The following is a 57671-nucleotide window of genomic DNA, read 5'->3' as shown; positions in this document are numbered from 1 at the left end:
CCGACCAGTCCTGGTCGACGGGAAATGTGGGCATGATCGGCTGTTCCTATCTGGGAGGGGCGGCCGTACAGGTGGCGACAACAGCGCCGCCGGCTTTGAAGGCGATATTTGCCGGTGCCACTGATTTTGATAAATATTCTTTTGTCCGCCGGGGGGGAATAACGGCGCAATTCAATACACGTCCGGATGAACCGCCGGTGGTGGATTTGCAAAGTGTGCCGATGGATGAGGATAAGGATGGCAGCATGTTAAAGGCTGCGGTCGCCGAACATGCGAAAAACACGCCCATGGCTGGACTTTGGTATGGCATGCCATACCGGGATAGTGTGTCGGAATATACCGGCAATCAGTTCTGGAAGGAAGTGGGGCCGTATACCTATCTCGACAAGTTAAAAGCTTCAGGCATTGCCACATATTTCTGGAGTAACTGGCAGGATGAACCCACTGAGCAGGTGCTCCTTGCTGCTAAGAATGTTGGTGGCAAGCTGTTGGTCGGTCCTGGCACTCACTGTGTTCCGCCACCGGGTTTTGATTTTTCTGGCGAAGTACGAAAATATTTTGATTATCATTTGAAGGGGATGAAGACTGGCTTGTACGAGGAACCTCTCTATACCTATCTGGTCAATGATGGGGATGATTCGCGTTGGGTCAGGTCAAATAGGCTGCCGGGTGAGGATGCTATCCGCGAAAGATTTTATCTGACGGGGACGGGAACATTGGAAAAGAGCCCGCAGGATAAAGGAGGGAGCCGTTCTTTTCAGGTAAATTACAAGGTGAACAACAAGGAGTATTTCCCCTTTTGGGTCGAGCCCATGGATGACTTTGGGCTGGTCTATACAAGTGAGCCGTTGCAGAAGGACAGGCTGCTTCAGGGGCAGGCGATGGTCCGCTTGGGCCTGAAATCTGATAAGGCAGATGTGAATGTCTTTGCCTATCTGGAGGATGTTGCGCCGGATGGCAAAATATCGGTTTTGGCCTTTGGCAGGCTTGCAGCATCTCACCGAAAGGAGACTGAGGCGCCCTATGATATGCTGGGCATGCCCTGGCACTCCGGCCGAAAGGATGATGTCTCTCTCCTTGTGCCGGGAGAAAAGGCGGAGATGAAAATTTCACTTTTGCCGGCGTCCCAGGTTATTCGGGCAGGGCATCGCCTGCGGCTTGTCATTGCCGGGGCGGACCCCCGACAGCGTAACCTGGAACAAATCAAGCAATCCCCGGCGCCAATCATCACAATCTTGAGTGGTGAAATGGATGGCTCCTACCTTGAATTGCCGTTTGTAGTAAATTTAAATAATGAGCAGAATTAATCGGTTAATCCGGGTAATATGAAATTCTGAAAGGTGCGCATATAAAGCGCACTTTTCGGCCTGTCGTTATTTCAGGACATTACCTGAGATCATTTATCTCACTATCGTCGCGGATAGATTGAAATCATTTAAAGCCGCCTGACGAGAAATCAGGCGCTTTCGCGGGCGATCAGGCGGAAGCCAACATCAATGCGGTTATCCCGGATCTGCTCGCCTCTTTCCCGTGCGCGCAGAAGGGCGATTGACTCCCGGGCGATGCGGGCACCGTCAATATCGATGGAGGTAATGGTCGGCCGCATTTCCCCGGCCAGCGCGCTATTGCCGAAGCCGAGTACGGCAATATCTCCCGGCACATTCAGACCAGCTGCCTGGGCTTCAATGATCAGGCCCTGTGCCAGCCAGTCCGACCCGCAGACCACCACATCCGGCAGGGCGTCCAGCCGACGGATATTGGCAAAGGCGCTGCGGGCGTTGCCAAAGCGCAGTGGCAGCTCCAGGCTGTCCTCCGTCAGGTGTTCACCGCCCTGGGCTTTCCATTCCACCCTGAAGGCGTCCCGGCGTCTGAGGGCGCGCACGCCCCGCGTGGCGATGAAATGCGGGCGGATATAGCCCCGGGCTTTCAGAAAACGGGCGATATCCTTGCCGATTTCGTAGTGGGAAAAGCCGATCGCCACATCTATCGGGTCATCCGGCAGGTCCCAAATCTCGATCACGTTGGTCTTGCTGCGTTTCAGCATCTTTCTTGTGTCTTCGCCAACATCGCCGGTAATGATAATGGCTTCTGCCCGCCGGCCAAGCGCGGCCATAACCAGTTCGTCCGTGCGTTGTTGGTCAAGTTCAGTCAGACCCAGCATGACAACGGAACCGGCGGCGGAAAACTCATGCACCATGGCCTCCATGGTGTCGTTGAAAATGGAAGGGCCCAGTTGCGGGATCAGGACGGCGACAAGCTTACTCTTGCTGCTGGCCAGGCCGCCGGCCAGCATATTGGGGATGTAACCGGTGGCGGTGACCGCATCCCGGATACGTTTTGCTGTGGCCTTGGCCACCACATCGGGATTGTTGAAAAAACGTGAAACAGTGGCCGTTGACACACCTGCATGCGCCGCTACATCGTCCAGTGTCGGATTTTCCATTTTCTGTTCCACAGAATTTTGATTATCACCAATCCCTTAAAATTACAATGAAACATAATCGTTATATTTTTATTGCAAGCGCTTACATTTGAAGATATGTTCGCCGCATGGAAGATTTTGACCCGTTAAAACCCGAAACACTGGAAAGTCCACACGAGGATTACAAGCGCCTGCGCCGGGAATGCCCGGTGGCGCATAGCGACGCCTGGGGTGGATTCTGGGCTCTGACCAAATATGAAGATGTGGCCGCGGCGGCCTCGGATTCAGAGACATTTATCACCTCGGTGCAAAATGTGGTGCCGAAAGTGGCCTTTACCGGCCGTCGGCCGCCGTTGCATCTGGATCCGCCGGAACATACGCCCTACCGCCGGGCCCTGGCGCCATTGCTGGCTCCAAAGCGGGTTGCCGGATTTGAGCAGGTGATCCGCGAGATCTGCAATGATTTGCTGGACCAAATGGTCGCGAAGGGTGGCGGTGATATCTGTAATGAATTTTCCGCACCTATGCCGATCAGGACTTTTGCCCATTGGATGAATTTGCCACCCGATCAGGTCGAGGTACTGGCCGAGGTGGGGCGGCGCTATAACTTTGCTGTTCAGTCCGATGACGAGCGGGAAACCAAGGAGAGCAGCAAGCTCCTGTATGACATGGCGCGCGCGCTGGTGCAGGATCGCAAGGAGAACCCGCTCGATCCAGATATCGACGCGACCAGTTCTCTTCTCGCCACCCGGGTGGAGGGGGAGCCACTGCCCGACGAGATGATTGTCGGCACCATCCGCCAGGTCCTGGTGGTGGGCATTATCGCCCCGACGGTGCTGATCGGTTCCATCGCCGTACATTTGTCGGAGCACAGAGACTTGCAGAATAGGCTGCGCGAAGATCTGTCTCTGGTACCGGCGGCGGTGGAAGAGTTTCTCCGACTGTATACCCCCTACCGGGGATTTGCCCGCACCGCAACCAGGGATATCTGCCTCCGCGGCCGAGAGATCAAAAAGGACGATCCCATTGCCCTTGTTTATGCCTCGGCCAATCGTGATGAAGAAATTTTTGAGAAGCCGGATGAGTTTATTCTCAATCGCCGAAACATAAAGGATTCCGTGGCCTTCGGGCGCGGGGTGCATAAATGCCCTGGCGCACCTCTGGCGCGCCTTGAGCTGATTGTGGCCCTGGAGTGTCTTCTGTCCAAAACCAGTGACTTTGAGGTCAGCGGTCCGGTTAAGCCCACCCGCATGCCGGAAATCGGCGCGCTCAGTGTTCCCCTGAAATTTTCCTGACAAGAGTTCAGTCGTAAGCTATTGCGCAGGCCGTTTAGTCGGCCTCGCGCACCAGACCTGTAACCAGTTTCAGCCGGATCAGGAGTACGATCATGCTGGCACAGAATAGCAGCGAAGCCACCAGCAGGATCGGTGCTACATAGCTACCGCTCTGTTCCCGGATATAGCCAATCACCTGGGAGATAATGGCCCCGGAAGTGTTGCCGGCAATGTTGATCGTGACCACGCCGATGGCCATGCTTGCCGGGGTGAACAAGGTAGTCGGCAGCGCCCAGAAGGCACCCTGGGCAGCACCCAGGCCGAGCCCGGTAACAAACAGCATGACAAGGCTGAGCAGCCCGTGACCCGAAGCCACGGCAGCAACGATGGCCAGGGCCGAGATGGCGGAGGGCAGGCCGATATGCCAGAACCTCTCCTCGGTCTTGTCGGAATGGGCGGAGTTGAAATAGATGCCAATGCCGACACCGAGCCAGGGCAGGGCGTTGACCAGGCCGATTTCAAAGGCGCTGATCCCGGACATATGCTGCACAACCTGTGGCAGCCAGAACATGATGCCATAGGCTCCGGCCAACAGGCAGAACCACAAAAGGGAAGAAGACCAGACAATGGGGCTGAGTGCCACAGACCAGTCGTTTGTGAGCTTTTCACCGTCTTTTGAATGGTTTGTGCTGTTGGCAGCGAGCCATTGTTTTTCTTCAGTTGACAGCCATTTCGCCTGTTGCGGTGTATTGGGGAAATAGAACAGGGAGAACAGTCCGAGAAGGATGGTCGGTGTGCCCTCGGCCAGGAACATCCAGCGCCAGCCGGCCATTTCCCCCGGTGCCTGCATGTCCAGGAGAAATCCGGACAATGGCCCGCCAAGAATGATCGACAAGGGAATGGCCAGCATAGGCAGGGCAAAGGTTGTCGCCCGTTCCTTTTCCGTTGCGAATTGGCTCAGGTACAGAACGATCCCCGGCGCGAGTCCACCTTCGGCAATACCGATAATCACGCGCAGGACATAGAATTCCATGGGGGTATGGATAAAGGCCATTGCCGTAGAGGCGATACCCCAGATTATGGCGAGCCCCGCGACCCAGAATTTAAAGCCGATCTTCTGAAACAGCAAGATGCTGGGATACTGACCGGTCAGGTAGCCGAAGAAAAGGATCCCGGCACCGAATCCATAAGTGGAGGGGGAGAAGCCCAGATCCATATTCATCTGCAGGGCGGCGAAACTGACATTGGCCCGGTCCAGGGAACTGAGGAATATGAACAGGATAGTGGGGACAACCAGCCGCCAGCGTACCTTCTGGGCCAGTTCCCGCGATGCCTGTGTCATGTTGTGTCTCCCGGTTCGCTATGAAAGTTTATGTTTGGATCCTACCCCAGACGCTGCTGGAGTGCTGACGGCTATATTTACCCCGTTTGGCGGGAATATCAAGAGCAAGCGCTTGCAATTCTTTATATTTCAATTAAAACAAAGAGGTAGTATCTATTGGGATCGGTATTTGTCAAAAATAGTTATGTAAGGGCTTGCATAAAAAAGCTATATATGATAGCTAAAACATAATAGCAAGCTGTGAATGTTCCGTCGGGACAGTGATTACGGTCATTCACATACATTCAATATTAGGGAAGGGAAGTTTGGAATGACACGCTCTTATAAATATTTGCCTTTGTTTTCCGGTGTGCTGGCCGGGTTTGCACTATCGGGCGCTGTTCAGGCTCAGGAAGCTGGCAGTGAAGAAGTATTCACTCTAGAGGAAATTGTCGTAACGGCCGAGCGCCGCGAGCAAAATTTGCAGGATATTCCGATTTCCGCGACGGTGTTGACTGCTGAATCCATGGCCAAAAAAGGCGTAGGCAACATTCACGATATTCAGAATGTGGCTCCGTCCGTGGCCATCAATACTTATAACCGTTCCACATTCATCAATATTCGTGGTGTCGGTATCGCCCAGTCTGCGCCGACCTCCGTTCCCGGTGTGGCCTATTACACCGATGGGATTCTGGTACCGCATGAACAGTTTATCAGCCAGAGCTTCTTTGATATTGCCACCATCGAGGTGCTGCGTGGTCCGCAGGGAACCCTGACCGGTCAGAACTCAACAGGCGGTGCCGTTTATGTGCGCACACCGGCGCCGGAATATGGCGAAACCTTTGGTTATGTGGACGGTACCGTTGGAAACTACGACAAATACCGTCTTGTAGGCGCTCTTAATGTGGGCCTGAGTGAAAACTTCGCCGTGCGTGTGGCTTATGTCCATGACGAGCGCGATAGTTTTACCAAAAATATCGGCCCGAGCCCAAGTTCACCCGGTGATATGAATCTGGATGCCGCCCGCATCAACTTCGCCATGCGCTCTGCCGATGACAAGTTGCGCGTTAATTTGCGCGGCGAGCATTTTGACCTGCATACCGGCTACAATGCCGTGAAGAATCCGGATGACGCGGTCAGCGACGATCCGTTTGTGATCCAGGAAGACGCCATTTCCTACCTGGACCAGAACGGTTACCGAATCTCTGGCGAAGTAAAATACGCCATCACCGATGGTATCGATATGCGTGGTCTGGTCTCCTACCAGGACGGCTATACCCGTGACCAGGTGGACGGTGACCGCACTGCGACCGCCTTGCCGGTGCCGGAAGGCTTGCCGGCCACAAGTTCCAATCGCAGAACTTATCCGGCTCGTGTGAGTCGGGGCGATACGACCTTTGAGACCTTTATGGCGGAGTTCAACCTGATGTCCACCGATGACAGCCCGCTGCAGTGGGTTGTCGGCGGCTTCTATTTTGACGAGGATGTGCCGGTTGAACTTTACCGGGACAACCACAGTAATGTGGACTTTGTCTCTTCGGATTCTACCATTGATACTGAAGCGGAAAATACCAGTAAGTCCCTGTTCGGGCAGTTGAACTGGTACGCCACGGAGGAAATTGAACTTATTGCAGGTGCCCGTTACAGCTGGGACGAGCAGGTATATCACCGTAACGTATTGCCTGGACCGCCTATGGATCCCTTCAGTACCTCCACGGATTCGACCGAGCTGACCGGTAAAATCGGTATCAATTACCACATGGATGATACCATGCTTTATATCACGGCATCGAAAGGCTATAAGGCTGGCGGTGTGAATCTTCTGGAGCCTCAGGGCAACTTTGGTGCGGAAAAGAACTTCGTTTATGAGGCCGGTGTCAAGACCGAGCTGATGGACCGTCACATCCGTATTAACGCGGATGTCTTCTATTCCGATTACCAGGATATTCAGCTGGCCAGCCTGTTGAACGGGCTGCCGGTAACCCAGAATGCCGCTTCCGGTGAAGCCTGGGGAATGGAGCTTGAAATGCTGGCCCAGTTCGGCGGCCTGAGTTTCAACTTGGGTCTCAGTTACCTGAGCGCGGAATTTGCCGAAGATGCCTGTATTAATGACGCCAATAGCAACGCGGTCAGCCCCGAGTGCGACAATACCAACCGTCTTGTGCATGAAGGCGATACACTGCCGTTTTCTCCGGAATGGACTGTAAATGCAGGGGTGGAATATGAATTCGTGCTGGATAATGGCATGTCTCTGACCCCGCGGGTTCAATGGTCCCATCTGGACAGCCAGTTGGCCACGCCTTTCCCGGGTACGCGTTCCTTTGTACCATCGCGGGATATCTTCAATTTCCGTCTGACCCTGGATGTGAACGAAGACCTGAGGGTAGAGGGCTTTGTGGATAACTTCACCGACGAAACCTATATCGCCTCTCAGGTTCAGGATGCCTCCAGTGCCAACGGCGGTTATCTCTACGGCCCGCCGCGCACCTTCGGCCTGCGGACTAAATATAACTTCTAAACTGTTCTCCCAGGCGGGATTCTGTCTTCCATGGCAGGGTCCCGTCACTTTTTCCCTGGTACCCTGGAGAATGTCGTGCGATTTGTCTTAACAACAGTTCTGTATTTTCTTTTGAGCAGCACTGGTGCTGTGGCAGCAAGCGGCGCGGATACAGGCGGGGATGATTGGTGGGCGCCGGGGGATGAGCGGATTTTTCCCCCAGCCATTGAATATGAAAATGACCTTGGCATCCTGCGTGTCCTGAAAACCGGTGAACCGCTGGAGGTGGAAAGCCATCCCTTTTTTGCGCCGCTCGGGCCCAACGGCCGCGGCTGCGTCACCTGCCACCAGCCGGCGGATGCCATGAGCCTGTCGGTCAAGACCATCCGCAATCGCTGGAAGGAAACCGACGGCGGCGACCCGCTGTTCGCCGCTTATGACGGGTCCAACTGCCCGACACTGCCGCAGGATGAACGTGGCTCCCATTCCCTGTTGCTGGACCACGGCTTGTTTCGTATCTCCCTGCCGTGGCCGCCGAAAGACCGCTATGGCAAAAAGATTGTGCCTGATTTCAAGATCGAGGTGGTGCGGGACCCCTGGGGCTGCAACACGGGCGAACTTTATGGTCTTGATGCGGAACATCCTTCCATTTCGGTCTATCGCCGGCCGCGTCCGGTGGCTAATTTGAAGTATCTGATTGCTGTGGGCTTTGCCTATGACCCGAAGCAAGGGCTGCCGCTGCCGGTTCATCCCGAAACGGGCGAAATGTTGTCCGGTAACATCATGGCTGACAATCGGGCCACCACCCTGTTTGAACAGATGCAGGATGCGTCCAGAACCCATCTGGAAATGGTTGATGGATTGTCTCAGGAGCAGAAGAACAAGATCCGGGACTTCATTCTCACCGTTTATACGGCCCAGGCGGAAGATAAGATCGGCGGTCCGCTGGATGCGGGCGGGGCGCGGGGCGGACCTGAGCTTCTTCGGGATTCTCCGGCCGGACGGCTTGGCAGCCAGGGCATTCCGGTCTGGAGCGAATTTGAAGCCTGGGAAGATATAAGCGCTGCGGAAAAGGCGAAGCTTTCTGATGAAGAAATCGCCTATAGGGAATCCGTTGCCCGCGGCGCCCGGATATTCAAGGAAAAAATGTTCCTGATCACCGACAGCGGCGGCATTAATTCGCCCATCGGGTTTGGTAATCCGGTACTCAACAGCTGTGTCTTCTGTCACAATATGAGCCAGATGGGCAATGACGTGGCCCCGGGCCAGGTGGATCTGGGGACAACAACTCTGCCGTTTGCCGATCCGGCGCCGCATCTGCCGTTGTTTAAAGTGACCTGCACCGGGGAGCCACATCCCCATTACGGCCGGGAGATTTTTACCCATGATCCGGGCTTTGCCATGATTTCCGGCAATTGTCGGGATGTTGGCAAGATCACGCTTCAGTCCCTGCGCGGTCTCGCGGCGCGGGCGCCCTATTTTTCCAACGGGGCGGCAAAGGATCTCAGGACGGTGGTTGATTATTATGACCGGCGGTACAACATTGGCTACACCGAGCAGGAAAAACAGGATCTGGTTAATCTAATGGGGGCGCTGTGATGAAAAAGTTGTTTTTTTCCGCTTTTCTGATCGCGCTTGGCATCATGCCGGTTGTGGTGGAGGCCGGGGAACTGGTCCGCTTGATTGCCTGTCCGGTGTACCGGGACACCCGGGACGGGCGAAAATCCGGGTGTTGGTTGGCCGACGACCGCGAAAGCGGTATTCGCTATGACGTTACCCCGTCACCGATCAAGCCGGACTGGAATTTCGAGGTGCTGGTGGAAGGATATGTTTCCGACAAACAGGATAACCTCTGTGGCGGCGTGGTACTGGAACCGGTGAGGGTCTCCAGGCTTGCAACTCATTGTACGCGCCATATGTTGCCGGCCGAGGGCTATCCGGGACGGAGATACAGCCTGCCGTCGCGTAACGTCCGGCCACTGTCCGAGGAACGGCCAACGCCGCCGGGGCCCTATACAGACCGTACCTTCCATATGTTCTTTGAACTCAATCGGCATTTTGTTAGTTATCAGTATGGCGACTATCTATTGGATACGGCCATCACCTGGATCCGGGCGGCCAAACCAAAAAAGCTGATTGTGACCGGCTATGCCGTGACCGAACCGGAAACGCTGTCCGGTCGCACCTTTGCCGAAAAACCGGAACTGGCCCGCCAGCGGGCGGAAAAAATGCGTGAAGCCCTGATCCGTCTCGGCGTCGCGGAAGACAAGATTGAAATCCATTGGTCGCAAAATCCGGATCCTGTGGATGTGGAGGCCGCTGACGGCCTTGCCGAAGCCTCACGTCGTCGGGTCGATATCCGGGCCCTGTTTTGATCTTTGGCGAATGGGGAGCAGACTGAAATAGTTCTGCCCAATCCGGCACGACTGTACAGATCACGGGAATATTTAAATCTGTTAATTTGGCAAAGATTAACTTTGTGATGCTTTTTGGGCTGTGTCACTGTTCATCTATCATCCTGAAGTTTCCTGAATCTCGCCTGCCATTGAAATTACCTGCACGGGAGGCAGGTAAACAAGGGATGTAAACCTTGTGAATGCTAGCAATAGGCCCTGAATATACTTAAATACTTAGGTTCAACACCCGGATAGGTAGAGATGGTTTGTTTCCATATTTAAGTAATAGCCCTGCTTTCTATTTAGTTAACAAAAGGTTAACGTATTTTCTTGATCCTTTTTAAAACTGCGCTAGACTAAGTGTAGTCCGGCTTTGGTTCCGGATCATGGGGGAGTCTCCTAAAAGCGCAGTTTTCCGGCTTAACTTCTCAATGAAAACATTGGGGTGGCAGTTGTAAGCTCGTCGAAAGAAACAGGAAAGCACTCTTCCCCTCCAGGAATTAACAGTATGAAGTATTAGGTGTCTGACGAAGAAAATCTGTCGGAAGGGGAAGGTAATGACAACTCAGCAGAAGCGCAAAGAGCAGCTCCCGAAATCAGGAAGGGCTGCACCTAAATTCCGATTGCGGCCGGGATATAAGGCCATCCTGCTTGCCAGTTGTATGTCAGTTCCGTTGATGCTGGCTGTTGGTGACCCTGCTGAAGCCTCTGCCGGATATATTGAGGTGGCACTTGCTTTTGCTGCCGCTACTCCCGACACGCAGATAGATGACATCGTAACCAACCCGGTGACCGGGGAGGACGTCAGGGTCATTGAACTGATTAAGGATAATACGGATTCTGTACTTTATGTTCTGACGGAAACCGGTGACCTTCTACTGACCAGAACTGAAGTAGGGCAACAGTTGCCGTCGACCGATCCGGATGACGATTCTGTTTACCAGATTGTGGCGGTCCATGTGAATGGGGATACCGGCCTGGTGGAATCTGTTGATGTCAAACTGACAACGGATCTGGATGCTGACCCGCCTGTGGATCCTGTCTCCCGGACAGTTGTTGAGGATGTAAGCGATGAGTTGGGTGAGGTGCCTGATGGGGTGGAAGGAGCACCCGGTGATGATGAATATACGCCCCCCACAACCAATTCCGGAGCTATCAAGGAAAACTCTGTGGGGGCTGGCGGCAAGGGTGGCAAGAATGCCTACGGGATACGGATCTGTGCGCCGTCCTGGCTCGGGGGTGGATGTCTTAATCTTGCCAAGCAGGGCTCGAACGGAGAAGACGGCAAAAGAGGACCGGCAATAAACCGGACGGTTACGGCTTCACACGGGGATATCTCCACTGTCAATGGTGGTAAGTCCGGCATAGAAGTTACAAGTACTGGTGGTAGAGGCGGTACCGGCGGTGATTCCTACGGCAATATTCCGGCTTATCGCGGCGGCAACGGCGGCAATGGTGGTACTATTACCCTGAATAACCAGGTCAATATAACTACCTCCGGTGATAAGGCCCACGGAATACGGGCAATCAGCAGAAGCGGGACAGGCGGAGTCGGAGGGGACGGCTTTATCTTTGCGCCCAGCGGTGACGGCGGTAACGCTCGTGTTGGCGGAACAGTCAGGATAACCAATTCAGGGACCATAAATACAAGTGGTGAAAATGCCCATGGTATTTATGTTCTCAGTGTTGGCGGTGCAGGTGGTTCCGGCGGCAGCGGTTGGGGAATTGTCGGGAGTGGAGGCAGCGGTGCAGCCGGTGGTACCGGCGGCGATGTTTATGTCACAAACCACGATGTGATTCATACCCGGGGGGTGGCCTCTCACGGTATCCTGGCCCAGAGTATCGGTGGTACCGGCGGTAATGGCGGTGACGCTGGGGGTATTGTTTCCTTTGGTGGTGATGCTTCTACTGGTGGCCGCGGGGGGAATGTGGATATTTCCATGACTTCCGGTGGCTTTATCCAGACTGACGAAAGATATTCCATTGGTATATTCGGTCAGTCCGTTGGCGGAAGCGGTGGAGACAGTGGTGCTGCAGGCGGCATTGTTTCTCTCGGCGCGTCAGCGGGATCGGGAAATGATGCGGGTCGGGTCACCATTACCACCGATGCGGGCAGCCAGATCAACACCCTGGGTGAAGGATCTGTTGGAATTTTTGGACAATCTGTTGGCGGCGGCGGCGGGAGCTCTTCTGCGACAGGTGGCGCTGTAACCATCGGCGGGTCGGGCGGACCCGGTGCGGATGGTTCCACTGTGACCATCAACAGCGGTTCGGTGATTAACACAGAAGGCAACTCTGCCTATGCCATCTTTGGTCAGTCAGTGGGCGGCGGCGGTGGATCCGCCAGCGGCAGTGGCGGCATCGTGTCCCTGGGCGGCAGCGGTTCGGCAGGCGGGCACGGCGGAACTGTCAATATAACCAATAAGACAGAAGGAATTCTTTATACACTGGGTGAGAGTGCCCACGGCATCTTTGCCCAAAGCGTTGGCGGCGGTGGCGGGGCCGGCGGTGCGTCCGGCGGTCTGGTATCCCTGGGAGGAAAAGGGTCCTCTGGCGGTAATGGGGGAACAGTAACAGTCAATAACAGAGGCACCATCTATACAGAGGGACTGGACGCGCGTGGGATCTTTGCCGAAAGCATTGGCGGTGGCGGTGGCTCTGGCGGTGGCTCTGGCGGTCTTTTTTCTCTCGGTGGCGGCTCTGGCACAGGGAGCCATGCGTCAACGGTTACCGTGACCAATCATGACGGGGCCCATATTGTCACTCTTTCTGACGGGGCTGACGCTATATTCGCCCAGAGTATCGGTGGAGGCGGCGGTTCCGGTGCTTCCTCCGGTGGCCTGTTTTCACTGGGTGGGTCCGGCAACGGCGGTGGCAGCGGTGGCCGGGTTCAGGTAACAAATGAAGGGAACATCAACACAGCCGGGAAGCTGGCGCGCGGGATCTTTGCCCAGAGCGTGGGTGGCGGTGGCGGCAGCGGCGGCCATAGTGGCGGCCTGGCTTCTATTGGCGGCAAGGGTGGTGTGGCCAGTAATTCCGGCCGGGTCACTATTGATAATACAGGGCATATCCGGACGACTGGTGAAAGCTCCACAGCTCTTCATGTCCAAAGTATCGGTGGCGGCGGTGGTGACGGCGGCAACAGCGGCGGGGTGTTCCTTTCCGTTGGCGGAACAGGCGGAACAGGCGGTGATTCAGGTGATGTGGACATTACGCATGGCGGCATTATCACCACAACCAATGTAGATTCCCTTGGCATCTTCGCCCAGGCTGTTGGCGGCGGTGGCGGAAATGGCGGGTCCTCTGGCTCCGGCGCTCCTTTTGTCGGCATTGCAGTTGGCGGTGACGGCAGTCGCGGCGGTAATGGCGGTCAAGTCAGTGTGACACTGGAAGAATTCGATCTTTCTGGAAATACTCTACCGTCCAATATTACTACATCCGGTGATCGCTCGACCGGAATTCTGATGCAGAGTGTTGGCGGCGGCGGCGGTAACGGTGGCGGTGCCGTACAGGTCAGTGTCGGGGTTGTCGGATCAGTCTCTGTTGCTGTGGGCGGTGATGGCGGCGCCGGTGGCGCAGGAGGTGATGTGGACCTGCAGGGCAATGGCCGGATAACCACCAGCGGGCAAAATGCGACCGGCGCATTACTGCAGTCTGTCGGTGGCGGTGGCGGTAATGGGGGAACAACCGTTTCTGTCTCTGCCCAGGTGGATATTGTTGGTAGCGGCGGGGGCGCGGTTGGCGTTTCTGTTGGTGGTTCCGGGGGGGATGGCGGAGAAGGTGGTGTGGTGACCTCTGATGCCAATTTGGAAATCAAAACCTCTGGTGACCTGTCCACAGGGTTTATTACCCAAAGCGTTGGCGGCGGCGGCGGTAACGGGGGTACGGCCGTATCAGCAGTGGCCAGTTTCAGTCCAAGCAACAGTGCCGGTATTGCAGTCGGTATTGGCGGCGAGGGCGGCAAAGGTGGTGACGGGGGTGTTACCGATGTCACCCTGACCGGTGCTGTGGAAACTTCCGGAAATCAGTCTGCGGGTGTGATTATTCAGTCTGTTGGCGGTGGTGGCGGTAATGGCGGCATGTCAGTTGCTGCATCTGCCTCTGTCGGCGGTGCTGCTGGAGGTGCAGTTTCTGTCGGTGTGGGAGGCAGCGCTGGTGACGGTGGTGATGCCGGTCAGGTAACAGGTGATGTTGATGCGGATATTCTTACTGAGGGGGATGGTTCTGCAGGCCTGATCTTCCAGGCCGTTGGCGGCGGTGGCGGGAATGGTGGTCTTTCGATCGCAGCTTCTGCCGCGGGTGGCGGTACGGGCGGATTATCTGTTTCTGTAGGTGTCGGCGGCAGCGGTGGCAAAGGTGGTGACGGAGATATTGTGACCGCTGACTACAGCGGCCTTCTGGAAACCACAGGCGATAATTCAATCGGTGTCCTTGCCCAGAGCGTTGGCGGGGGCGGCGGTAACGGCGGCGGTTCCATTGCTGCCGGTCTGTCCGGTTCTAGTGGCACGGCCGGCGCGGTGAATGTCGGGCTTGGCGGCGACGGCGGTGTGGCCGGTGATGGCGGCCGGGAAGGCGTCGAGACAGCTGTTGATCTCACAATTTCAGGCCAGGTGGTAACACGTGGCGAAAATTCAGCTGCCCTGGTAGCCCAGTCTATCGGTGGGGGCGGCGGTAACGGCGGTTACAGTATTTCCGCAGGTGGCAGCATTTCAGGCCAGGGCGGTGCAGCGGTCAGTGTCGGCATCGGTGGTGATGGCGGCGGTGGTGGTGCCGGTAAAGGGGTTGATGCCAGCTCAACTGCCAATCTCTTCACCTTTGGCAATAACTCAATTGCCTTTCTGGCGCAAAGTGTCGGTGGGGGCGGTGGTAGTGGCGGCTATAATGTATCCGGAGCCCTGGCCGGCTCAAGCGGTACCGGCGGTGCCATTACGGTCGGTCTTGGTGGTTCAGCTGATGGTGGTGGCGCCGGTGGTAATGTAACGGCTACTTCTGGCGGAACCATCTGGACGGAAGGCGAGGGGTCGAGTGGCTTCGTTGCGCAATCCATCGGTGGCGGCGGCGGTAACGGTGGTTTTAACGTTTCCGGTTCCGGGGCTGTCGGGGGTATGGGCAGTGGCGGTGTGAGTGTCGGCATCGGTGGTTCCGGTGGCGGCGGTGGTAATGCCGGCAGTGTAACGGCGACAACCACAGCGGACGTGACGACACTCGGGGACCAGGCTTCGGCAATTCTGGCACAGAGTATTGGCGGTGGCGGCGGTAACGGTGGCATGAACGTCTCTGCAGCCGCAGCTGGGTCTAAAAGTGGCAGCGGCACGGTTTCCGTTGGTATTGGCGGCAGCGGCGGTGACGGTGGTGACGGTGGTGCCGTCACCCTGGATGTCAGCAATAATGTGGCGACCAGTGGGCAGGATGCCACGGCGATTTTGGTACAAAGCCTTGGCGGCGGTGGCGGTAATGGCGCCCTTAATGTCTCTGCAGGCTTGACCGGCAGCCAGACCGGAAGCGGTGGCGCGAGTGTTGGAATAGGCGGCAGTGGTGGCAAAGGCGGCGACAGCAGCACAGTTGATGTGGACGTTGAAGGTGATGTGACGACGACTGGTGACCGGTCAGGAGGCCTTCTGGCCCAGAGTCTGGGCGGCGGCGGCGGTAATGGCGGCATGTCCATTAGCGGGATGATATCTGTTGCGAGTTCTGGCAGTGGCGGGGTCGGGGTCAGCGTTGGCGGTTCTGGCGGTGACGGCGGTGATGCGGGTGCTGTGACAAGTAACTATATCGGTACATTGATGACCACGGGCGATGAAGCAGCCGGTGTGCTTGCCCAGTCCGTAGGTGGCGGTGGCGGTAACGGTGGCCTGTCCGTGTCAGGAACTATCTCTGCTTCGAACTCCGGCAGCGGAGCGGTCTCCGTCTCAGTTGGCGGTTCCGGTGGCGGTGGCGGCGATGGCGCTGATGTGACGAATAATGTCACCGGCAAGGTTGTGACATTGGGTGAAACATCAGAAGCCATCCTGACCCAGTCTGTCGGCGGGGGCGGCGGTAAAGGCGGAATTTCCGTATCCGCAGCTGTAAATCTAAGCAAATCCAGCGGTGGCTCTCTTGGTGTCGGCGTTGGTGGATTTGGTGGCGATGGCGGTGATGCCGGTAATGTTTCCAGCACCATTGTTGCGACCGATGAAGATGAACTTATCGGAACGGCCGGCAAGGACTCTTCAGCCATTGTGGCCCAATCTATTGGTGGCAGCGGGGGTAACGGGGGAACCAATGTTACTGCCAGTGTGAATCTCAGCACCAACAGCGGTGGTGCGATTGGCGTCGGTGTTGGCGGTTTTGGTGGCGGTGGCGGTGATGCCGGTACTGTTGACCTTGATGTGACTGCAGATGTAGTGACGGAACAGAATGGCTCTGCCGGACTTTTCGTGCAAAGCCTTGGCGGTGGCGGCGGTAAGGGCGGCACTAATGTCACTGGAACGCTGAATATCTCACGTACAGGATCAGGTGGATCCGCAGCTATCGGTGTTGGCGGTTTTGGTGGCGGTGGTGGTAACAGTTCCGCAGTTAACGTCACCTATGAAGGCACCATTAATACAGCAACCAAGTCAGTGCCCGAAGTAGACGAGAATGGATTCCTGGCAAGCTTTGAGGATTCCAAAGGGATATTTGCGCAGAGCCAGGGTGGCAGTGGCGGCAGCGGCGGTGTCAATGTGAGCGGTGGTTTGTCGTTTGCCTCTTCTTCCGGTGACGGACATGCCCTGGTTGTCGGCGTTGGCGGCTTTGGTGGTGGTGGCGGTGATGCCGGTGCGGTGAATGTAACCGTGAACGGCGGGAACAGTATTACAACTGCCCTTGACTACAGCACAGGTATTTATGCCCAGAGTGCTGGCGGTGGTGGCGGTATTGGTGCCGTGAATGTGAGTGGTGGTATTGTTTCTGATGCACCGTTGATTTTTGGGGTCGGCGGTTTCGGTGGTGATGCCGGACAAGGCGAGGCAGTAACTGTTAACGCAGATACTTCTGTAACCACTTCGGGACGCCGGGCCACAGCAATTTTTGCGGAATCGCGCGGTGGCGGCGGCGGTGACGGCGGACTGAATGTGAGCGGTGCCATCTCTATTGCCAAGGACACAAATGTGCCCTCCCTGACAATGGGCGTCGGCGGTTTTGGTGGTGCCGGTAACATCAGTGGCGATGTTACTGTCGACCAGACAGGTGACCTTACGACTGATGGTGAATGGTCACATGGTATTCATGCAGCCTCCATCGCCGGTGGCGGTGGTAATGGTGCTCTGAATGTTTCCGGCAATCTTGCAAAGGCCAAAGCAGGTGATGCAACAGAAAAGAAAAGTCTTTCTATTGTAGCCGGCCTTGGCGGTTTTGCCGGTGACGGCGCGGATGCTGGAAATGTCTCAGTAGAGTCCGTTGGCAACATCACCGCTTCAGGGGACAATGCACGCGGTATTTTTGCCCAGAGTCTTGGCGGCGGTGGGGGCACCGGTGGTATGAATGTCACCGGAAATATCAATACAAACAGTTCCCTGGTCAGTATCGGGGTAGGTGGCTTTGGTGGCGGCGGTGGTCATGCCGGTGATGTGTCTGTCGTGCGCGGCAGTGAAGAAATCGAGGCAGGTACCATCAACACAGACGGTCTTGGTGCTTACGGTATCGAAGCCAGCAGCATCGGCGGCGGTGGTGGTGACGCAGGCATGAACTTTATTGCCGCAGTCAGCTATTTCACGGGCGGTGGCGCCGGCGGCGGTGGCGGTGGTGCTGGTGCTGGTGGTGGCTCCAGGCCTACACCAAAGCATACCGGCGTGGATGACAGTGTGCTCCAGTCCTATAACAAGGTGCTGGATGAACTTGAAGGCAAGTCCACGTCTGACTCACAGGATACCAATGACCAGGGAAGCAGTGCCTATGCCGTCCAGCTCGCTATCGGTGGAGACGGTGGGGATCCGGGGCACGGGGCAAGCTCAACGGTTGAAAACCATGGCGACATTGTCACCAAGGGTGCCAGCAGCCACGGCATCCTGGCACAGTCCATTGGTGGTGGTGGCGGTAATGCAGCCTTCAATTTGGGGCTGACGTATCTGAATGAAGCCTCCCGCAATAAGGGTTTGCAACTGGTCCTTGGTGGGTCGCCTGGCGAGGGCGGTAACGGTGGTATTGTCGGGGTAAATAATACCGGTGATATCGAGACCTTTGAAAGTGACTCCTTTGGCGTTCTGGCTCAGAGTATTGGTGGCGGTGGAGGTAATGCGAGCCTCAATCTTGCCTATACTTCAGCAAGTACCGGAAAGCTGGGTATTACGCTTGGCCGGGAAGGTGGGACAGGTGGTTTTGGTGGCGATGTCAGCCTGACCTCAACAGGCATTGTGAAGACCCACGGAAACAATTCATACGGTTTACTGGCGCAATCTGCCGGTAACGGTGGTGGTAACAGCTCATCTTCTTCCGTTTCGATTTCCCCACCGCCCAGTGGTGACGGACCGAAACGCTCTGCAAGTCTATCTGTTGGTCTTGAAGGCGGTGAAGGCGGTTATGGTGGGAACGTGACTCTTGATGCCTCTGGCTGGGTCAGCACCGAAGGTGAGAATGCGCATGCGATTTTTGCCCAGTCTGTAGGCGGCGGTGGCGGTAACGGTGGTAGCGCAACCGGTTTAGCATACAAGGCCTCAACGGCGTCCTTGGCGCTTGGCGGTACGGGTGGACTCGGTGGCTATGGCGGCGTTGTAAGCGTGACCAGCGCTGCTGATGTACGTACCAATAATACCAACTCTATCGGTATTTTCGCCCAGAGTGTCGGCGGCGGCGGCGGTACAGGCGGCATGACCAAGGCAGGTGGCATCCAGGATGAAGGGGCCGGTATTTTGGTCGCTGTAGGTGGTACTGGCGGCACCGGTGCAGAAGGCGGTATAGTTACAGTTGATAACTCTGGGGTAATTATCACTGACGGCATAAGGTCACATGGTGTACTTGCCCAGAGCCTTGGTGGTGGCGGCGGTAATGCCGGTATGGTGATTAATTCAGTGCGCAACAGCAATGCCGACGGGGCGACCCAGCTTTCTATGTCCGTCGGCGGGGACGGCGGTGTCGGGGCAATCGCCTCTGATGTGACGGTCACAAATACCGGTGGTATTGGCACCAATCAGGAAAATTCAATCGGTATTCTGGCCCAGTCCATCGGTGGCGGTGGCGGTAATGCGGACCGGGTGATCACAGGATCTTCATCCTCAAGCGGAACCGGCAATAAAATTACCATGGGCATCGGTGGCACCGGTGGCGAGGGTGGCGCCGGGGGTAATGTGAACGTCTCCAACCTGGTTGATGCAGAAGGAAATCCGGCCAATATCATTACCAACGGAAACCGGTCCCACGGGATTTATGCCATGAGCATCGGCGGTGGCGGCGGTATCGGCAGTTCAGTCACGACCATGAACCAGGTTTCCGGCGCCGGGGATTCAGCGGCGACCAATGCCCTATCTTTCAGTCTTGGCGGTGATGGCGGTACCGGAGGAGCCTCTGGTGATGTGACTGTGGAAAATGCCGGAAATATCATCACGACTGGTCATCTGGCGCACGGGATTATCGCCCAGTCTGTCGGCGGCGGTGGCGGTGATGCTGGAATGACGATGTCCGGCAACATGGTAAAGGGCAGCAAGGATGCGGATACTGTCAGCGCTATTGCCGTTGGCGGGTCTGGCGGGGACGGCAATATCTCCGGTGATGTTTATGTGGAAAACAGCGGCAGCATTGAAGTTTTCGGTAACGGCTCCTACGGCATTTTTGCCCAGAGCGTGGGCGGGGGGGGCGGTAATGCCAGCACCAATGTAGCCCTTTCAAATAATGTTCTGACCAATCCCAAACAGAACCTGAAACCCAGCCTGCTGAATATCGGCATTGGCGGATCAGGCGGTGATGGCGCGGATAGCGGTAATGTGCTGGTCAATCATACAGGAAGCATTATCTCCCACGGGGATGATTCTTACGGTATTTTTGCCCAAAGCATCGGTGGTGGTGGCGGTACATCCGGCACGACTATTGCTGCACCGGCCTGGATGGCTCTGGACTTTGGCATAAACCAAATTCTTGGCTCCAATGAAGGTAGTGATGGAGTGGCTGGCACAGTCACCATCAATACCGAAGGTGATATCGTGATGGAGGGAAGCAACAGCACGGCTCACTTCGCCCAGTCCATCAATGGCGGTGGCGGTAATGCCAACCTCTATCTGGATGTAAGCCAGAATGCAGCACTGCTTGGTGAAGACAGTGTGGATGTCCCCATTAACGAAGGCTTGCTTGAAAAAGTGACAGCCAAAGTGTTTGGAGTTATCGAGCTGGGCACCAGCAAGCTGGAGGATGCTGGTGCCACAGTCGTTGATGCGACACATATCGGTGACCTTTATACCCTGGCCGAGAATTCAGTTGGATCGCAGACCCAGTCTGTCGGTGGAGGCGGTGGTAACAGCAACATCGATATGACCGTCAATGAGGATGCAATCATTGACCTGGAAGTAGCCCTTGGTGGCAGTGAAACTACGGACAGTGGTGGCGGTGATGTGCAGTTGACCCGGGAAGGCGATATAGGTACGGCCGGTGATAATTCAACAGGTACATCCATCCAGTCCATCGGTGGTGGCGGTGGTCGCCTGAATCTTTCTTTGACAACGGTGCCGGTTGAGGAAGAACAGCAACAGGTATCCGGCCTTAAAACAACCATGGTACAACAAAAACACCTGAGCCCGCTGGCGGTGGAGCCTGCGGGGGCCCAGACTACATTGAAACTGGGTGCAGACGGCAGCAGTGGCAATAACGGCGGTCTTGTGGACCTTGCCTTGAACGGCAATACACAGACGGAAGGGGATCGCGCCCAGGGGATGATCATCCAGAGCATCGGTGGTGGCGGCGGTGACGCCAGTCTGTCTGGCCTTGCCAGCGCGGATATCACGCTGGGCGGCCGGAACGGCAACAACGGAACAGGCGGGAATATTACCTTTGCCAATGTGGGTGAGGTCCGGACCGCAGGGAGCCAGTCCCATGGTATTATTCTGCAATCTATCGGTGGTGGCGGTGGTGCCGTCTTCAGCGATCTGGCTGCAGAGGATATCTCCCTGACCCTGAGTGCTGACAACCAGGGGGATGGTGGTGATATTACTTTCAGCCAGACCGGCGATGTGATTGTTGAAGGTGAAAATTCTATTGCCCTGATGGTGCAATCCCTTGGCGGCGGCGGCGGTGTTGTTGATCGCCTGTTCATGGGTAGTGCCGGCGGTGCAGGTACTTCCGGTACCATCATGCTTGATATAGACGGTGATGCCGCAGCGCTCGCGACCGGTGGCGTCGGAGTCTTGGTGCAGTCCGAGGGACAGGACGGGCAGGGAGACATCAATGTCACACTGGCCGCGGACCAATGGATTTCAGGCGGGGCAGAGGGGGTCGGCCTCTGGATGTCCGGCGGGGCAGACAATCAATTTGTCAATCACGGATCAATCATGAACCAGGACGGGGCGTCAGGAATGGCGATGCTGGCTGGCGCCGGAAATGAAATGGTTGATAATTATGGCTTTATCCTCGGTCAGGTGGATCTTGGAAGCGGCACAAACGGGTTTTTCAATCATACCGGGGCCACATTTGCGCCGGGTGCCGTTGTTTCCCTTGGTGATGCAAACTTCATGGTCATCAACGAAGGTGTGCTGGCGCCTGGCGGAATGGAACTTGCACAGTCTGTCGCCCTGACCGGCAGCTATCAGCAGACGGCCGATGCGGTGAGTATGAATGAATTGGATTTTGCATCGGATGTAGTCGATCAGGTTCTGGCAACTGGTACTGTGGACCTTGGGGGTGAATTGGTTGTTAGCCTGTTAAATAAGGGTAATATCAAAACCGGTGACTATAGCAAAACTCTCTTTTCTGCTGACCAGGGGCTGACAGATCATGGGGTGAGTCTTTTGACGCAGCCTTCCCAGGTTATCACATATGATATGGTGCAGGAGCCAAACGGAGGAGATCTGATACTGAACTATTCGGTAGACTTTATCGATCAAGGGGCAAGTAATAATCTTCAGTCCGTTGGCGGGTATCTGAATAATGTTCAGGATGCGGGCAGTGCGCCTGAACTGGCCCCCTATGTCGGGGCACTGGTTGATAGCCCGGATGAAGCCTCCTACCGTAATGACATGTCACAGGTCTCTCCGGACTTTTACGCAGAGCAGCAGAATCAACTCATTTCCGGCCAGCAGGACTTTGGCCGGGCCATGATGAGCTGCCGCCAGGCGGGTGGCCAATATCGTTTCACCCGTGAAGGCAGCTGTATCTGGATGCAGAGTGATATTTCCAAAACTCACCGTGACGCATACGGAAACTACAAGGAATCGACCACCAACCAGACACGCTTCTCAATCGGTGTCCAGAAAACTTTCCGGGATGTCTGGTCGGCCGGTCTTGCCGTATCCTGGGAGAAACAGGATTCAAACGGCAACGGCGGTGCCTGGCGTTCCACTGGCCGGACCAAGCAAGTGGGGCTATCCCTCAAATATCGCTCCGGGCCTGCCAAAGTCACAACTGCTGTGTCATACGGCTGGAATTCCAGTACGACATATCGTGCAGGCTATCTCGTAGAATCCTTTGGCACGTCAGTGGACAGGGAAGTGGATGTGCTTGGCATGCTGACACGTCTTGCCTATGATTTCGAGAGTGGATCCGGCAAATATTATGCACGGCCCATGCTGGATCTGGGTATGGCCCATGTGATGACCGGCCGGGCGGAAGAAACTGGCGCCGGTGCCATTAGCCTGGTCCTTTCGGAATCTACTGACACAAATGTCTGGTTGCGTCCCGGTCTTGAACTGGGAACGGAGTTCCAGCTTTCAGAGACACTGTTTATGAGGTTCTTCGGCAGTATTTATCTTCAGCATTATCTGACTGACGGGGCAAGTAATGTGAAAGCCGGGTTTGCTTCTACACCCTCGGGTGTTTCTCCCATGAGTGTTGCGATTGAAATGGACCGCACCAGTTGGGAGTTCCGCGCAGGTGTGGATTTTGTAACCCTTGAGAATATGTCTGTAAGGCTCCAGTACAGCCGTCTTAACGAGGATCACGCCGGAACAGACAGCGGGTTAATCAAGTTGGCGATCCCGTTCTAGCATATTGGTCAACGGACAGGGAATGTCTACTGAGAGAAAACAAGTTTTTAAAAAGTGCGCAATTATGCGCACTTTTTCTTTTAATTTATTAGAAAATATGAAGTTTTCGAAGAGTTTGGCCGTGTTGTCTGTCCCTTCCAGGCCTTTATCAATCTTGCTGATCCATAGAACTATAAGTTCAATTTTCTATTTTTGAGGGCGTCTGAAATAGCCCATTCAGGCCTCTGCTTCAGTACAGCTGGAGTGTTTATTGCAATTGACTCTTTTATTTAATAATGATTATAAATAGCAATAACTTCAATGGCGGGTCCAGTAGTAGTGACTGACAATACAGATACGGACATAAGGAAAAATATTCTTTCCTATTACGAAGAGCTTTTGGCATTTGTGCGCGGGCGGGGGTATGTTTCTTCCTCTGCCTTTGACATTGTTCAGGAAACCTTTCTCCGTTTCTTCTCCGGCGTTGATAAGCAAACGATAGATATTCGGACGGTTGAGAATCCGCGGGCCTATTTATACCGGATTGCCGGAAATCTGGTTATTGACGAAAACCGCCGATCGGTGACACGCGCCAGATATATGATCGATGAAAAGTCCAGTGATGGGGATGAGCAGAATGATGACCTTATTGCAGACCGGGTTGTGGAAGGACGCCAGAGACTACGATTTCTGGCCCAGGCTGTAGGGGAGTTGCCGCCACGTTGCCAGCAGGTATTCAGATTACGTAAAGTGGAGCAAAAGTCTTCCCGGGAAATTGCCGACCAGCTTGGAATATCACGAAATATGGTGGAGAAACATTTGCGGCGGGCCATTATATATTGCCGCCAAAGACTGGAAGAATTGGAGGAGCAGGGGCTTGAATAGGGAGTTTTCTCTCGTCTTGTCCCTTTTTGGGGAACCTGGCCGTCTTTAAAATAAGAGACGGTAAAAAGATCAAAGATTTTGACATGAAATATAACGACACTGCCAAGCAGAAAACGACCGAACGTGCCGCCGCGGAATGGCTGCTGCGAATGGACCGGCTTGGCGAGGAAGCTGTATATAAGGAAGAAGAATTCCAGATATGGCTGAATGAGTCTGAAGAGCACGCCAGGGTTCTTTCTTCCTTTCTGGAACTCTGGCGCGACATGGACAAGGTGGAACCCTATCTGGAGAGGGAGGTATCTTCCCCCGGGGTGGTCAGGCCATTTTTGGGCAGATACCGTTTGGCGATGTCGTCAGCTATTGCGGCCTCTTTGATCTTAATGCTCACCTTTGTGATGTCCGGAAAACGTCCTGGGCATTATCTCGCGGATGAAGTGACCTCGGTCGGTGAAATCCGGGAGATGCTGCTGGAAGACGGTAGCAGGATTATCCTGGATACGGACAGCGCGGTTGATATCGATTATTCCGAAAGGACTCGCCGGATCGAACTGATCCGGGGACGGGCAAGCTTTTATGTGGCGCCGGATCCCTCCCGCCCCTTTGAAGTACATAGCGGAAAAGTGACGGCTACCGCACTGGGAACCGTTTATAGCGTACGCAGGCTTCCGGACGGTGAAAGGGTCTCGGTATCCGAAAGCAAGGTAAAAATAAGCCCGGCAGTCACCATTGGCGCAGGTACTGCATTTATTTCCCGTGAAAATATGAAGCCGCAGTTTGTTTCCCTTGACCTGGTGCGTGAAAATGCCTGGGAGAGGGGGAAGATCATTTTCGAAAATACGCCGTTGCGTCAGGTGATTGACGAAATCAACCGTTACAATCAGGGCAGGATTTTTTTACCGGAAGACTCAATCGGAGACATGAAGGTCAACGGTGTGTTTGACGTGTCGGAAGTGGGACGGATTGTCGACCTGCTTGCGGTTTCATTTGATCTGGAAACATATCGCTTAACGGACCGGTTTATTTTTCTTTACAAAAAAAACTAAAAAACTTTCACCTCGGTGTCCTCATTTCAACTGCGGCCCCGTCTTATTAAATAGTAATGAGAATTATTATTAAATAAGTAGGGGTAGTCAGTAATGATCTACAAGAGTACCGCCCGTTGGGCATCGACGTGTGAATTCAGGAAATTGATGGTGCTCAGCACCGCACTTGTCACCTGTATGAGTGTTTCTGTTGGCCAGGCCCAGACGATGGCGCAGGCAGAAGGGGCAACAGAACAGCAGGCACCGATCAGGGAATATGATTTTGACATAAAAGCCGGGCCGCTTTCCGCGGTACTCAACCGGTTTGCCGATATTACGGATATGCAGCTGGTTTATTCCGCAGAAATTGTCCAGGGTCAGAGCAGCAGCGGGTTGGCTGGCCGCTTCTCGGCGCCCCAGGCGCTTTACGCTATTCTGTCGGAAGGCGGGTTTGTTTTTGAGATCAGGGGACCCGGTATGGTTATTATTAACCAGCTTTCAGCCGGTGATGACGATGCGGTTATGCTGTCGCCCACTATTGCCATGGCGGAGCGTCCGACAGGGGTTGTAATTGATCGAAGCAATACTGGCCGGGCAGTGATAGGTCATGAGGCATTGGGCGCCCTCGACCTGGGGGCCGGAGACCCGATGGATGCCTTCGATCAGCTTCCAAACGTGGCGTTTAGTGAAGGACGGTTTACGACGAGTGAAGATAATTTGCAGTCTCTTTTGCCAGAAGAAGTCAGTATCTCTGGGGGGGATATATACAGTAACCTTGTAACTTTTGATGGGCTGCAAACTAAAAACTACGCCTATGATATCTCCAGCGATGTTCCTGCACATTACGACAAGTTGGGTGTGTCGACTACCCACATGGTGTTTTTGAATTCCGGACTTCTGGAACAAGTAGCGGTACAGGATAGTAACATTTCTGCAAAATACACGGGATTTAGCGGCGGTGTTATTGAATTTGAAACTCGCGATCCAGGGACGGGTTTTGGCGGCAGTTTAGCCGGAAAATACAGTGCTGACTGGTTAACCAGTTATTTGGAGGGGGATGAAGAAGAGGTCGGTGAAATCGATGAAGGTACACCCCAGAATGAAAAATATACGTTAAGTGGTGTTATCGATATCCCGATAACTGACAAATTATACAGCATGTTTGGCGTCGGTTACAAAAAGTCGACCGTTCAGCGGCAAATCAGTGAGGCTTATTCCGCCTATAAAGGTGCGACGGTCGGCACCAGCGACGAAACAATGCAGTTTCTTGCAAAGTTGATGCACAATATTTCGGACAATGATACGGTCGTACTGTCTGCGAATATAACCCCCTTTAATAGTGAATTTACCCGTTCCAATACCTATGGCGATGATCAGGTCGCAAAATCGTTAAGTTATATGAATTTTGTGGAATGGCGGCGTGAAGCTGGTGGGTTTTCCGCGAACATTAAAGCCTATTTCTCAAATTCCGGGTTCAAAAGGGAAGCCCCAGACGGCTTTGCGTATTACTATAACCAATCCTATGACGGTTTTTATGGGGAGCCTAATGCCGCTACCGATGTCTGTGACAACGAAAGATGTTCTGTCGGCGGTTTTGGGGATATCGAAACTAATCAGAAGAGTTACGGCCTTGTTTCAGATTTTAGCCAGAAAACTGACTTTGGGGATCTGAATTTCGGTCTGAAGTGGGAAAGCTACAAGCTTCGTAGTGAGCGATTCAATCAAAGCTCTTCCTATTCCTTTTCTTATCTTTTTCAGGATGACGACACCAATATCGTCTGTGCCGATGCAAATGATCCTTATTGTATTGAGGGAGCCCAGGCTATCATGCGGCGAGCTACATACCCAGCCTATGATATTCGGGTCGACCTGAACACATTTGACGCTTATGCAGAATTGGACGGAGAAAAAGCACTGCAGGGTTTTCTGCAGAATATACGGTACCGTTTTGGTCTCTCTGCGACTTACGAGGACTTTCTTGAGAACTTCCAGCTCGCGCCGCGGTTTACCATTGGGGTCGATTTTGCCGACCATTGGTCCCTGGATGTTGGGGCAAACCGCTATTATGAAAGGGATTTGCTCACCTATGCGCTTCAAAATGAAAAACCACTTTTCATTCATGAGAACCGGGACTACATCCAGGATGGCAACGATTATATCGTAGGTAATGACTGGTACCTGTACCGGGAGTTTGGTACTACCACGGGATATGGACTTAGTGATCTTGAAACCCCCTATACAGATGAATTGACCGCAGCAGTTACCTATTTCGATCCTGACGGGCTTGGTACCCTGCGCCTGAAGGGAATCTACCGTGATGAGAAAGAGCAGATATCCCGGATTACAACGCTAGAAGAAACAACATATTTTCTAAACGGTGACTATAGGACAGTCGATCGCAGGATTTTCCGCGCAGCCAATGACGGGTACAGCACTTATAGGGGCCTGTCCTTGGAGTGGAATAAATCCTTCGAAAATCATTTTCTGTCTCTGACCGCGACCTGGTCAAAAACCACAACCAGCAACACGGATTATTTCACCGATACGGAAGATCAGTATGAACCCTTGGTCTATATTGAAGATCCGATCCAGGCGGAAAATGCGGAGACTCTGGACGATCAGGTTATTGCGGATGCGATAATTACAAAAGATGAACTTAAAATACGTCGTGCCGAATTTTCTGTGCCCTGGAAGTTTACTGCTTATTGGAGCGCAAAATGGCTTGAAGGTAAGCTGAGAACAAGCATTGATGCGACTTACAGCCCCAAGTACACGACGATTGAAGATACTGGAGTAAACCGTAACTATGACGGCAACCGTTATGACGTCTATTCAGTGGTTGATCGTAAGAACCGTCTACGGGCGAACCTTTATGCTGGATATGTAATTGAATTTGGCAACGACAACGCCGTCATGCTGACTCTGAGGGCGAATAACCTGTTCAACAGCCGCACACACACGGCCACTATAGGGGCTCCCTATGAAATCGGCCGTAACTTTGTCTTCGGTTTTGAATCCACATTCTAAATTCTGAAAAATTGGCCGCCTCTGCTCCGGGGCGGCCCTTTCTTGACATATGCAGAGATAAAAATGACCATATCTAATCATATTCGAAGAATTGTTGTTCTTACCGCCATTCTTGCAGGATGTGCTCCGCTATGTGCGGGGGCAACTCCTCACACAACTCCCGAAATCTGTGTTGATCTTCAGAAGGTCAGTAATGATGACGAAAAGAAGATCAAAATCGCGGAATGCACAGCCCGGCTTGCAGAAATTTACTACGGCCCCCGGGAAGACTGGCCAGCCATAGAGGTGAGTGGCGACGTGCAACCGGAAGAGCTTGGCCCATTGCCGCTGCCGGTATATGAAGAGGAAAACCCCTTCAGCGATATGAAAGCAGAACTCGGCAGGCTTTTGTTTAACGATCCTCAGCTGTCAAAATCGGGACAAGTGGCTTGTGCAAGTTGCCATGAAAAGGAGCTTGGCTTTACCGACCGGTTGAAAACGCCTTTTGGCCATGACCGTCAGCGGGGCACCCGGAATGCCATATCTATCTTCAATGCAGGTTTTTATAACGAGCATTTCTGGGACGGCCGTGCAAAGACCCTTGAGGCACAGATGCTGGAGGCCTGGACCAATCCTGTCGAGATGGCCGCAGACCCGGAAACAGGTGTGGAAAATATCAATTCGGATGCCTTGTATCAGAAAATGTTTGATGAAGTTTTCGGGGATCCGGAAATCACCGTTGAGCGTGTTCTGAAATCATTGTCGGTATATGTCCGTTCACAGACAAGGCGAGGCCGGTTTGACTATTTCCTGAAAAGCCGGAAAAAAGTTCTGAGTGAGCAGCAAGTCTGGGGACTTCATTTATTCCGCACCAAGGCAAAATGTATGAGCTGCCACAGTGGCCCGCTAATGACTGATCAGCAATATCACAATCTGGGCCTGCATTTTTATGGTCGGAAAAATGAGGATCTCGGACGTTTCAACATTACCGGTAAACCGGAAGATGTGGGGGCGTTTCGTACGCCAACCCTGCGTGGCGTATCCAAGACAGGTCCCTGGTTTCACATGGGCACTTTCAGTGATCTGAAGTTTGTCATCAATATGTATAACGCTGGCGGATATCACCCCAAACCAAAGGGTGAACAAGTCAATGACCCCTTATTTCCGGCATCCTCACCACTCCTCAAAAAACTCAATATGAGCCCTGAAGAAAAACAGGCCCTGAAGGCCTTTCTTGAAACATTGTGATCCGTCAGAATATATGTTATTGATAATCATTATTATAAAGTGAGTGTAAAATTATGTTTACCCGGTTTCTCGAAAGCATTGACCTGCTGGCCAACGGCGGACCTGTGATCCTGATCCTGCTGGTCATGTCGATGGCAATAACAACCGTCTCGATTGTCAAATTGATTCATTTTACCCGGATGCGCCTGTGGGTGACCCGGTCGCTGGATCGTCTTGTGCAGGAATATCTTTCTTCGCCCGGCGGAGAGGTTCTGGCCCGGCTTCGCGAGCACTCCAATCCTGTTGCCCTGACACTCATCAGGCTTCGGGATATGCGCGAACGCTACCCGGACAGCCCGGAGGCGGTGGAACAGGAAGTCTCCGGCTTTGCCTCTGAAAAAATTGAGGAGATGCGCCGTGGCCTGCGTGCCATCGAATTGATCGGCATGCTCAGTCCGCTGCTGGGGTTGCTTGGTACGGTTCTGGGCATGATTGAGGCATTCCGGCAATTGCAGGCCCTGGGCAGTCAGGTGGATCCTTCCGTCTTGTCCGGCGGGATCTGGGTGGCGCTGCTGACCACTGCCGCGGGACTTGCTGTTGCTGTTCCGGCAGTGGCGATACATAATTTCTTCGAAGGGGTGGTGGAAAAGACTGTTTTGCGAATGGAGCGGGCAGCGGGGCGCGCCCTTGCGATCTCCGGGGACCAGGGGCTTCGCCGGGAAGGTGACAATATCACCTTTTTGTCCCGCTAGGATATATATTGAATGTCCCGCATCGCGAGCTATCAGCCTCGAAAGGTCAGGATCAGTATAACGCCTTTGATTGACGTGGTATTTATTCTGCTGATTTTTTTTATGCTGACATCAAACTTCATCCGTGATCGGATGGTCTCTTTCAATTTACCGCAGCAGTCCCCAAGCGCAGGCGAAACACCGGCCCTTGACCGGGACAGCAAGCGCAAGATTCTGACGGTTTTTCCGGACGGATTGAAACTGGATGGCCGCGATATAACACCTTCCCGGTTGACCCGGGTGATGCGGAAGGCGGAAAGCCCTGAACTGATCCTGATGCCGAGCGGGGATACGGATATGCAAAGGTTCATTCGGGTTATTGACGAACTGGCGAAAATTCCCTCCCTTTCTGTGCAGATGGTTTCGGCTGCGAAGGAAGAAAATGGCCGATGAAATTTTCCAGACAGCAACGTAAAACCCCCCCTGAAAATGTCATTCCATTGATTAACATTGTGTTTCTCCTGTTGGTGTTTTTCATGGTGGCCGGCCATATGGAGCGGCAGAGTCCTGTGTCAGTGACGCCGCCGGTCTCCGGGCAGAAGAATGTTGTGGCGGAAACAGAACAACAGCTTTTCTTGTCCACCGGGGGCAGGGTCGTATGGGGTGGACAGACATATGACCAGAAGGAGTTCTATGCGCAGTTTGAAAAGCAGCAATTCCTGAAAGGAATATCCAGGCTGGTTATTCGGGCCGATAGGTCAGTGCCTGCCAATGATTTCCTGCGATTGCTCGAAGATGTTCGGCGGCTGGGGGTGAAAAACGTTCATTTGGTGACCAGGGTGGGGAAGGCGCAATGAAGACGGCTCACTTTGTCTGGATTGGCAGCGGCATGTTGGCATTGGCAATACATGTGATGCTTCTTTTGACCTTGACCGTACATCGTCCGGGTGCCCGGGAAATGGGTGTGGGCGGGATTGATATCGGTCTCGGACCTGCGGGTCGTGCCATGGGGCTAGCGACAGGGGCCGGCCAGGATGAGCAGAGTGCCGTTCACTCGGCAGGGCAGGAGGCGGGAGAAAAGGTCCGTCGCGACATGACTAAACCGGAAGTCGTAGCAGAGAAGGATGCCAAGCTGTTTGATGGGGATAAAACAGCGGCTAACGATATTGAGCCTCTGGAGACTGAGCCGGCAGGTTCCCTGTCAATACCGGAAAGGGTTCTCGTCGAAGGCGTTGGCAGTTCGGAAAGTTCGAAGATTGCGAATGCCGCAAAACCGGTTCCGAAGCAAACTAAAAAAACGGAGGACAGGATCGGGAAGGCGCTGTCCCCGGTCAAGGACGATAGTCGCGTTTCCGAGAAACGCAAAATAGTTACTGAGTCTGAGGAGGCGGCTACGGGAGAAGTGCTGGCAGTGAAATCTGCCGCCCGATCAGTTCGCAGGGGCGAGGGCGGGAGTTCGCAGTCTGTCAGGGGAACTTCCGCGATCGGCCAGGGTGATGACACGCGTAATGGAGGTCAACCCGGTGGAGATTATCAGAATTACTATTCATCTCTGCAACAGTGGATTCAGCGATACCAGACTTATCCTTCCCAGGCCCGCCGCCTAAAGCAGCAGGGTGTTGTGCTAGTCAGGCTGGGTATTGCGGCGGAAGGCAGGTTGCTGTTTGTGCGGGTTCACAAAAGTTCCGGATACCCTCTTCTTGATGTAGCCGCTCTTGAAGCTGTTCGGCTGGCGGCCCCGATGCCGCCATTGCCGGAGGGGATCGGACGGCAGGTACTGACGGTGATCCTGCCAATGCAATATGTCCTGACATGACGATATATTCTTTTCAATTACCATGATCGACTAAAACGGGGTTTTGCAATATGCTTTTTGTCTTCCTGCCGGGTTTCTAGTATAGGGGATAAAGTAAAGGATAGTACAAAGGATTTCCGTGAGCGAAAGTTCCGACATTATGACAGGCTGGTATGACCGTCTCGCTGAGCTTTATACCAACAGAGGCAGTGACCGCTTTTTGCCGTTGCTTGCGGACGCCCTGATGCATCTGGCCAAGGCGGACAGCATGCTTATCCTTCGTCACTCGGACAATACACAGCCTGTCTTTCTATATACAAAAGCGGATCACAGCTTGCGTAAGCGGAATATCGGGGAATATCTGTCCGGTCCCTATCTTCTTGATCCCTTTTACCAGATCAGTGATCAGTACCAGGAGCCGGGGTTTGTTCATCTCAAGGATATATCCGGGGAGGGGTTTTACGAGGGGGAATATTACGACAGCTGGATTAAATTTGCCGGCCTCAAGGATGAGGTAAACTATTTCATCCCGGTGGAAGATGGTGAGAAAATTGTCATTTCCCTGTCCCGAAACCTGAACAACTGGTTTTTCAATGAGGGGGCAATAGAAAAGCTTAAGCAGGTATTGCCTTTGATTGACAGGATCGTTTGTGATTATTGGACCAAAAGCCGGGGTGACCTCGTTCAGGAAAAAGAAAGCCTGCCTACCCTGCACGAAAGCCTGCAGGGGGCCATGGATAATTTTGGTCGATCTGTCCTGACGGAGCGGGAGTTTGAAATTGTCCAGTATCTCCTGCGCGGCCATAGCATCAAATCCACCGCCGAAAGATTGGGTATCTCCCCCACCACGATAAAGGTGCACCGGAAACATATCTATCAAAAGCTCGATATCGCCTCCCATTCTGAACTGTTCTCCCTGTTTCTTGATGCCTTGTCGATAGTGAGGCCCGGGCAGCAGGAAGATCCCCTGATCAGCTATAATTGACGTTCTGTCCTCCCGGACTACTCCCTAGGAAGTATTTTGGAAAAACCGGATAACCGCTAGACATATACCTGTGAAAATGGCCATGCCATACGAGCAGGAGATATAAAATGAGCAATGCCGAGATAATCCAGCAGGTGCTGCAGTCCGCAGCCGCCCAGGGCAACAGCAACCGTAACTTTGATGTATTCAACCCGGCCACAGGTGAACTGGTCGCCACGGTCGCCGATATGGACGGCGCGGACACCCTGGCCGCCATTGAGGCTGCAAAAAAGGCTCTGCCGGTATGGTCCGGTATGACCGCAAAGGAACGCGGCAAGATCCTGATGGCCTGGCATGATCTGATTTTGGAATATCAGGAGGAACTGGCCCGGCTTCTGACCCTGGAAATGGGCAAGCCACTGGCCGAGGCGCGCGGGGAAATCCTGTATGGGGCCTCCTTCATCGAATGGTTTGCCGAGGAAGGCAAGCGGGTATATGGCGACATTATTCCCAGTAATGGTGATGGCCGCAGGCTTTTTGTGCTTAAACAGCCCATCGGCGTAGTGGCGGCCATCACGCCCTGGAACTTCCCCAATGCCATGATAACCCGGAAGGTGGCCCCGGCGCTTGCCGCAGGCTGTACCACAGTGACCAAGCCAGCCGAGGATACGCCGCTTTCCGCCCTGGCGCTACAGATGCTGGCCCAGAAGGCGGGTTTTCCGGATGGGGTAATGAACCTGGTGACTACCAGGGATGCGGTTCCGGTTGCCGAAGTACTGACCAAACACCCGGATGTGCGTAAGCTGTCCTTCACTGGCTCCACCCGGGTTGGCAAGATCCTCATGGGACAATGTGCCGAAACCGTGAAAAAAGTCTCCCTGGAGCTGGGCGGCAATGCCCCCTTCATCATTTTTGACGATGCCGACCTTGATGCGGCGGTAGAAGCTGTAATCGCCACCAAGTTCCGCAACGGCGGACAGACCTGTGTGTCGCTCAATCGATTGCTGGTCAGCCGCAGCGTCATGGAGGAATTCGGCAACAAGCTGAAAGACGCCGTTGCCAAACTTACTGTCGGGGACGGCCTGAAAACCTCCTGTCCAATTGGGCCGCTGATCAACCAGGCAGCCATAGACAAGGTATCCAGCCTGGTGGCTGACGCCCGTGACAAGGGAGCAAATGTTGTTCTTGGGGGCGACCATCATGAACTGGGTGGGAATTTCTACCAGCCGACCATTCTGAGTGGCATTTCGGACGAGATGGAAATCGCCACATCCGAGATTTTCGGACCGGTGATTGCCATCTATCCGTTTGACAATGAAGGAGAGGCCATTCGCATGGCCAATGATACGCCCTACGGGCTCGCCTCATATTTCTTTGCGGGCAATGTGGACCGCATCTTCCGTGTCGCAGAGTCACTGGAGTACGGCATGGTGGCCATCAATGGCCCGCTGGTTTCCAGTGAAGCCACCCCCTTTGGCGGGGTCAAGGAATCCGGTGTCGGACGGGAGGGATCAAAATACGGTCTCGATGACTTTATCGTGATCAAATATCTCTGCATGAGTGACCTTTCCAGAAGAAAATAAAGCAGTCAGGAGCAAGGGAAAATAAAATGTCCAAAAGCAATTCAATCATTGAGCGGCGCAAGGCCGCAGTTGCACAGGGGGTGGGGCATGTCACGGATGTTGTGATCGAACGCGCCCAGGGTTCAGAAATCTGGGATGTAGAGGGTCGCCGTTATGTGGATTTCGCCACCGGCATTGCGGTCGTCAATACCGGCCATAACCATCCCAAAGTAGTTGCCGCCGTTCAGGAACAGATGAAGAAATTCAGCCATGCCTGTTTCCATGTCACCATGTATGAAGAATATGTTGAGCTTGCCGAGAAGCTCAACAAACTCATTCCCGGCGGTACGCCAAAAAAGACCATGTTTGCCTCAACAGGGGTGGAAGCTGTTGAAAATGCCGTCAAGATCGCCCGGGCTCATACGGGTCGTTCCGGCGTGATCGCCTTTTCCGGAGGTTTTCACGGCCGCACAATGATGGGCATGGCACTGACCGGCAAGGTCGTGCCTTATAAAGCCGGATTTGGTCCATTTCCGTCCGAAATATTTCACGCCAGATATCCGAATAACTTTCATGGTATCAGTGTTGCAGAGGCCCTCGTATCCATCAATACTCTGCTTTCGTCGGATGTGGACCCGGCTCGGGTGGCAGCGGTTATTCTTGAACCCGTACAGGGTGAGGGAGGATTTAACATCGCGCCACCCGAGTTCCTGCAGGCCATTCGTGAACTATGTGACCAGCATGGCATTGTCATGATTGTTGATGAAATCCAGACCGGCTTCGCCCGGACCGGGAAAATGTTTTCCCATGAATATGCCGGTATCGAAGCGGATATCGTCACCATGGCGAAGGGTATTGCCGGTGGCTTTCCGATTTCCGCACTGACGGGGAAGGCGGAAATCATGGATGCGGCTAATCCGGGCGGGCTCGGCGGTACCTATGCCGGGTCCCCCATTGGCTGCGCGGCAGGACTGGCTGTTCTTGAGGTTATTGAAGAAGAGGGCCTTGTGGCCCGGGCACAGGAAATCGGTACCCTCTTCAGGGATATTTTGACTGATGTTGCCACCAAACCATATGGCAATGTCATCGGGGATATTCGTAACCAGGGTGCCATGATTGCCATAGAACTGATCAGGGATGGTGATGTGAGCAAACCTGACGCGGATATGACAAAGGCAGTTGTGGCCAAGGCCCGGGAGAAGGGGCTGGTGACACTGTCCTGTGGAACACGCGGTAATGTGATCCGTTTTCTGCCGGCCCTGACGATTTCCGATGACCTGATCCGCGAAGGTCTGACCATTGTTGATGAGTGTTTGAAGGAGTTGAACTGACATGGTGAAAATTGACTGGCCGTCGGCCCCCTGGGATGATGTTTTGCTTCTTGAGGAGTTTCTGACCGAAGAAGAACGTATGGTCCGGGACGGGGCAAAGGATTTCTGTCAGAAGGAACTGATGCCCGGTATTCTGGAAGCCAACCGACACGAGATATTCGATCGCGATATCATGCGGCAGTTTGGCGAGCTTGGCCTTTTGGGGGCGACCATCCAGGGATATGGTTGTGCCGGTGTGGGATATGTCTCTTATGGGCTGATTGCCCGGGAAGTGGAGCGGGTGGACAGCGGGTATCGCTCTGCCATGTCTGTGCAAAGCTCTCTGGTGATGTATCCCATCTATGCCTATGGCTCGGAACAGCAACAGGAGAAATATCTCCCCAAGCTGGCGACCGGGGAATATGTGGGCTGTTTCGGCCTCACCGAACCCAATGCCGGTTCTGACCCGGCCGGCATGCAGACCCGGGCCCGAACGGTTGACGGCGGATATTCGCTTAGCGGCAACAAAATGTGGATCACCAACAGCCCCATCGCCGACGTTATGGTGGTCTGGGCAAAATGTGATGACGGCAATGTCAGGGGCTTTATACTTGAAAAAGGCATGAAGGGATTGAGCGCGCCAAAGATCGAAGGGAAATTCTCCCTCAGGGCTTCCATTACCGGTGAAATCGTCATGGATGAAGTCTTCGTGCCGGAAGAAAATCTTCTACCGGGTGTAATGGGCATGAAGGGCCCGCTGGGCTGTCTCAGCAATGCCCGTTACGGCATTGCCTGGGGGGCTTTGGGCGCCGCAGAGTTCTGTTGGCATGCAGCCCGTCAGTATACGCTGGACCGGAAGCAGTTTGGTCGCCCGCTGGCAGCCACACAGCTTATACAGAAAAAACTGGCTGATATGCAGACTGAAATTACCCTCGGCCTGCAGGCCTGTCTGAACGCCGGTCGCCTGAAAGACCAGGCTAAACTGGCGCCGGATGCAATCAGCCTGCTGAAACGCAATAACTGCGGCAAGGCGCTGGAGATCGCACGTGTTGCCCGTGACATGCACGGCGGTAACGGTGTGGCTGATGAATTCCATGTCATCCGCCATGTGATGAACCTGGAAGCTGTAAATACCTATGAAGGCACACACGATGTGCATGCTCTGATCCTTGGGCGCGCCCAGACAGGACTGAATGCCTTCTGAGTTGTCATGACTTACTGGTCTCCTGCGGCAGGATAAGCTATATCACCGATATCAGGTTGCAGGGGATGAAAAGGAGAGGAAGAGAATGACCAGGCTTGTGTCTATCCACCGTTATCCTGTTAAAGGACTTAGTAGTAACGAACTATCTGAAATCGATCTTGTTCCGGGGCAGGGCATTGCCTTTGACCGGGCTTATGCTTTGGCCCATGGGGATACCGAATTTGATCCGCAGAAGCCGGAACATATGTCCAAAACCAAGTTCCTGATGCTGATGAAGGATGCGAAACTTGCACATCTCGGCACTGCTTTTTTTGAGGAAGAGGAGAGGTTGGTGCTTGAGAAGGATGGCATGGTTGTTCTGGATGCCCGGCTTCGTGAAGCAGAAGATCAGGCCAGGATCAACAAATTCTTCGAAGATTATATGGAAGGCAAAACCCGTGGTGGTGTCAGGGTTGTCATGGCGCCAGGTCATTCGTTTACGGACATTGCTGCAAATAACTTGTCTCTTATCAACCTGGACAGTGTCAGGGATTTCGAAGAAAAATCAGGTCTGACTGTCGATCCGATCCGGTTTCGTGGCAATCTCTATGTGGAAGGCCTTGGCGCCTGGAAGGAATTCGATATGGTTGACCGGGAATTTACCATCGGTTCCGTACGTTTCAGGGGCGCCAAAAGGACAGACCGTTGTGCCGCGACCAATGTCAATCCGTCGACGGCTGAAATGGATATGAATATTCCCCTGCAGCTGCGGAAAACCTATGGCCATTTTGATATGGGGATTTATGTGGATGTCCTTGAAGCGGGAACGCTGAGAAAGGGTGACGAGCTTGTCGATCAAGCCTTATATATCTAAAGTAAAATATTAAAAACACCCTCTAACCTAATTAATAAAAAGGTATTTTTTTGTTTTTAAGGGTGGTGCCTGATTATCCGGTGCCTGTTGGTCACCACCTACAGACCGTTTGGCACCTTCCGTCTCATGGGTTTTTTTTCTAGTCTGTAGTCATATGAAATTTACGGGTGATTTTGCTTCAGACAAAAACCCGCGATGACAGGAAAAATAGAGATGTATAATTATAATCCCGATCATTCCACCGAGGAATGGCAGCAGCTTGACCAGGCACATCACGTGCACCCCTTTACCGATCCGAGTGTTCTCGGAAAGGAAGGTGTGCGGGTGATCGTCAAGGCGGAAGGCAGCCATGTCTGGGACAGTGAGGGAAACCGGATTCTGGATTCAATGGCTGGTCTCTGGTGTGTGAATGTGGGATATGGTCGCAAGGAACTGGTTGAGGCTGCTACACGGCAATTGGAAATATTGCCTTTTTACAACAGCTTTTTTCATACGGCCACGCCGCAGCAGATAGAGCTTGCGGAGCTACTTTCAGAACTTACTCCAGAGGGGATCAATCATTTCTTTTTTGCCAATTCCGGTTCCGAGGCCAATGACACGGTTGTACGTTTGGTCCGGCATTATTGGGAAGTGGAAGGGTGCCCTGAAAAGGAAATTTTTATTGGGCGAAACCTGGCTTATCATGGCAGCACCCTGGCCGCGACAAGCCTTGGCGGCATGGCGCCCATGCACAACCTGGGTAAATCTCTGCTGCCCGGTTTCGAGCATATCATGCAGCCTCACTGGTATATGCTTGGCGAAGACCTGACACCTGAAGAATTCGGCATCAAGGCGGCCCGGGCTCTGGAAGACAAAATCCTCGAGCTTGGCCCTGAAAAGGTCGCGGCTTTTATCGGGGAGCCTGTGCAGGGTGCGGGCGGCGTTATTGACCCGCCGAGCACATACTGGCCGGAAATCCAGAGGATTTGCCAGAAATACAATATTCTGCTGGTTGCTGACGAAGTAATCTGTGGATTTGGCCGCACAGGCAAATGGTTCGGTTCGGACTATTATGATATCAAACCGGATCTGATGCCCATGGCCAAGGGCCTGTCCTCCGGGTATCTGCCGATCTCCGCCCTTGGCATGTCAGACAAGGTCTTTGAAGTGCTGAGCCGGGGCGGTCAGTTTGCCCATGGTTATACCTATTCCGGTCATCCGGTTTCCTGCGCCGTGGCCATTGCCAATATCCGTCTGATGCAGGAAGAGGGATTGGTGGAGCGGGTGGAAAAAGACCTCGCACCCTATTTCCGCAAGTCACTGGCTGAACTGGGGACGCACCCCATTGTCGGGGAAATTCGCGGTGTAGGTCTTCTGGCTGCTGTGCAACTGGTCAGGAATCCTGAAACAAAAGAGCTGTTTGCCGCCGAAGAGGCGCCGGCCATCAAAGCCCGTGACTATTGCCTGGATAACAATCTGATCATGCGCGCAGTCGGCACCTCGCTTGTTGCCAGTCCGCCGCTGGTGATTACCCCGACGGAAATTGACGAGATGATGGAAAAGACCTGGACAAGCCTCGATAGGACGGCACAGGATTTTAATTTGCTCTAAAGAGAACCCTTAGAGGCGATGGGGCAGCCTGCATGGTGCCTTTCAATCACCATTGGCATCACTTTTGGCACCTTCCTGAATTTGGGCTCTCTTTTTATCCTTGGACTGAGAAAAGGCTGAAATTTCGGGTCTGTAATCCAGAGGCGGAATAATATAAGTGAATATCAAAATGAAGACTTCTGCAGAAAAGATCACAGAAAAGCTGGCGCCTGTTCGGGAAACCTATGCCGGGAAGACCTTTCCGGACATCCAGTTAAAGACGTTCCAGAATATAGAGCACCTGTTTCCCAGCAGAACAATTTCGCGTGGCGGTGACGTGCGGGTTCTGGAACATAACCCCCGTGACATCCTGGATATGGAAATCATCTCAGGCGGCAACAGTTATGACATTTATGATTATGTCTCCCGCAACAGGCTGGCCGGACTTTTGATGCTGAAGGACGAGAAAATAGCCTTTGAACATTATGAATTCGGGGTGACTGACCAGACGCGCTGGATGTCCATGTCGATGGCAAAATCCATCAGCGCCACTCTGGTCGGGGTCGCCATCCAGGATGGGTATATCAAAAGCGTTGATGACCTATTGTCCGACTATATCGACGGGCTCAGGGGCACCAGTTACGAATGTGTCACCATACGTCAATTGCTACTGATGACCTCTGGTGTTGGATGGAATGAGGACCATACAGACCCTTCATCCGAACGCCGTCAGGTTCTGGAGTTGCAGATCGCACAGAAGCCGGGCGCTATCCTGGAGTTTATGGGCAGTCTTCCGCGGGTGGCGGAACCCGGAGAGCGCTGGAATTACAGCACCGGGGAAACTCATGTGGTTGGCGAATTGCTTTATGCGGCAACCGGCAAGCGCTTATCAGATTATCTTTCGGAAAAAATCTGGTCCCGGCTTGGAATGGAGGCGGATGCCAGCTGGTGGCTGGAAGCGAAGGATGGGCTCGAAGTTGCCGGCAGCGGTATCAGTGCTACGCTCCGTGATTATGCGCGCTTTGGCCTGTTTATCATGAATGACGGTGTTATCGATGGCGAGCGTGTTCTTCCTGAAGGATGGGTAGAAGAGGCAGGCGCCTCAAGGACAGTTGGCGGAGAGCGACTGGATTACGGATATATGTGGTGGCATGTGCCGGCGCCGGATTGGGGTGATCATGCGCCGGGTTTTGCCGCCCGGGGCATTTTTGGCCAATATCTCTATATCAATCCTTCCGAACGGGTCGTTTTGGCGGTCTGGAGTGCCCGAGCCAAACCGCGATATACGGAAGTAATTCTGGACAATGATTTTTTCAATGCCGCCATTAATGCTCTCAAATAACTAAGTGTCAGATTATACTGATTGCCAGCATCAGACCGAAATGTCTGAGCAACAAATGGAAAAGACCATATGACAATTAATAGTGCAGGGACGGAAACAGGGGAAACAGAAAGCTCGGGCGCCAGGGCGGAGATCATGGGGCATCCCCGGGGGCTTGCCTATATCATCTTTACAGAAGCCTGGGAGCGTTTCTCTTACTATGGCATGCAGGCCTTGCTGGTGCTGTATATGGTGCGCTATCTCTATTTGCCGGGTAACCTGGAAAAAGTTATCGGTTTTGACTTGTTCAGGACGACAGTGGAGGCTGTTTTCGGCCCGTTGTCCAACACTGCGCTGGCGACACAGACAGCCGGTCTCTATATGGGCTTTGTGTATTTTATGCCGTTGATCGGCGGGTTCCTGGGGGATCGCTATCTTGGCCGTACCCGGGCCGTAACTCTCGGGGCTCTGTTTATGGCAGCCGGCCATTTTCTGATGGCTTTTGAAAATGCCTTTCTGTTCGCCCTGCTGGCGCTGGTGATTGGGTCCGGACTGCTTAAAGGCAATCTGGCGGCCCAGGTCGGTGATCTATATGACCGGGATGACCAGCGCCGGGATACAGCCTATTCCGTTTATAACGTGGCGATCAATGTGGGGTATATGCTGGCGCCGCTTGTCTGTGGCACGCTTGGCGAGGTGCTGGGCTGGCATTACGGTTTCGGAGCTGCAGGCATAGGCATGCTGGTCAGCATTGTGATCTATCTGTCCGGGCGGAAATATCTTCCCGTCGATAAAATCCTGGATAAAAACCATGTGCGTCCTGCCCTGGAACAGGGCGAAGGCAAGATCATCGGCGCCATTCTAATGGTTCTGATTATTGCGTCTTTTTACTGGACCGTGCAGTCCCAGGTCTGGATTACCTATCTTCTGTGGATACCGGAACGGGTAGATCATGAAATTTTCGGCTGGACCATGCCGGTGACCTGGTTTTTGTCCGTGGACAGTGTGGCGGTGTTGCTGTTTGCCCCGATTGTCATGTGGCAATGGCGGCGGATGGCGTCACGGGGGTGTGAGCCCAATCCGCTTATGAAGGTTGTGCGCGGCTGTGTGGCATTTGCGGTTGCTTTCCTGCTTCTTGTTGTCGGGGAAATACTTGCGGCAGAGGGGCGTGTAAACATGTTGTGGCCAATTCTGTTCCATCTCGTCTGCGGTTGGGGATTTATGCATCTCGGGCCCATCATCATGGCGCTGATCTCCCGGGCCGCGCCGACAACGATCAATGCCACTATGGTTTCGACCTATTATCTCTCGCTCTTTATCGGGGGTACAGCCGCGGGATGGCTGGGCAAATTTTATGAACAGATGAGCCCGGTGATGTTCTGGGTGATGCATGCGGTGATCGTCTTATTCGGAGCGGGGCTTGTTCTCGTCTTTTATAAACTGTTTTCCAGCATCCTGCTCCAGGAAGACGCAAACGGTTCCGAGGCTGAAACAGAATTGATGACAGCCAGGGAAAGTGAAGCGGAATAAACAAATAAGAAGCAGTCAGGCAGAGACGGACAGGAAGGCTCACCGGATAGGGGGCCTTCCTGTTCTTTTATCTCTTTATGGTGCGCATGGGGCACCACTTGTTGCATTATTGGCATCTTACTGATTTTGCTGATGTGCGATAGATTCTTAAAAATACCAATAAGCAGACATACACATTTAAACGGGAGTCCAGGAAAGTGAAAAATAAATACACCAATCTACTTATGTTTTCCATGCTGGGGCTGGTCACGCCTCATATGGTGAACGCCCAGGAAGCTGATGAATTTATCAGTTTCGAAGAAATTGTTGTGACGGCCCAGAAGCGTGAACAGCGGCTGATCGAGGTGCCCATGTCAATTACGACTATGACAGGTACTGAAATGCAGCAACGTGGGCTGGACACATTGCAGGAGCTATCCTTTGCCGTGCCCGGACTGACCATGCGGGAAGATGGTCCCGGCAGCTACCAGATATTCATGCGCGGAATAGCCAACCAGTATGGTGGCACGTCCGGTGCGCTGGTGAGTGTCTATCAGGATGAATCCCCGCTCACACTGAACGGTTTTGACAATCTGCCGACCCGGATTATGGATATTGACCGGGTCGAGGTCCTGAAAGGACCGCAGGGAACTTTGTATGGCCAGGGTTCTGTAGGCGGGACGCTTCGCTATATTACCAAAGATCCGGATCTGTCAGAACGAGAAGGTCGACTGGAAGGTGAACTGGAGTCTGTTGCCGAAGGTGCCATTGGTGGTGGTTTGACTGGTATTGTGAACCTGCCCATCGTGGAAGACAAGTTTGCGGTACGTGTTGCCGGTTCCTGGCAGTCCGGCGGCGGATGGCAAGATCAGCCGGAAGCCGGGATCGAGAACGGCAACGGCACAGAACTTAACAATCTGCGAGTCAAAGCGCTGTGGCAGGTCACCGATGAGCTGTCCGCAAAATTCACCTTTATTTCCTATCATGCGGAAACAGAACTTGGTCAGGGCTATGAACAACCGGACCGTACTGTTTTCGTTGCCATCGACCCGGCGACAACGCTCATTCCAAAAATCTGGGATTATGAGCTTTATAACATGACTCTGACTTATGATTTTGGATTTGCGGAACTGCTGAGTTCCACGACTTATACGGATATGAGCCAACAGTATCCGATATCATACTACGGTGGCCCGGAAACCATATATGGCGGCATTTACGAAGGATGGGATCATCGATTTGTTCCAGGTGATATCTTCACCCAGGAGCTTCGCCTGACCTCAGCCGACGACGGGTCGCTGCACTGGACAGTTGGCGCCTTTTACAGCGATATGCAGAGATCTCTGCATGCCGAGTATTCCTATCTGTATGGCGCATTCCTGGCTGAAAACCTGATTTATGATTCTCATTTCTCCTCAGAATCATATGCTCTGTTTGGGGATGTTTCCTATCAGGTCACAGACCGTCTCGAGATTGGTGCCGGCGTACGTTATTTCGAGGATAGCCAGAAATCCGAACTTGTGCCCAGCCCGACGCAGAGCGGGACCTTTGATTCAATTGATCCGCGCTTTTATGCCAGTTATGCGCTGAACGACAATATGAATATCTATGCAACCGTTGCCAAGGGCTTCCGAAGCGGTGGTTTCAACAGTTATGATGCTGATACCGGGGTGGAATACCCAGACTATGGACCGGAAAAAATCTGGAGCTATGAAGTTGGGTTCAAGGGCAGTTCGGCAGATGGCAGTCTTTATGTAGATTTAGCGGCATATTATATGGACTATAGTGACATGCTGCGCCGCGGTATCGTTGTGACACCGGAAAGCGGTGCCACTTTCCTGCTCAGCAACATTGGCCGTGTGGAAGTTTATGGTTTTGAAGGTGCCATTGCCTGGAAGGCTACAGATAATCTGAGCTTCGATGCTTCCGTAACCATTCTGGACAGTGAAGTTGTCGAAATCAGCGGTACAGACGCCACCAACGAAGTGGGCGATCCGACGGATTATGTGCCGGACTACAGCTTTACGGTTGGCGCGCTGTATGAATTTGACTGGGGGCAGGATATGCCTGGTTTTATTCGCATCAATTACAGTTACCGGGACAAGATGCCTTATGTGGATCGTTCCAGCTTCCCGGCCGAGAATGTGCCGCAATATTCAGACGCCATCGGTTTGCTTGATGCCCGTATCGGGGTGACCATCGATAATGTGGACCTGGAGCTTTACGCCCAGAACCTGACCAATGAAAATAAATATATCGATCCCTATCACGGCTGGAATAATGCCAACCGGACCCGACCGCGGACCGTGGGTATCAAAGCCGGGATGGATTTCTAATTTTTAGACTTGAAGGGTAACTCTCCCTAAGCCGTGACGCCCCTGTGAACAGCTATCACAGGGGCGTCTTTTTATATTCAGCAAGGGAGTGACAAAAAAATACCGGGCGCCATTGTGGCGCCCGGTTTGGTTTTCCTGATAGGCTGATGCGATTAAAAATCGTAACGCAGACGGATATTGAAATTCCTGGGTGCGCCATAGGCAAGCTGGCTATAAAAGCCGATCTGGCTGTAATAGGTTTCATCGAAAAGATTTTCCACATTGATCTGTGCGGAAAGGCTTTCGTTGAAATCATAACGGGCCATCAGGCTGACCAGGGCATAGGCATCCTGCTGCAACTTTTCGGGATTGCCAGTGACAGGATTGAAAGCATCTGTGTAGTTGCTGTCTTCCCAGTTCAGGCCGCCACCTACTGTCAGGCCCTGCCAGTCCCCCTGGAAGTCATATGTCGTGAATATCTTCAGGAGCTTGCGCGGCTGGTCCGTATTCACCTTGTTGCCTTCTGCGTCTTCAGCCTTGAACTGAGTATAGCCGAGGCTGATGTTCCAGCCGGGCAGGGGCTCGCCAACCAGCTCGATTTCAAAACCCTTGCTTTCAGTGCCGTCAGCAGCGTAATAGGCCTCGAAAATCGTCCCGGGAATCAGGTGGCCAGTATCAACCTGTGCCAGATTGTCCTGTTTGATCAAAAACAGGCTGGCTGTTGCATGAAGCGCGCCGTCCATGAAGCTGCTTTTCAGGCCAACTTCATAGCTTTTGCCGACCAGCGGATCCAGATAGTCGCCATTACGGTCCTGATAGTTCTGGGCTTCAAAAATCTCCGTATAACTGGCGTATAGAGTATTATTCTCTGTCAGATTATAGAGAACACCGGCATAGGGAATGAACACACCACTGTCACCAAAGTCCAGTTCGGTTCCGTAACTGACGCCATCCTGTTCCCATTTGGCAATACGTCCGCCAAGAACCACTTTCAGTGCGTCGGTGACAGACAGTCTTGTTGCCGCATAAAAACCAGTTTGCTCAATACTGTAGTCTACGGCGACAGATGTTGGCGCATCGGACCAGGTTGGCTCGGGGTAGGAGCCGTCCCATTCATTGAAGTTACCAATGGGGCCGTAATCACTGGCGGTATAGGTAGAATTGATGGTGTCCTGGGTGCTGTACAGGGCGCCGAATACCAGTTCATGATCGCGGCCTAGGAAGTCGTATGTTCCCTTTATCTGGAAATCGATGCTGTCCTGTTTGCTAGTGCCTTCCGCACGATAGGGCGAGGGACCCAGGCCAAGCCCTGTCGTTCTGTCCGGAACGCCGTAGAGATAAAGGAGCCTCAATTCGGATGAGTTTTCGTTCCGGTTGTAATTGACCTTACCAAACCAGCCGTTACCGAATTCATGGATCAGGCTGGCATAGTAGTTTTTATTGTCAGAAGCCCAGGAGGTCCAGTCCGCCCCGATTGTTTTGCTGCGGTCCCAGTTGGTTCGGCTACCATCGGCATGCCAGGACGGCAAGCCGCCCCAGGTGGAGGCGGTCGGGTTATTATCCTGATAGCTGGCGCCAAGGCGGATGAGCGTGTCTTCAGTGATATCGGCTTCCAATACACCGTAAAGGACCAATGTTTCATCTTCCCACAGATCGCGGTAGGATTCTTCAGTCTTGTATTTTGCAACCACACGTCCGCGAATTTTACCCTCGGTGTCCAGGGCTGCAGACAAGTCGCCGACCACACCGTAACTGTTCCAGCTACCGACTTCGGCACTTACGTTTCCTACCAGTTCCTGGCTGGTGGCATGTTTCCTGACCAGGTTGATCGAGGCGGACGGATCGCCGGCGCCTGTCAGGAGGCCAGTTGAGCCACGGACAATTTCGACACGCTCATACAGAACGGTATCCTGCTGGGTTTCGCCTGCGTCACCGCCGGGGCTCCAGGCGATCGGCACACCGTCGATCTGGTAATTCTGGATTGGAAACCCGCGGGATGAAAAACCAAAGCGGGAACTATCAAATTCTTTGGCGGAAACGCCGACCGCGTTCAGCACCACATCCGTCAGGGATTGCAGATCCTGGTCTTCCAGTCGCTGGAAGGTCATTACACTCACCGACTGCGGAGTTTCCATCAGGGACAGGCCAAGACCGGTGGCGCTATCTAGCCGCTCGTTCGTTGTGTAGGAGCCGGTTACGGTAATTTCCTCCAGTGCGGCTTCTTCGCTGTCTTTTGCGGCTTCTTCAGCAAATGTTGCAGTGGCAACAAGCAGTGGTGTAATGGCACAGCCGATCAGCAACGTTCTGATATGGCGGCCAGTAGTCCGGCATGCTGACGCCGGTGTGTTGGAGAACTCTGAATACATTTCATCCCTCTATTGGTTATAGGTTGTCCCATCATGCTAATGAGAATTAATCGCATTAATAGAAGGATATTATCCGCTATTCAATCGATTTCTTTGTGAGGGGTGATTTTTTTTAACATGGTGCAAAATAAAAAGGCCGCCTTTGTTGGCGGCCTTGGTCTAAAATGTGTGGCTTTACTGCTTTATCCCGATTTGCTGCCAATGTCCGGGATTGAAAATGACCTGCCCCTTTTTGTCAAAACGGATGGTGAGGGGATAGCGGCTGGGAATCATAAAATCTGTTGCGCTCACAGGCAGAAGTTCCCTTTTGTCATCAGCAGTAATGGCATAGGCGCGGCGGTCTCCGCTGGCTTGTGCATATAGCTTGTCGCCTTCTCTTGTGAAGGTTACGGACACAAACTGGCTGAATTTATAGGTGCCGGTGAGTTTTGTGAGCTCTTTTACAGTGAGGAAAGCCTTTTCCGCCGGTTCGGAGGCCTGTTGTTGCTCCGGTACGGAACTGAGAAGGGCATCCCACATCACCTCGGAGGCAATCGTGCCAAGATCAGCGGAGGAATATACCTGTTTTTCCAGTTCCTCAGTGGAGACGGCATATAAAACATCTCCGTCAAAGATGGTGGAGAAGGGCTGAATGCCGCGTGCCATGGAGGTATGAACCTGTACGGCGAGGCGTTTGAGTTCTGCCGGGGTCATTTTCTGGTTTGTCACAATCAGGCTGACAGTCGTGTTTTTACTGCTTGAGCCTTGTTTCTCACCGCTCCAGTCTTTTTCCCGGCTGGCCGGGAAGTTTTTCATGAGATCAGCCGTTTTCACATCTGTCGGCCAGTTTTCGTTGCGGTAGCAGGCGGCGATATTGCCCTCCCGGTCTGTAATCACGCCGTAAGGGTTGGCAACCACAAAGGCGGCAATTTTCACGTCATCGATTTGTTTAAAGGCCGCTCCCTGACCGGAGAAGGCATTACAGCCAAAAAAACCTCCGCTTTTGGCAAAACGTCCTGCCCCTTCAGCCCCCAAGGGGAAACTGCCTTTTTTCAGGGATCGGAAGGCGGCCTGGGCCAGTTTCTTGTCAGGATAGATTTCATTCAGCCGACGTGTTCCAAAATCAAAGATGATTGACCCGACAGACATGGCAATACTGGGGACGAGACTGAAGGCATTGCCATCGCGAATGCCGTCGTCCTTTAGAGCCGTCGCCACAGCAGTGACAGCTTCCAGACCATACCAGGAGCCGCCGGAAAAGACCACGGTATCCAGTTCAGCCAGGTCATAGCCAAGGTCCATATAGGCCGCATTCACAGTCCCGGGGCCACCACCCCGGACATCGACAGCCGCAAGCACCTTCCTGTCGAATTTTATGACGGTGACACCGGTCGGCCCTTCTTTATATTCTCCGGTGCCCACACTAATGATCGGCCAGTCAAAAGCAAGATGACTGGCGCCCTCTGTTTCAGTAACTGGTTTCAGGTCCTTTTGAGAAGCCAGGGCGGAAGGAGAAGAAAATGCCATCACGGCGGCAGATAGCAGCAACAGGCCTTTCCCGGCGTTCCGGAAGAGTAGTTTTCTTTTTGGACGTGTCATCAGTGAATTCCTTCTGGCTTGATCTGCGGTCATGGGAAAGTCCGGCTTACCCGTACAGGACCATAGTTTACAGCTGTTGGTATGCTTGAAAAAGGTGACAACGAGGTGAGAGGTGGTGTTTACAGATCACCACAATGGCTGGGAGTCTTTTCTGGGACGTAGTTCTTTTGCGATGGAGGACTGCAACCAGCTTCTGTATTGTTTGATTGCCGGGCTGTCCCAGCGGTCTGATCGGGCCACAAACAGATAGATACCCTCAACATGGGGCTGGAAGCTTTCCTGGTCTTTGCCTATTTCCACAAGCCGGCCCTTGGCCAGGTCCTCGCTCACCACAAGATAGTTTGTCAGGGCAATGCCGCGACCATGACGGGCCGCATCAAGGGTGAGATGCCCCTGCCACAGGCGGGGGCCGGCCAATTCAAGCTCTCCCTGCACGTCATGGGCCTGCAGCCAGAGTTTCCAGCTGTTGTCGTCAACTTCGAAAAGAAGCTGATGGTTGGTCAGATCGGATGGCGCATGGATTGGGTCATGCTTTTTGATATAGTCAGGACTTGCTACGGCAATAATCGGGGGATGCGCCAGGTCCATGCTTTTCACTCCCTGGGGGAGCTTCTGGCCTTTGCCGTATTTCGGGATCAGGCGAATGTCCACATCCGCTTCGTGGGAGGAAAAATCCGGGCTTACGTCGGTCGGGCGAATTTCAATTTCTATTCCGGGGTGTTTTTTCTCGAAGTCCGCCAGATGTTCGGTTTGCCAATGCAGGGCAAAGCCGGGTTTGCACCAGACGATGAGCTTGTGATTTTCATTCAGCTTTATCAGGTCGGTCGTGGCATTGGCAATTCGGTCGATGGCGCTGGATATCTGTTTATGGTAGCGCCTGCCTTCTTCTGTCAGCTGTGCGCCTGTGCTGGTGCGTTCCAGAAGCACACATCCAGTCCAGGCCTCGATTGCCCGGAGATGGCGGCTGATTACAGCATGATCACGATCCAGGCCGATGGCCGCTTTCCTGACGCCGCCGAGGCGGGCGACTGCGTCAAAGGCTCGCAGAGCCTCAAAGGGAGGCAATGCTCTCCGTGACGGGAGTTTGATTGCCGCCTGGGCAGCTTTCTTCTCTTTACTCTCCATGATACAGACCTGGGCACATGATATTATAAGGCATCGACACAGCCTCTGAATGCTTTGATCCTTGCATTCATTGAGATCAACTGTCAAGAAGGTTCGGACGCAGGCAAGGGCCTGGACTGGTGCTTTGAAGCTTGCTTGTTTAAAACACCTCGTTCCGCGAAAATAATAACAAATCGCTGACAGTTTGTTTTTTGTGAGCAGACCAGCTATTCGGCAAATTTACTCGGTGCTTCCTCGGTGACATGGACATGCAACCAGGCATAGACGGGCATCCCGGCCAGCAGCAGAATAAAGCCCCAGAAGACGGTTTCATATCCCGATCCGATAATGACCCAGGTTGTATAGACAAAGGCAGCCAGGGAGAGAAGGGTGGTTTGCAGGGGCGCTGCCTTTCCCACTTTCCTGAGTAATACCAGCTCCGCTACTGCGGAAAAGGCGTAGGGGATCAGGACTGACAGGGTGGAAAGAAGAAGCAGGAATTCAAAGGCCCCGCGCAATCCCTTCGTATAGTTCAGCAGTAACAGGATAGAGGCGATGATACCCAGCACAATGAGGGAGAAAGCCGGCGTGCCATTTTTGGAGATTCTGGCAAAGCTGAGCGGGAATAATTTATCCCGGGCCGCAGCCATCGGGGTTTGGGCCCCGACCAGGACCATGGCGTTCAGGGCGCCAACCATGGAAATCATGGCGCCGATGGCGACAAACTTCGCACCAAAGGGACCCATCACTGCCGTTGCAGCGTCCGAAAACGGGCTTGTGGAAGTGGCCAGGACTTCAGGCGGAACCACCAGCATGACCCCGATGGTGGAGATCAGATAGACAAGGGTGACGGTTATGGTGCCCCAGAACAGAACCCTGGGAATGGTTTTTTCCGGCTCAATGACATCCTCGGCGGGAATGGTGGCGCACTCAATACCGACAAAGGCCCACATGGTCAGGATTGCCGCTGCAGAGAGGGCTGAAAGGGGATTTCCACCGGTTGGGTTCATTTCGGGCATATAATCCACGCCCTGATGGAAAAAACCCAAAACGCCAATCAAGAGGAGGGGCAGTATTTTCAGGATTGTGGTAATTAACTGGAAACTGCTGGATTCCTGTACTCCCTTGATGTTCAGGGCGACGAAAGCCCAGACAAGGCTCAGGCTGACGGCCAGGGATCCTATGGGGTTGGCGGCAAGTCCCGGGATAAAAACATCGAGATAGCCAACAAAGCCAACAGCCACTGCCGCCACGGCAGTCCAAATGGAGAGGGAATATCCCCACATGGTGAGGAAAGCCGCGAAATCACCCAGACCTTCCCGGGCATAGGCATAGGGACCGCCGACTTTGGGAATGACCTTGGTCAGGCGTGACAGCATTAGGGCAATCAGCAGAGTGCCGCCGCCGGTAAGCAGGATGCTCATCAGGCCCAGTCCCCCGAAAGGTGCCAGCAGGGCGGGCATCATGAAGATGCCGGACCCGATCATCATGCCGACCCCCAGTGCCCAGGTCCGCCAGAATCCCATACAAGGCGTTTGGGTGCCATTTTCTGCCATCTAAAATCCTCCGTTTGACTCAGTATAGGAAGAAAATTGTACAAATGTACAGGGGCAATTTCGTCCTGCTGTCATGTTATTGGAGAATGATACTTTGCGAATATCTGTCCCGTTGTTATAAACGATAGATAAAAACACTGTGTGGTTGGAAGATGAAAAAAGAAAAAAGTATCTACAAGGTCAATCCCAAGACCGGGGATAAGAAACAGCTTTTCATAGATGCGACCATTTGTGCACTGGCAGAATATGGATATAAGGGCACAACAGTGCGCAAAATTGCTGAAATAGCCAAGGTTGCGCCTGGGTTGCTGACCCATTATTACAGCGGCAAGGAAGTCCTGATTGCCGAAAGTTATAAATATCTGTCCCACAAGTTCCTTGAGCTGTTCCGGGAGAGGGTGGCAGAACACAGGGACAATCCGCTGGAAGCCCTGAATATTTTCTTTCTGAAGACTTTTGAACGGGAAAATATGGATCCCCGGCTGTTGCGGATATGGCTGTCCTTTTGGTCGCTGACCCTTTTGCGCAAGGATCTTGGACATATCCACCGGGAAACCTATCACAACTATATTGAAGCCATAGAAGGAATGCTGGACAGGGCTTATGATCTGGCCGGTAGGCAGGAGGACGCGGAGCGAGTTCGTCGTCAGGCCATCGGCATCAATGCCCTTCTGGATGGCCTGTGGCTGGAATGGTGTCTCAATCCTGAAACCTTCTCGCGGGAAGAAGGGCTCAGGATTGTCTATGACTTTGTAGAGAGTGCAACCGGCCTTGTCATGGACAAGGATTTTTCCCGGCTCGACTGATTCTAATTATCCCTGATGATTTCCCGGGCCGCATTATGGCCGGGAGCACCGGTGACGCCGCCGCCTGGGTGAGTACCTGATCCGCACATATAGAGCCCCTTGATTGGTGCACGGTAATTCCCATTACCAAGCAATGGACGGGCGCTGAACATCTGGTCCAGGGTCAGGTTGCCGTGCATGATATCCCCAGCGACGAGGCCGAAGGTACGCTCAAGGTCAAGCGGGCTCATGATCTGTCGGCCAAGGATGCTGGCCTTGAAGCCCGGCGCGAATTTTTCCACCTGGTTGATGATGGCGTCGGCCGCTTCCTCCCGGTGCTTGTCCCAGTCCACATTGGGGTCAAACTGCTGGCAGAACAGGCTCGCCACATGCTGGCCTTCGGGGGCAAGGGTATCGTCCAGGGTAGAGGGGATGAGCATCTCGACAATCGGCTCGCGGGACCATCCCTTTTCCTGGGCATCCCGATAGGCCTGGTCCATATAAGCCATTGTCGGCGCAATGACGATACCGCCGGTGAGATGGTCTGCGGTTGCCCGATCCTGTTTCTCAAGACAGGTGAAGCGCGGCAATTCGGAAAGCGCCACATTCATGCGGAAGGTGCCGGAGCCGTTTTTGTAATGTTTCATGCGGCGGCTGAAATCCTCCGGCATATCGGCGGTAGCGACCATCTTGCCATAGAGCAGGGCGGGGTTCACATTGGCGGCGACGATATCGGCGCGGAGTTCCTCGCCGTTCTCAAGGCGTACGCCCCGGGCCTTGCCCCCTTCCACGATGACACTGGCTACCGGACTGTCGGTGCTGATTTCAACGCCCTTTTCCCGGGCGGCGCTGGCCATGGCCTGGGTGATGGCGCCCATGCCGCCGATGGCGTGGCCCCAGACACCCTTCTTGCCGTTCACTTCACCAAAGGCATGATGCATGAGCACATAGGCAGAGCCGGGTGTTTTGCAGTCCGCATAGTTGCCGACAACACCATCGAAAGCGAAGGCGCCTTTCACATACTCATTTTCAAAATAGAGATCGAGGAAGTCAGCGACGCTCTTGGTGAAGATGTCCAGGACAATGCGTTCGTCCTCGAGGGAAAGTTTGCGCAGGCGATTGCCCATCTTGAGAGCACCGAAAATATCACGCAGGCCGCCACCCACGTTGGGCGGGGTTTCCAGAAGAAAGTCGCGGATCAGGTCTGCCACCATTTCGGTATCCCGGAAATAGCGGTCCAGGTTATCGGCGTCTTTTTGCGAAAATAGGGCGATTTCCTTCTTCAGGTTTTCGCCGCCAACAACAAAGGAGATATAGTTGCCGTCCTCGTGGGGCCAGAGGTTGTTGACCCGGCGCTCGACAATTTTCAGGCCATGATCATGCAGTTTCAGGTCGCGGATCACCTTGGGATTAAGCAGGCTGACTGTATAGGAGGCGACGGAGTTTTTAAAACCGGGGTGAAATTCCTCTGTCACTGCCGCGCCGCCGACAATATCCCGGCGTTCCAGAACGCGTGTCTTGATGCCCGCCTCTGCCAGATAATTGGCGCAAACCAGTCCGTTATGTCCGCCGCCGATGATGAGTGCCGTTTTTGTCATAAAAAAATCCTAGCCAGAAATTCAATTTCATATACAATTGGTATTGTACAAGTGTACAATAATGTCAACAGGCAAATCATTAATAGTATGAGAGCGTGAGGAAGTCGACCATGGCGACGGATGAATGGAACGGGGACAAAAGGTCCATTGAAGAGCTGATTGCGGATTATCAGCCGGGTTATTCAATGGAGCAGCGATTCTATAAAGATCCGGAGATTTACAAACGGGAAATTCAGAATATTTTCCTGAAACACTGGGTTCTGGCAGGCCATGTCTCCCAGATTCCCAATAGCGGTGATTACTTCCTGTTCGAAATGGATAAAGAATCGGTCATCGTGATTCGTACCCGGGACGGTGAAGTAAAGGCTCATCTTAATGTCTGTCGTCATCGGGGCTCTCACATTTGCCTTGAAAAAGAGGGTAATGCCAAGCTGTTGACCTGTCCCTATCACGCCTGGTCCTTTGATCTGGATGGCAATCTGGTGGCCGCCCGACTGATGGGGGAGGATTTTGACAAGTCGCAAAACGGTCTTCATCCGGCCAGGGTGGAACTGGTCGGTGGCCTGATTTTAGTGAGCCTGTCCGAAAACCCGCCATCCCTTGAGGCAATGCGCAAAGACCTGGCTGATGTGTTTGAGACCTTTGGCTTTGATAAAATGAAACTTGCCGCCAGCAAGACTTTCCCGATCGCCGCCAACTGGAAGCTAGCGGTGGAAAATTACCAGGAATGTTACCATTGTACGCCCTCACATCAGGAGTATGCCAAAGTCCATGCCCTGGCGCTGGCACCGGAAAAATTCTCCGGGCTCAAGAAAGATTTTCTTGAAACCAATGACGGTTCCATCCGGCTCGGGGAATCCAACTGTTACTTTGATCTGGCCAAGCCGGGGGACGAAGGTTACCAATATGGCCGCAATCCGTTGTTACGCGGGATGAAAAGCGGCAGTCTCGGGGGTGAAGCTGTGGCGCCCCTGCTTGGTAAAATCAGGGACTATGACGGCGGCGCGTCCGAATTTATGGTCGGCCCCCTTAGCTTCTTCCTGATCTATAATGATCATATGGTGGGCTATCGCTTTGTGCCCAACGCCCATGACCGCTGCAGCTGCGATGTCTTCTGGTTTGTGCGCGACGATGCGGTAGAGGGTAAGGACTATGATCTGGAAAAACTCACATGGTTGTGGGATATAACCACCCAGTCCGATGAGGAAATCATCGTCAACAACCAGAGGGGGGTGGATTCCCATTTCTACCAGCCCGGACGGCTGTCGGAGATGGAACATTTTGAACAAAGTTTCCTGAACTGGTATCTTGCTGCACTGAAGGGCTAACCAGTAACTTGAGTAAAAAGGGGTATGATATGTTGCGGAATTTTCTGATTGCGAGCCTGCTTCTGCTGACCGCCGCCTGCGGTCCGGCCGAGGAGAACAACAAGGCTTCTGAAGGCGGCCTGGTTTATGTTCATGCGGGGCATCTGATTGATGTGGAAAAGGGTATTGTGCTGGACGATCAGATGATTGTCATCAGCGGGGAGCGCATTGTCGACGTCAAGCCCTGGACCGCTGAGGGGGCGCCCTCCGGCGTCATAGACTGGTCAGGTTATACGGTGATGCCGGGTATGATTGACGGGCATTCGCACCTCTTGGGCGATATCCAGTCAGAGGACCCGATGGCGCCTTTGGAAGGCACCCGGCAGGATGACATTGATATGGGTGTGATCAATGCGCTCAAAACCCTCAAAGCAGGCTTTACCACTGTGATTGATGTGGGAAGTTACCGGGTATTCAGTGATGTGGAACTGCGGGACAAAATCAATGCCGGAGAAGTTCCCGGGCCACGCATGATGGTGGCCGGGGCCTATGTGACTGTCCCCGGAGGCGGTGGCGAAGTCATTGGTCTTGATGCCGGTGTCGATATCCCTGACGAGTTCCGCGCCGGTGTAGCTGCCGATGCCGATGAGGTAAGGGAACGGGTGCGCTACCTTCTGGATGGCGGGGCTGATTTCATCAAGGTGATCGCAACCGGGGCGGTTCTCACCGTGGGAACGGACCCCGGCGAACCGGAATTCAATGAAGAAGAAATTCGCGCCGCTGTGGAAGAAGCTGCCAAAGACGGCAAATATGTCACCGCCCACGCCCATGGGGCTGAAGGAATCAAGATGGCGGTGCGCGCCGGGGTACGCTCTATCCAGCATGGTTCACTGGCTGATGAAGAAGCGCTGCAGATGATGAAAGAGCATGGTACCTGGCTGGTGGCCGATATCTATAACGGTGACTATATCAAGGAAGTCGGTACGGCCCAGGGCTGGCCCGAAGAAACCATGCGGAAAAATGATGAAACCACGGAAACCCAGCGCGCTGCTTTCCGCAGGGCGGTGGCGATCGGCGTCAATATCGCCTATGGCACCGACAGCGGTGTCTATCCACACGGCGATAATGCCAAACAAATGCCCTATATGGTGCGCCATGGCCTGACCCCCATGCAGGCGATCCAGTCAGCCACCATCTGGGGGGCACGGTCCATGTCACTGGACAAGGATGTTGGCTCCATCACTTCCGGCAAATATGCGGATATGATTGCCGTCAGCAATGACGTGCTGAATGATGTCAGCGTGCTGGAAAATGTGAATGCGGTGATTAAAGGTGGAAAGCTGGTCCCCTGAGGGACCAGTTCTTTTAATCGTTCACCACTTCTGTGTTGATCATGTCCTGTTCCTCTTCCTCGGTGATCTCTTCCAGGGGAGTGATCCGGATGTTCAACAGGCCATAGATTATGGCGATCACAGGAGTGAGCAGGTTAAGGAAAGCATAGGGCAGATAGGCGAAGGTGGGGACACCCAGCGTTGTTGCCATGAAGGCCCCGCAGGTATTCCAGGGAACCAGTGCTGAAGTCATGGTACCGGCATCTTCCAGGGTCCGGGAAAGATTTTCCGGAGCCAGTCCGCGCCGGCGGAATTCCAGCTGATACATGCGGCCGGGCAGGACAATGGCAATATACTGGTCGGCAGCAATGATGTTCATGCCGATCGAGGTGAAGACTGTGGTGATCACCAGCGAACCGGTACCCTTTACGCCTTTCAGCGCCGTCTGTACGATCCGCCCCAGAAGGCCGGTATGCTCCATGGCCCCACCAAAACACATGGCGGAAATGATCAGCCAGACCGTATTCAGCATGCTGCTCATGCCGCCGCGGGAAAGCAGTTTATCCAGGACCTCATCGCCGATGCTGGCTTCATAGCCAGTGGAGACGGCAACCCAAAGCCCTTTGACGGTGGCGAGCCCATCGGAAATTTCTGTGCCCGCCCTGCCGAATGCAATCGTTGCGTCGGTCTGGTAAAAGGCGGCGACCAGGCCCCCGGCGATGGCGCCGATGGTGATGGTGGGAAGGGCAGGCACTTTCGCGATCGAAAGGCCGAGCAACAGCAACAACGGCAGGAAAACGGGGATGCCGAGCCGGTAATTCTGCTCCAGAAGTGTACGCGCCGTTTCAATGGCACCTGTATCAGTCGCCACTGCGGCATTCTGCCAACCGAGCCAGGTAAACAGGACGACCGACAGGACAAAGGCTGGCGTCGTGGTCCAGAACATGTGACGGATATGTACGAACAGGTCCACGCCGACCATGGCGGGAGCCAGGTTGGTACTGTCCGACAGCGGTGACATCTTGTCCCCGAAATAGGCCCCGGAAATCACTGCGCCGGCCGTAATCTCGATTGACAGGCCGAGGATATGGGCGATACCGATCAGGGCAAGACCGACAGTGGCGGCAGTGGTCCAGGAGCTGCCGATGGAAACGGCGACAAGGGCGCAAACCACCATGCTTGCCGGATAGAACCAGGCCGGGTCAAGCACGCCAAGCCCCAGATGAATAATGGCCGGGGCCGTGCCGGACAGCATCCAGGCCCCGATCAGGGATCCAATGAGCAACAGGATCAGGCAGGCGTGCATGGCCAGCATGATGCCTTCAATAATAGCGGTTTCAAGTTCCTTCCAGCTCTGGCCGCGCAGCACACCGATCAGGCAGGCGACGGCTGCGGCCAGTATCAGGCCGATCTGGTTGGGGCCGGAAGAGGAGCCGTCGCCGAAGATATAGACCGCCCCGCCCAGCAGGCACATGAGGAAAAGCAGCGGGATCAGGGCGAGCCACAGGGGAATGTTTTCCGCTTTGACATTGCTGGGGATCATTTGCTGCCCTCTCTGAACCCTCTCAGGAAACTGGCCAGGTTTTCGCCCAGTTCTTCACAGAGATAGCCGCCTTCCTGGATGATAACTGTCGGTCCGGGGAACCTTTCGGCAATGGCCTTGCCAATTTTGCCAAAGCCTTCCGTGCTGACCCCAAGCCCGGCGAAGGGGTCATTTTCAAAGGCGTCGAGGCCGAGGGCGATCACCA

Annotated in this window: 35 protein-coding genes (2 of these 35 cut by a window edge); 26 read left to right on the top strand and 9 right to left on the bottom strand. The window is 53.7% G+C overall.

From position 1 onward, the window contains the following. Positions 1–1307: the 3' portion of a CocE/NonD family hydrolase gene (locus ACN0YD_RS08415; protein WP_417318690.1), read on the top strand. It extends 394 nt beyond the left edge of the window; 1307 of the gene's 1701 nt are visible here — the last part of the coding sequence; its start codon lies beyond the left edge, outside the window; its stop codon occupies positions 1305–1307. A gap of 149 nt (positions 1308–1456) precedes the next feature. Here ACN0YD_RS08415 and ACN0YD_RS08410 read toward each other — a convergent pair whose 3' ends face one another. Next, on the bottom strand, positions 1457–2443 hold the full coding sequence (locus ACN0YD_RS08410) for a LacI family DNA-binding transcriptional regulator (protein WP_417318688.1): 987 nt from the start codon (positions 2441–2443) through the stop codon (positions 1457–1459). Positions 2444–2550: 107 nt separating this feature from the next. Between ACN0YD_RS08410 and ACN0YD_RS08405 the strand changes: the two genes are divergently transcribed. Then, positions 2551–3717 (top strand): cytochrome P450, encoded by a 1167-nt coding sequence (locus ACN0YD_RS08405; RefSeq protein WP_417318686.1) that lies wholly within the window; start codon positions 2551–2553, stop codon positions 3715–3717. Between the two features lie 34 nt (positions 3718–3751). Here ACN0YD_RS08405 and ACN0YD_RS08400 read toward each other — a convergent pair whose 3' ends face one another. Then, complete coding sequence (locus tag ACN0YD_RS08400; protein WP_417318684.1) at positions 3752–5038, bottom strand: MFS transporter; 1287 nt, start codon at positions 5036–5038, stop codon at positions 3752–3754. 310 nt (positions 5039–5348) lie between these two features. Here ACN0YD_RS08400 and ACN0YD_RS08395 point away from each other — a divergent pair, with 310 nt between their 5' ends. From ACN0YD_RS08395 to ACN0YD_RS08295, 21 genes are all read left to right on the top strand, one after another. Beyond that, positions 5349–7535: a TonB-dependent receptor gene (locus ACN0YD_RS08395; RefSeq protein WP_417318682.1), complete on the top strand. Its 2187-nt coding sequence runs from the start codon at positions 5349–5351 to the stop codon at positions 7533–7535. A gap of 75 nt (positions 7536–7610) precedes the next feature. Continuing rightward, a complete protein-coding gene (locus ACN0YD_RS08390; RefSeq protein ID WP_417318680.1) occupies positions 7611–9113 on the top strand; it encodes a hypothetical protein in 1503 nt (500 codons plus the stop codon). Next, positions 9113–9889 carry a hypothetical protein gene (locus ACN0YD_RS08385; RefSeq protein WP_417318678.1) on the top strand — a complete coding sequence of 259 codons (777 nt, stop codon included), beginning with the start codon at positions 9113–9115 and terminating at the stop codon, positions 9887–9889. The genes ACN0YD_RS08390 and ACN0YD_RS08385 overlap by 1 nt, the downstream gene beginning before the upstream one ends. Positions 9890–10467: 578 nt before the next feature. Beyond that, the gene (locus tag ACN0YD_RS08380; protein ID WP_417318676.1) at positions 10468–23046 is read left to right on the top strand and encodes a hypothetical protein; all 12579 of its coding nucleotides are present in this window, start codon (positions 10468–10470) and stop codon (positions 23044–23046) included. 318 nt (positions 23047–23364) lie between these two features. Further along, positions 23365–23910, top strand: a complete 546-nt coding sequence (locus ACN0YD_RS08375) for a sigma-70 family RNA polymerase sigma factor (protein ID WP_417318674.1) — start codon at positions 23365–23367, stop codon at positions 23908–23910. A gap of 83 nt (positions 23911–23993) precedes the next feature. After that, complete coding sequence (locus ACN0YD_RS08370; protein ID WP_417318672.1) at positions 23994–24953, top strand: FecR family protein; 960 nt, start codon at positions 23994–23996, stop codon at positions 24951–24953. A 147-nt stretch (positions 24954–25100) separates the two neighbouring features. Further along, the gene (locus tag ACN0YD_RS08365) at positions 25101–27959 is read left to right on the top strand and encodes a hypothetical protein (RefSeq protein ID WP_417318670.1); all 2859 of its coding nucleotides are present in this window, start codon (positions 25101–25103) and stop codon (positions 27957–27959) included. 63 nt (positions 27960–28022) lie between these two features. Then, positions 28023–29186: a cytochrome-c peroxidase gene (locus tag ACN0YD_RS08360; protein WP_417318669.1), complete on the top strand. Its 1164-nt coding sequence runs from the start codon at positions 28023–28025 to the stop codon at positions 29184–29186. Between the two features lie 53 nt (positions 29187–29239). Next, complete coding sequence (locus ACN0YD_RS08355; protein WP_417318667.1) at positions 29240–29917, top strand: MotA/TolQ/ExbB proton channel family protein; 678 nt, start codon at positions 29240–29242, stop codon at positions 29915–29917. A 12-nt stretch (positions 29918–29929) separates the two neighbouring features. After that, the gene (locus tag ACN0YD_RS08350; RefSeq protein WP_417318665.1) at positions 29930–30349 is read left to right on the top strand and encodes an ExbD/TolR family protein; all 420 of its coding nucleotides are present in this window, start codon (positions 29930–29932) and stop codon (positions 30347–30349) included. Then, complete coding sequence (locus ACN0YD_RS08345) at positions 30346–30753, top strand: ExbD/TolR family protein (protein WP_417318663.1); 408 nt, start codon at positions 30346–30348, stop codon at positions 30751–30753. Before ACN0YD_RS08350 ends, ACN0YD_RS08345 begins: the two co-directional genes overlap by 4 nt. Beyond that, positions 30750–31712 (top strand): TonB family protein, encoded by a 963-nt coding sequence (locus tag ACN0YD_RS08340; protein ID WP_417318661.1) that lies wholly within the window; start codon positions 30750–30752, stop codon positions 31710–31712. The genes ACN0YD_RS08345 and ACN0YD_RS08340 overlap by 4 nt, the downstream gene beginning before the upstream one ends. A gap of 118 nt (positions 31713–31830) precedes the next feature. Then, positions 31831–32676 (top strand): response regulator transcription factor, encoded by an 846-nt coding sequence (locus ACN0YD_RS08335; protein ID WP_417318659.1) that lies wholly within the window; start codon positions 31831–31833, stop codon positions 32674–32676. Between the two features lie 107 nt (positions 32677–32783). Then, positions 32784–34238 carry an NAD-dependent succinate-semialdehyde dehydrogenase gene (locus ACN0YD_RS08330; RefSeq protein ID WP_417318657.1) on the top strand — a complete coding sequence of 485 codons (1455 nt, stop codon included), beginning with the start codon at positions 32784–32786 and terminating at the stop codon, positions 34236–34238. Between the two features lie 26 nt (positions 34239–34264). Beyond that, complete coding sequence (gene gabT, locus ACN0YD_RS08325; RefSeq protein ID WP_417318655.1) at positions 34265–35548, top strand: 4-aminobutyrate--2-oxoglutarate transaminase; 1284 nt, start codon at positions 34265–34267, stop codon at positions 35546–35548. Position 35549: 1 nt separating this feature from the next. Beyond that, positions 35550–36731, top strand: a complete 1182-nt coding sequence (locus tag ACN0YD_RS08320) for an acyl-CoA dehydrogenase (protein WP_417318654.1) — start codon at positions 35550–35552, stop codon at positions 36729–36731. An 85-nt stretch (positions 36732–36816) separates the two neighbouring features. Beyond that, positions 36817–37584 carry an MOSC domain-containing protein gene (locus tag ACN0YD_RS08315; protein ID WP_417318652.1) on the top strand — a complete coding sequence of 256 codons (768 nt, stop codon included), beginning with the start codon at positions 36817–36819 and terminating at the stop codon, positions 37582–37584. A gap of 213 nt (positions 37585–37797) precedes the next feature. Next, the gene (locus ACN0YD_RS08310; RefSeq protein WP_417318650.1) at positions 37798–39174 is read left to right on the top strand and encodes an aspartate aminotransferase family protein; all 1377 of its coding nucleotides are present in this window, start codon (positions 37798–37800) and stop codon (positions 39172–39174) included. Positions 39175–39343: 169 nt separating this feature from the next. Further along, entirely contained in the window at positions 39344–40495 is a 1152-nt protein-coding gene (locus ACN0YD_RS08305; RefSeq protein ID WP_417318649.1) for a serine hydrolase domain-containing protein, read from the top strand. A 69-nt stretch (positions 40496–40564) separates the two neighbouring features. Beyond that, entirely contained in the window at positions 40565–42004 is a 1440-nt protein-coding gene (locus tag ACN0YD_RS08300) for a peptide MFS transporter (RefSeq protein WP_417318647.1), read from the top strand. 197 nt (positions 42005–42201) lie between these two features. After that, positions 42202–44319, top strand: coding sequence for a TonB-dependent receptor (locus ACN0YD_RS08295; RefSeq protein WP_417318645.1), 2118 nt, complete (start codon positions 42202–42204; stop codon positions 44317–44319). A 152-nt stretch (positions 44320–44471) separates the two neighbouring features. Here the strand turns inward: ACN0YD_RS08295 and ACN0YD_RS08290 are convergent, their stop codons facing one another. The 4 genes from ACN0YD_RS08290 to ACN0YD_RS08275 form a co-directional block, all read right to left on the bottom strand. After that, a complete protein-coding gene (locus ACN0YD_RS08290) occupies positions 44472–46664 on the bottom strand; it encodes a TonB-dependent siderophore receptor (protein WP_417318643.1) in 2193 nt (730 codons plus the stop codon). Between the two features lie 174 nt (positions 46665–46838). Continuing rightward, positions 46839–48242, bottom strand: coding sequence for a P1 family peptidase (locus ACN0YD_RS08285; RefSeq protein WP_417318641.1), 1404 nt, complete (start codon positions 48240–48242; stop codon positions 46839–46841). 126 nt (positions 48243–48368) lie between these two features. Next, on the bottom strand, positions 48369–49367 hold the full coding sequence (locus ACN0YD_RS08280; protein WP_417318639.1) for a LysR substrate-binding domain-containing protein: 999 nt from the start codon (positions 49365–49367) through the stop codon (positions 48369–48371). A 206-nt stretch (positions 49368–49573) separates the two neighbouring features. Beyond that, on the bottom strand, positions 49574–50902 hold the full coding sequence (locus tag ACN0YD_RS08275; protein WP_417318637.1) for an APC family permease: 1329 nt from the start codon (positions 50900–50902) through the stop codon (positions 49574–49576). A gap of 152 nt (positions 50903–51054) precedes the next feature. On the opposite strand from ACN0YD_RS08275, the gene ACN0YD_RS08270 reads away from it, so the two are divergent. Continuing rightward, complete coding sequence (locus ACN0YD_RS08270; protein WP_417318635.1) at positions 51055–51708, top strand: TetR family transcriptional regulator C-terminal domain-containing protein; 654 nt, start codon at positions 51055–51057, stop codon at positions 51706–51708. Positions 51709–51710: 2 nt separating this feature from the next. On the opposite strand, the gene ACN0YD_RS08265 is transcribed toward ACN0YD_RS08270, so the two are convergent. After that, entirely contained in the window at positions 51711–53285 is a 1575-nt protein-coding gene (locus tag ACN0YD_RS08265; protein ID WP_417318633.1) for a phytoene desaturase family protein, read from the bottom strand. 110 nt (positions 53286–53395) lie between these two features. Here ACN0YD_RS08265 and ACN0YD_RS08260 point away from each other — a divergent pair, with 110 nt between their 5' ends. Beyond that, positions 53396–54613, top strand: a complete 1218-nt coding sequence (locus tag ACN0YD_RS08260; protein ID WP_417318631.1) for an aromatic ring-hydroxylating oxygenase subunit alpha — start codon at positions 53396–53398, stop codon at positions 54611–54613. Positions 54614–54642: 29 nt separating this feature from the next. Next, the gene (locus ACN0YD_RS08255) at positions 54643–55944 is read left to right on the top strand and encodes an amidohydrolase family protein (protein WP_417318629.1); all 1302 of its coding nucleotides are present in this window, start codon (positions 54643–54645) and stop codon (positions 55942–55944) included. Between the two features lie 13 nt (positions 55945–55957). Here ACN0YD_RS08255 and nhaC read toward each other — a convergent pair whose 3' ends face one another. Both nhaC and ACN0YD_RS08245 read right to left on the bottom strand, forming a co-directional pair. Next, positions 55958–57466: a Na+/H+ antiporter NhaC gene (gene nhaC / locus ACN0YD_RS08250; RefSeq protein ID WP_417318627.1), complete on the bottom strand. Its 1509-nt coding sequence runs from the start codon at positions 57464–57466 to the stop codon at positions 55958–55960. Continuing rightward, a protein-coding gene (locus ACN0YD_RS08245) for a histone deacetylase family protein (protein WP_417318625.1) crosses the window boundary here: on the bottom strand, positions 57463–57671 show its final stretch. 823 nt of this gene lie beyond the right edge of the window; 209 of the gene's 1032 nt are visible here — the last part of the coding sequence; its start codon lies off the right edge, out of view; it ends in the stop codon at positions 57463–57465. Before ACN0YD_RS08245 ends, nhaC begins: the two co-directional genes overlap by 4 nt.

It is taken from the genome of Emcibacter sp. (assembly GCF_048269205.1).
Lineage (GTDB): Bacteria > Pseudomonadota > Alphaproteobacteria > Sphingomonadales > Emcibacteraceae > Emcibacter.
The sequence above is the reverse complement of the archived record's forward strand: the minus strand, read 5'-3'. Positions and strand labels throughout refer to the sequence as shown.

Coding starts and splice junctions, on each gene's coding strand:
- ACN0YD_RS08275 (WP_417318637.1), bottom strand. CDS start 50,902: ATGGCAGAAAATGGCACCCAAACGCCTTGTATGGGATTCTGGCGGACC.
- ACN0YD_RS08345 (WP_417318663.1), top strand. CDS start 30,346: ATGAAATTTTCCAGACAGCAACGTAAAACCCCCCCTGAAAATGTCATT.
- ACN0YD_RS08370 (WP_417318672.1), top strand. CDS start 23,994: ATGAAATATAACGACACTGCCAAGCAGAAAACGACCGAACGTGCCGCC.
- ACN0YD_RS08270 (WP_417318635.1), top strand. CDS start 51,055: ATGAAAAAAGAAAAAAGTATCTACAAGGTCAATCCCAAGACCGGGGAT.
- ACN0YD_RS08350 (WP_417318665.1), top strand. CDS start 29,930: ATGTCCCGCATCGCGAGCTATCAGCCTCGAAAGGTCAGGATCAGTATA.
- ACN0YD_RS08355 (WP_417318667.1), top strand. CDS start 29,240: ATGTTTACCCGGTTTCTCGAAAGCATTGACCTGCTGGCCAACGGCGGA.
- ACN0YD_RS08255 (WP_417318629.1), top strand. CDS start 54,643: ATGTTGCGGAATTTTCTGATTGCGAGCCTGCTTCTGCTGACCGCCGCC.
- ACN0YD_RS08380 (WP_417318676.1), top strand. CDS start 10,468: ATGACAACTCAGCAGAAGCGCAAAGAGCAGCTCCCGAAATCAGGAAGG.
- ACN0YD_RS08285 (WP_417318641.1), bottom strand. CDS start 48,242: ATGACACGTCCAAAAAGAAAACTACTCTTCCGGAACGCCGGGAAAGGC.
- ACN0YD_RS08360 (WP_417318669.1), top strand. CDS start 28,023: ATGACCATATCTAATCATATTCGAAGAATTGTTGTTCTTACCGCCATT.
- ACN0YD_RS08400 (WP_417318684.1), bottom strand. CDS start 5,038: ATGACACAGGCATCGCGGGAACTGGCCCAGAAGGTACGCTGGCGGCTG.
- ACN0YD_RS08410 (WP_417318688.1), bottom strand. CDS start 2,443: ATGGAAAATCCGACACTGGACGATGTAGCGGCGCATGCAGGTGTGTCA.
- ACN0YD_RS08265 (WP_417318633.1), bottom strand. CDS start 53,285: ATGACAAAAACGGCACTCATCATCGGCGGCGGACATAACGGACTGGTT.
- ACN0YD_RS08330 (WP_417318657.1), top strand. CDS start 32,784: ATGAGCAATGCCGAGATAATCCAGCAGGTGCTGCAGTCCGCAGCCGCC.
- nhaC (WP_417318627.1), bottom strand. CDS start 57,466: ATGATCCCCAGCAATGTCAAAGCGGAAAACATTCCCCTGTGGCTCGCC.
- gabT (WP_417318655.1), top strand. CDS start 34,265: ATGTCCAAAAGCAATTCAATCATTGAGCGGCGCAAGGCCGCAGTTGCA.
- ACN0YD_RS08305 (WP_417318649.1), top strand. CDS start 39,344: ATGAAGACTTCTGCAGAAAAGATCACAGAAAAGCTGGCGCCTGTTCGG.
- ACN0YD_RS08290 (WP_417318643.1), bottom strand. CDS start 46,664: ATGTATTCAGAGTTCTCCAACACACCGGCGTCAGCATGCCGGACTACT.
- ACN0YD_RS08320 (WP_417318654.1), top strand. CDS start 35,550: ATGGTGAAAATTGACTGGCCGTCGGCCCCCTGGGATGATGTTTTGCTT.
- ACN0YD_RS08315 (WP_417318652.1), top strand. CDS start 36,817: ATGACCAGGCTTGTGTCTATCCACCGTTATCCTGTTAAAGGACTTAGT.
- ACN0YD_RS08260 (WP_417318631.1), top strand. CDS start 53,396: ATGGCGACGGATGAATGGAACGGGGACAAAAGGTCCATTGAAGAGCTG.
- ACN0YD_RS08280 (WP_417318639.1), bottom strand. CDS start 49,367: ATGGAGAGTAAAGAGAAGAAAGCTGCCCAGGCGGCAATCAAACTCCCG.
- ACN0YD_RS08385 (WP_417318678.1), top strand. CDS start 9,113: ATGAAAAAGTTGTTTTTTTCCGCTTTTCTGATCGCGCTTGGCATCATG.
- ACN0YD_RS08365 (WP_417318670.1), top strand. CDS start 25,101: ATGGTGCTCAGCACCGCACTTGTCACCTGTATGAGTGTTTCTGTTGGC.
- ACN0YD_RS08405 (WP_417318686.1), top strand. CDS start 2,551: ATGGAAGATTTTGACCCGTTAAAACCCGAAACACTGGAAAGTCCACAC.
- ACN0YD_RS08395 (WP_417318682.1), top strand. CDS start 5,349: ATGACACGCTCTTATAAATATTTGCCTTTGTTTTCCGGTGTGCTGGCC.
- ACN0YD_RS08310 (WP_417318650.1), top strand. CDS start 37,798: ATGTATAATTATAATCCCGATCATTCCACCGAGGAATGGCAGCAGCTT.
- ACN0YD_RS08300 (WP_417318647.1), top strand. CDS start 40,565: ATGACAATTAATAGTGCAGGGACGGAAACAGGGGAAACAGAAAGCTCG.
- ACN0YD_RS08340 (WP_417318661.1), top strand. CDS start 30,750: ATGAAGACGGCTCACTTTGTCTGGATTGGCAGCGGCATGTTGGCATTG.